Below are 57,671 nucleotides of genomic sequence, written 5' to 3'. Positions count from 1 at the left end.
ACTTTCGCATTGTTCCGGATAGCCTTAGTCCGAAACCTTTCTGCTGCGGGCCTCTGAATCCGAAAATGCTATTCTTATACATTGGCTATACTTCATACTTCTCTGGCGCAAGCGTCCGCTTGTGCCTTAGCCTCTGCTTACAGCAACCTGACGCAAGCTATCCTTACTAGCTGCCGTTCCTCCTCCAGACTTACATACCTACAGTTGCACTTCATACTTTCTGCCCTCCTAGGCCGGGAGGCCTCGCCTTGGGGGTAGGGGCCCTCGATAAGGGCATCGCGCGGTGTACATTTCCTTTGCTACCCTTCGGTCGCAATGCCGCTACAGCGGCACCGGAAATCTAGAAGGCGCTCTTTATACGAGGGCCCCTACCCCCACCCAAAGGCTGGGATAAGATCGATAGCTGCTGCTGACGGAGCTTCAGCCGAAGACCCCCTTTGAAGGGGGCAGGGGGATGATAATTGCATGTAGAAATTCCCCTCCTCGGAGGGGCTGGGGTGGGTTTATACCTTGTAGGGACAGGTCGCGACCTGTCCACCCAAGAACTGAGGCTATGGGACACATACTTCAGCTAGAGTAATATCAAACTCCCCGCCTTAGACAAGGAGGGGCTAGGGGTGGTTGGACCCGGCACCGCAGCCAGACGCTCACAGTACCTCTAAACTCCGCGAGTTATCCTTATTAAATCCCTCACACAACTTTTGCCCCTAACTAAAGTATGAATGCCTGAGGCGGGAAGTTTAGAGGCCTCTGACGATGACGAAGAAGGAAATTCACGAATTATATGCCGACCCGGGTAAATCGGCGGCTTGGGCTGGTTTGCGCTATACCTCTGATGAGAAGCCGGGCTTCACCCGCAAAAAGGCCGGAAAGGGTTTTTACTTCCTGGATGAAAACGGGGAGAAAGTGACGGATGAGAAGGTGCTGGCAAGGCTGCAGGCGCTGGTAATTCCACCGGCCTGGACCGAAGTATGGATCTGCAAACAACCGAAGGGGCACCTGCAGGCCACTGGACGTGACACCAAGGGCCGTAAGCAGTACATCTACCATCCGCAGTGGCAGCAGGCACGTAGTCTCACCAAGTTCGGACGCATGATCGAGTTTGGGCATGCATTGCCGAAACTGCGCCAGCGCCTGCAGGAGGATATCAACTCGCGGCACCTGGACAGGCGCAAAGTAACAGCCCTGGTGCTCACCATCATGGACAACGCGCTGATACGGGTCGGCAACCGCAGTTACGCCAAATCAAATAATTCTTACGGTCTTACTACCCTGCGCGACAAGCATGTGAAAGTGGAGGGCAGCAGCATCCGGTTTTCCTTTGTAGGGAAGAAGGGGGTGGCACAGGAGGTAGATCTGAAAGACCGGCGACTGGCCCGACTGGTGAAACAGTGCAGAGACATCCCGGGCTACGACTTGTTTCAGTACTACGACGAGAACGGCGAGCGGCAGACGCTGGAGTCGGGGGATGTGAATGAGTACCTGCGTGAGGCAACGGAGCACGATTTCTCTGCCAAAGACTTCCGCACCTGGGGCGGCACCGTGCGTATGGTGGAGTGCCTGGAGAACGTACTGGACGAGCAGCCGGAGTTGGAAAAGGAGAAAGCTATCAAAGAGGCCATCAGGGATGTGGCGAAGGGATTAGGCAATACCCCCACCGTGTGCAGCAAGTACTACATTCATCCGGAGGTGGTGAACCTGTTCCGGGAGGACCGGCTGATTAACTACCTCAAGCGCCATGACGCTACCAAACCCAAGTCGAAGTATTTATCCGGTACGGAGGAACTGGTGCTGAAGATGCTACAGCGCGTGGCGAAGGAAAAGGAGAAGAAAGCGGCCGCAGCGTAAGGTTATACTTTACACTATGGCGCGGTTTGTCTCCAAAAGTATAAACTTGCCTCAACTGAGCAAGGACGTTTTCTTCTGCTAAGAAACCTAGAAGGAAGTGAGGGCCTCCACCCCCGAAGGTGAAGCTTTTACTACTTGCTACCAAGATCCTTTCAGGATGACAAAAAGTGTTAAATGCACCTGTCAGACTGAGGTAAAAGAACAGCTAATTTATACTTTCTGGCTACTTCGGCATGTTGTCCAGCGACTGCCAGAGGTATTTGCTGGCGATGGTGCGGTAGGGGCGCCAGTTTTCGGCTATCTGCTGCATCTGCAGGCGCAGGACCTTGCCGGAGGCATCAAGTCCATAGTGGCGTTTCATGGCATTCTGTATTCCCAAATCATCCACCGGAAAAACATCAGGGCGCTCGAGGGCAAACATCAGCAGCATTTCCACGGTCCAGCGGCCGACGCCTTTTATCTGCGTCAGGTGCAGGATCAGTTCCTCGTCTTCCATGGCGTCGATGGTGGCGTGCTCCAGGTTTCCCGCTGCTGCAAAAACGGCCACATTGCGTATGTAGCCAATCTTCTGAAACGACAGTCCGGCACTGCGCAGCATCTCGTCGGTTGCCGCCAGCACCAGCTCCGGGTGCGGGTACTCCTCCGGAAACAGCTCCTGAAAACGCCTGAAAATAACCGCCGCCACCTTTGTGCTCAGCTGCTGCGACACAATAGAGCTGAGCAGTTTAAAGTATACATCCTCGGAGCGGGAGGAGGGCAGGGGCCGGCCGCTCCGGATGATCTCACAAATAATCGGATCAGCGGCAAAAGCAGCCAGTATTTCAGGAGAGGGGTGGGAGGAGTTCATTTTTTAGGACAAAAGACTGCTTGACAAAAGAAAAAAGAGGAATCGTCAAAAGACATATTTGTTAAAGCGACTGTTCCCTTAAAGTGACAGTCGCTAAATTATAATGGGGGCGTCTATACGACCACCTTTTCCTGGTTCAGCGCCTGCAGTGCTTGCAGCAAGTGCTGGTGCATTTCCTCGGTGATATCCAGGTGCGTCACAAAGCGGATCATCTGCGGGCCGAAGCTGGAGGCAAGTATGTTTTGCTTGGCCAGGGCCTGCACAAAGGCAGCATCCTGCATACGGTCGTTCAGCTTAAAGATTACGATGTTGGTTTCCACGGGCATCACGCTCTCCACGTAGTTGCTCTGCAGTAGCACCTGCTCCAGTTCCTTGGCCCTGCGGTGATCTTCGTGCAGGCGCTCGATGTGGTTGTCCAGCGCATAGATGCAGGCTGCCGCCAGATAACCGGCCTGGCGCATACCTCCGCCAAACACCTTGCGCACCCTTCGGGCTCGTTTAATAAAGTCGCGGGAGCCGAGCAGCACGGAGCCTACCGGGGCACCAAGTCCCTTGGAGAGGCAAACCGAAATGCTGTCGAAGTATAAGCCGTAGTCCTGGGCCGCGTCGCCGGAGGCAGCGAGGGCGTTGAAGACGCGGGCGCCGTCCAGGTGCAGGGCCAGGTTATGGCGCTTGCATACTTCAGATATAGCAGCAATCTCCGCCAAAGAATAAAACGAGCCGCCGCCTTTGTTGCAGCTGTTCTCCAGGGCCACCAGCCTTGTCTCGGGGAAGTGGATGTTGTCGAGTGGGCGGATATTGGCCTCTACCTGCTGCGGCGTCATTTTGCCACGCTCGCCATGCACCAGGGCTGTGGAGGCTCCTGAGTTAAAGGCGATGCCCCCGCCCTCGTACTGGTGGATGTGCGCCGTGATGTCGCAGATTACCTCGGTGAGCGGGGCGGTGTGCACTTTGATGGCAATCTGGTTGGTCATGGTGCCGGAAGGGCAGAAGAGGCCAGCCTCCATGCCAAACATCGCAGCGGCTTTCTCCTCCAGGGCGTTCACGGTCGGGTCCTCGCCGTATACATCGTCGCCAACAGGGGCGGCAAACATGGCCTGCAGCATGGCCGGGGTTGGCCTGGTTACGGTGTCGGAGCGGAGATCTATCTTTTGGCTCATGAATATGCTTTCTGAAAAAATTTTATTTTGTAAAAATAATAACTTACTTTTGCCCCTCAAATAAAAACATTGCAACGATGGGAGTTACTAGACTAAAAAGAAAAGATCGCAAGAATAAGGCAAGAGCTAACAACAAGGTAGCTAAGATCAAGCAACTGCTGCTGACGCCTGTTATCAAAAACGTAGACGTAGACGCGCTGAAAGAGCAATTCGGTGAGGCTCCTAAAAAGAGCAAGCCTGCTGCTGAAGAAACCGCTGCCGAGTAGTCCCTTATTTTCGCGAAAGTAAGCCCATCTGCTGCCGCTGCTGTTTAGCGAATGGCGGCGGCTTACTAAACAAGACATCAAGTGTGTTTGCCTGCGCAGACACACTTTTTTTATGCCCGCTTGCCCAGTTCCAGCACCTGCAGGTCCTGCACCTTGCCCTCGTTTATACTTAACTTCACCATCGTCCGGATATTATGGAAGCCGTGCCTGCCCGCCGCGCCCGGGTTTATGTGCAGCAGGTTGTTCAGGCTCTTGTCTGTCATGATTTTGAGGATGTGCGAGTGCCCGGTGATGTAGAGCTGCGGCGGGTTTAGTTTTATACTCTGGCGCACGTCGGGGTGGTACTTGCCGGGGTAGCCGCCAATATGCGTCATCATTACGTCCAGCCCTTCTGCCATAAACCGGTTTACCTTGGGGTGCACCAGCCGGATAGCAGCATCGTCGATATTGCCGTACACGCCCCGCAGCGGCGCCAGTTCCTGCAGCCTGTCCGATACTTCCATACTTCCAAAATCACCGGCATGCCAGATTTCGTCGCGGTCGGAGAGCAGGCGCATGATCTGGTCGTCGAGGTAGGAGTGGGTGTCGGAGAGGAGGCCGATTTTAAGCATGTTCTAAAGTTAGAGAGTTAGAAAGTTGTAGCGGTGCAGTATTTTGTGTCTTTGCTGTTAGGTTGTTTTACCTTTCTTTGGTACTGCAAGTTACCTGTTTTCTTGGGATAGTGGCGGTGAGTTGAGCGGGAAGAGAGTTTTGCTTTGTCGGATCTAACCACCCCTGGCCCGAAAGTTAACCCCACCCCAGCCCTCCCCTAAGAACAGGGGAGGGAGTTCTGCAGTCCCGGGCCCAACCACCCCTGGCCCCTCCTTAGCCAAGGAGGGGAGCCTGTTTTTACTGTTTCTGAAGTATAAGCTTCGTTGCCAGCGTCCTTGCACGGACAGGTCGCGACCTGTCCCTACAGCGTATAAACCCACCCCTTGCCCTCAGAGGAAGGGAATTATACTTGCCACCTTCTCCTGTCATCTCGAGTACTCTCGAGGCGGGAGCCGAAGAGAGCCAGCGTAGCTGTGAGAGATCTATCGGGGATTCTAAACAGAACTTTCCCGAAGGTCGAGATGACAGCAGGGGCAGCGGCACTCACACTTACTCCCTTCTATTGTCTCTACGGGCGATTAACACCCCTATGGTCCCCTCAAGGGGACAGTAGTAATAGCAGCGGCTATCGAATGATTCCCAGCCTTTGGGTTGAGCGCCTCGAGAGGTTCCGGTGACGAGCGACAGCGAGGCAGCCCGAGGCACGAGGGCAGGAAGCGAAAGCAGCGCGATGCCCGAAGGCGAGCCCTCTCGGGCTTGAGAGCTCCAAGGCTAGAGGTGCAACGTTAGCTTTTGTAAGTCTGGAGGAGGAACGATAGCTAGAAAAGATAGCTTGGTTCAGGTTGCGGGAAGCCGTGGCTAGGAAAGTATAACCAGCAAGTATAAAAGTATAGCTGGAGCAAGATTAGAAGTATGGCTTTTCAAGCCAGTCAAGTTACAAACTTGACACCATAATAGGATACAATTCTGAAGACTTGCGCCAGACAATTATCAAGTATAAACTGAAGTATAAAGTATAGCCTACGCCGACTCTGAAGTCCGCAGCAGCATTAGTTCCAAATAAAGATGTCCGGAACAGCGAGAGGCCGTGGCTACGAGGGTATAAACCGGCAAGTATAACCTATAACTTATGCGGACTGGGAAGCCTGCAGCAGCTTTTAACAGCCGTAGAGGGAAAATATAATGTATCATTAAAGTATAAAATCCGCTTATCCCTTCATCCTGAAAACCTGATTCAGACTGGTATAAAAGCTGCGGCTGAAGTATAACAGTACAAACTTTACATGTTTGGGAGTTTTTTTCAGATACTGAAAACATGTGGGAAGAAAACTGGTTTTGCTTTGACGACACACTATAAACAGCACCTCCGGAGTTATAACAACGGATTAACTACCCCTCACCCTGTACCATACCCAAAGCATGAAGAAATTACTTTTAGCAGTTACCGGATTGGCATTTTTTACATCCTGCGAGCAAGCCCAGGGAAGACTGACCGATGTGGCCAAGGATATTGCGAAAGAAGAGTTTAAAAATCACACCGGAATTGATTTCGACTCTACGAAAGCACGGATCGACACGCTGAGCCTGGAAAACGAAGTAAGGCGCGAAGCCAAAGACCGACTGATTGACGAGATAAACGCGATGTAAACCCGGTTGTAGCTGGTATTTTTGAGCGTTTAGCAGTGAAGCGACAAATAGCCGTTGTCGCTTCTTTTTTTGTCAGTAGTGTAAGCGCCGTCGTTTTTGTCGGGGCCAGCTATCCTTCATCCCTTTCTGAGGGTAAGGGCCTTCAATAAAGACAAGGAGGGGACTTTGGTTGAAGTATAAATTTCATAGCCATTTTCCTCGCGCAGACAGGGCACGACCTGCCCCGGGCAAAGTATAAACCCACCCCTAAGAGCTGCGCTCGCTACCTTCGAACTCGCGTTCTCGGTAGTCTAAGGCGGGGAATCTGTGATTACTTTGGCAAAAGTATAAGCTTCGTCGTTGCTGTCCTTGCGCGGACAGGTCGCGACCTGTCCCTACACAGGTTAAACTCAGCAGCCGATTACACCCCTTTGAGCGCAGCTCGCAAGCCTCGAACTCGCGTTCTCGCTTATCCTCAAGGGGACAGTTCATACTTGTTGCATAGCGAAGGCCATGGCTATCGAAATGATACCCAGTTTTTCCGGGAGGCGGCTTGTGGGATCTGGTGCCCGGAACAACACCGGGATGTGTCATACGCATACTTGCTATTAGCCGCTGCTACTGCACTTGCGGGTTACAAATCCGCGGCTACCATACTTCCGGATTGCAAATCCGGAAGAGCAGCGGCCCCCTAAAACGCAACGTATTGCGTCTCCCCAACTCCTCAACTCCTCAACTCCCCAACTCCTCAACTCCTCAACTCCCCAACTCTCTAACTCCCAAACTTCCCAGCTTCCCAACTTTCTAACTTCCAAACTTTCCCTATCTTGCTGTAGAAAACAAAGGCAACCCCGACCCATGCTGCAGCACAACACCCTCCGCCCGAAACAGGCGCTGAACAAGGCTTACCTGCGACTGAAAACAAGCCGAACTGAGATCGAACGATTTAAACTGGCGCTCACAGGGCTGCTGGACAGCATCAACCTGCACGAAACCGAAGAGCACGCCAAAAACCACCTGCGCGACTTTCTGCGGTTGACCTTTTATGATAAGTATGGGGTGAACACCAAAGGCAAAACTGACCTGGTGATCCATACCGGCAACACCACCAAGAGCAACGCCGGGGTGCTGCTGGAGGTAAAGCGGCCCACCAACAAGGCCGACATGCCCACCACCGGCAACCTCAACTACAAAGCCACCCACGAGCTGCTGCTCTACTACCTGCGCGAGCGCCTGCAGCACCACAACCACGACCTGCGCCACCTCATCGTAACCAGCGTGCACGAGTGGTTTGTGTTTGATGCCCTGGAGTTCGACCGCCTGTTTTTTAGAAATGCCCAGCTGAAGAAGGACTTTACCGACTGGGCCGCCGGGCGCAAGGCCAGCGGCAGCACCGATTTTTTCTACAAGGAGATTGCCGCGCCCTACCTGGAGAAGCTCTCCGAAAGTATAAGTTATACTTACTTTAACCTGAAGGACTACGAAAAGCCGCTGCGCAACAAAGACCCCAAAGACGATGTGAAGCTGGTGGCCCTCTACAAGTTGCTCTCGCCGGCGCACCTGCTCAAAGAGCCCTTCGCCAACGATGCCAACTCCCTGGACCGCGACTTTTACCTGGAGCTGCTGCACATCATCGGGCTGGAGGAAGTGAAGGAGGGAGGCCGCAAACTCATCCGGCGGAAAGCCAAACCCAACCCCGGCTCGCTGCTGGAGGCGGCTTACCAGAAACTGCGCTCCGAAGACCTGATCTCGGGCCTCGACAAACCCAACAGCTACGGCAGCACCCGCGAGGAGCAGCTCTTTAACGTGGCCCTGGAGCTGTGCATCACCTGGGTAAACCGCATCCTGTTCCTCAAACTGCTGGAGGCGCAGCTCATCGGCTACCACCACGGCGACAAGAAGTATGGCTTTATGAGCCCGGCCAACCTGCGCGAGTTCGACGACCTGAACGAGCTGTTTTTTGATGTGCTGGCCGAGCGGCCCGAAAAACGCAGCGCCACCGTCAAGCAAAAGTATAGCCACATCCCGTACCTCAACTCCTCGCTCTTCGAGACCACGGCGCTGGAGAAACGCACGCTGCGCATCTCCAACCTCAAAGACCGCAGCCTGCTGCCGCTCTACCCGCAAACGGTTTTTCGCCGCACCCAGGGCAAGGATTTTGTAGGCAAACACCCCGAGCTGCACACGCTGGAGTACCTGCTGCGCTTTTTGGGCAGCTACGACTTCGGGGCCGAGGGCAGGGAGGAGATACAGGAGGAAAACAAAACACTGATAACGGCCTCGGTGCTGGGGCTCATTTTTGAGAAGATAAACGGCTACCGCGACGGCTCCTTCTATACGCCCGGCTTTATTACCATGTACATGAGCCGCGAGGCCATCCGGCGGGCGGTTGTGCAGCGCTTCTCCGAAAGGTATGGCTGGAACATCGACACCAGCTCGTCCGGACACGGCTTCGAATCCCTGCAGCTCCGCATCCACCAGAACTATACTTTGGAAAGTATAAAGGAGTATAACCAGTTGCTGAACAGCCTGCGCATCTGCGACCCGGCCGTGGGCTCGGGGCATTACCTGGTGAGCGCCCTGAACGAGCTGATTGTGATAAAGCATGAGCTCCGGATTTTAACCAACCGCCAGGGCAGGCCGCTGCACTACGGAAGCATAGAGGTGCAGAACGACGAGCTGATTGTGACCGACCACTACGGCGAGCCGTTCAGCTATACCGTAACCGAGCACCCCGACGGCCGCCGGAGTATAAACCCGCAGGTGCAGGAGCTGCAGGAGGCCCTCTTCCACGAGAAGCAAACCATCATCGAGAACTGCCTGTTCGGAGTGGACATCAACCCCAATTCGGTAAAGATTTGCCGCCTGCGCCTCTGGATAGAGCTGCTCAAGAACGCCTATTATCAGCATCAGGATTTACAGGATTCAAAGACGGGCAGGATTTCTTCGCAAAACGATTCTTCAAAATCTGAAAATCCTTCACCTACGGCATCCTGGGTATCCTCTAATTCTGAAAATCCTGATGCTGACAAATTCACCCAACTCCAGACGCTGCCCAACATCGACATCAACATAAAGCAGGGCAACTCGCTGCTGAGCCGCTACCCGCTCTCGGCCGATTTGAAAGAGGCGTTCGGGCGCAAGGGCCATAGTTTGCAGGCCTACCGCGAGGCCGTGTTAAAGTATAAGCACACCAACTCCAAGCAAGACAAAAAACAGCTGGAGGCTTTCCTGGAGGAGATAAAGCAGGGCTTTAAAACCACCCTGGCCAACAACGACCCGCTGCGCCGCAAAATGGCCGAGCTGCGCGGGCAGATACAGGTGATGCAGAACCCCGACCTGTTCGGGGCCTCCAAAGTAGACAAGAAACTGCTGCAGCAAAAGCAGAAGCAACTGCAAAAGCTGGAAGACGAGCGCCAGGCCATCGAGGAAAACAAAGTATACGAGGGGGCCTTTGAGTGGCGCTTCGAGTTTCCGGAGGTGCTGGACGAGGAAGGCAAGTATAACGGCTTCGATGTGGTGCTGGGCAACCCGCCCTACATACGCCAGGAGGAGCTGGGCAGCTTTAAAGTATACTTGCAGAAAGCTTTCAGCACCTACGCCGGCACCGCCGACCTGTATGTATACTTTGTGGAGCGCGGCATAGAGCTGCTGCGCGAGGGCGGCCAGTTCAGCTACATACTTCCCAACAAGTGGATGCGCGCCGGCTACGGGCAGGCGCTGCGGGCCTGGCTGCAAAAGTATAAACTGGAGCAGCTGCTGGACTTCGGCGATTTGCCAGTGTTTGAGGAAGCCACCACCTACCCGCTTATTCTGGCCGTGGCAAAGTATAAACCAGTAGCAGGTTATACGTTTGAGGCGGTAAGTATAAACACGCTGAAGTATGAGCAGGGGCTGGAAAGCTACGTGCAGCAGCACAAGTATGCCGTGCAGGCCGACCTGCTGCCCGGCTCCGGCTGGACACTCTCCGACAGCACCGCACAGCAACTGCTACAGAAACTTAAAAACACCGGCACGCCGCTGGGCGAGTACGTGGAGGGCAAAATCTACCGTGGTGTTCTCACAGGCTTAAACGAGGCTTTTGTGATTGATGAAGCCACCAAAGACCGGCTCATACTGGAAGACCCGCGCAGTGCCGAAATCATCAAACCTTTTCTGGCTGGCCGCGATGTGAAGCGGTACCAGCCGCCGAAGTCGGATAAACATCTTATACTTTTCCCGGCAGGATTTACAAAAGAAAAGGCTGGAAGTATAAATGAGGAGATGGCATGGCTGTGGCTGCAGGAGAATTATACTTCCGTGGCTGCATATCTGGCTCCTTTTGCTGAGAAAGCTAAAAAAAGAGCGGACAAAGGTAATTATTGGTGGGAGTTAAGGTCCTGCGTATACTATAATGAATTTGAAGTTCCCAAGATTGCATTTGCTGAGATTGCTCAAATTAATCACTTCACTTTAGATTCCATTGGGGGGTATTTTGATACAACTGCATATATACTTGGCAACGATGATTTATACTTGCTCTCTCTTCTGAACTCAAGACTGCTACTTTTTTATTTCGAAAGTATAAGCTCCCAAATCAGAGGCGGGTTTTTAAGATGGAAGCGACAATATATGGTTCAACTCCCCATCGCCACGCCTGACGAGGAAACGAGAGCAAGTATAACACAGCTGGTGGAGCAGATTTTAAGTATAAAACAAGCCGATGCCGCTGCCGATACGTCGGGGCTGGAGGCGGAGGTGGATGTGCTGGTGTACCGCCTCTACAACCTCACCTACGAGGAAGTGCTGCTGGTAGACCCCGGCTTCAGCCTTCCCCGCGAGGCCTATGCGCTTGCCCCAACCTTCCAGAACCAGGAAAAATGATGTCCCGGCGCTTCCGGGTTCAGCATCCGGGAGCGCTAAAACCAGAAATGTTATACGTTATACTTCCTGTTTCTGCACGCCCAACCGGCCCGAAACCCAATGGCGCGGGCGTTCATTCCCGCTACCTGCTGGCGCGGCAGCCGCTGGCCCGCTTCCATACATCGCCACCGAAACCGGCAGGGGAGGGAGAACCGCAAGCTAAAAATTTCTAAGTATAAATGCCCTGCACTACGTATATAAGTCCGATGCAAGGTATAAACACAATTTTACTATACTTAATAAAGAATTTATATAAGTATAAGAGGTGTGAAATCGTGAAAAATTGACCTGAAACAGGGCGCCCGCAGGCAGCCGCTGTGCCTTTTCCACCTCAAAACCCCATCTTTCAGTCCTCTAAATTGGACGTTCACGTAAAAAATCCGGGAATTAGTGTAAATTAACTAAAAAAGTCACAATTAATATTGAATTAATACATCATTGGTGCGCTTGTTGCGTAAATATACTTAAATGAACGACTATGCCAGCCACCGTACTCAGTGATCGCCAATACCAAACCGCTCTCCAGGAGCAGCATTTTTCGCTGCGATACTATGTCGATGATAAACTGGTGTGCACCGAGTGGCGCGGCGTAGTGCCCTGCGACACGCTCCGGCAATACAGCCTGTATGTCTGCCAGTTTATCCTGGACAACAACGCCGAGCTTGTGCTTGCCGACTACAGCCGCATGATAGTGCCCTGCCTGGAGGACCAGGTTTGGATAGCCAACCGCACCGAGAAAATACTGCGCCAGAGCAGGCTAACGCGCATTGCCAGCGTGCTGGCCCCCGAGCTTTTCCAGCCCCTGGGCGGCCGCAGCACACCCGAGTTCGCGGCCCAGCTGCACCTGCCCTGCGAGCTCCGCGACTTCGCGCACAAAAACGACGCCCTTAACTGGCTGCTGGCAGCCTAGGGCACCCCAACAAGCTAGTTAGTTAGTGGCGAGGCAGCAGATGTGGTGTGCCTGCTGCAGCTAAGGCTATACTGGTGCGTCGGGCATAGCCTCACTAGCTGCCTGGGGTTTTGGTGGAGCAGCAACTCCAGTATAAATTTAAATATCAGGTATTTTTCCGTTGTCCTGTCGGTTGTGTACAGGGTCTCTCTGTAGTCGAGTGTCTGCATAAGACTTTGCGTATCGCTCTGGAGCAGATAGATATACGCATTACGGAACATTTCTTTAGCTTCTGTAGGGCACATCTCCAGCCCTAGTACCTATGCAACAGCCTTTCGCTTCATATCAATCGGTTCAGGGTTTATTAACTGGAAGACAAAATTTTATTTTTTCACAGTTTTATAAAATGATTTTCGTCATTTAATCCCTTTTTTATTCTACGCGCATATAAGAAAAGTGTAATAGTTTGGCGCTGCGCCTTGTACCGCTGCGGCAAAAATCCCGCTTTCCTTTTGTGTGGGCAGGAGGCTTAAAAAAGGGCCAGAGGTGCTTGCAAATGAGCAAAAAACAGTATATTGCTATATAAAAATTGCGTATAAGCCCTTGCAGCCAGGCTTTTAGCAGTTTGCACCCGGTTTTATCAATCACAACAAAAAGCGACCTTTATGGGAATGATGAAAGAATTTAAGGAGTTTGCCATGCGCGGCAACGTGATGGACCTGGCCATCGGTATCATCATCGGCGGTGCCTTCACGGGCATTGTAAACTCCGTTGTAAACGACCTGGTAATGCCGGTAGTGGGCAAGGCAGTCGGCAACATGGACTTCTCCAACCTCTATGTGCCCCTCTCCAGCGAGGTGCCTACCGGGCTTGCCCTGGAGGAGGCCCGCAAGATAGGAGCCGTGTTTGCCTACGGTAACTTTATCACGGTGCTCCTCAATTTCCTTATCCTGGCCTTCATCATCTTCCTCATCGTGAAGGGCATTAACAGCCTGAAGCGCCAGAAAGCAGCGGCTCCGTCTGTGCCGCCAGCCCCTACCAAGGAGGAAGTGCTGCTCACCGAAATCCGCGACTCGCTCCACCATATCGCCTCGAAGTAAGGCAAGTACAACCACCCAAAAGCGCCTGCTCTTTGTCTGAGCAGGCGCTTTTGGGTTTACCAGGTTTATACTTGTCCGGATCAGGGTTTTCAGGAGGAAGGGAGTTGGCTTTGCAATCCGACTGGCTTGAAAAGCCATACTTTATACGGCTGCTATACTTTTATACTACAGTTTATACTTTCTGCTGTTCCGGACATCCTTGTCCGGAACCACTCTGCTGCGGACTTCCGAGTCCGCGTAGGCCATCCTTTATACTTTAGCCATACTTCCCATAGCCCCTGCTTCCTTCCACTTGAAGCAGGCTATCCTTTCTAGCTTCTGGTCATCCTCCAGACTTACATCAGCTACTGTTGCATCTCTGGCTTTGGCTCCCTCAAGGCCGGGAGGCCTCGCCTTGGGGGTAGGGGCCCTCGATAAGGGCATCGCGCTGTGTACATTTCTTTTGCTACCCTTCGGTCGCAATGCCGCTAAGGCGGCACCAGAAATCTACAAGGCGCTCAACCCAAAGGCTGGGATAAGGTCGATAGCCGCTGCTGACGGAGCTTCAGCCAAAGTCCCCCTTTGAAGGGGGTAGGGGGATGTTAATCGCCTATAGAGACAATAGAAGGGAGTAAGTGTGAGAGCCGCTGCCCCTGCTGTCATCTCGACCTTTGGGAGAGATCTAAACAGAATTCCTGATAGATCTCTCACTTCGTTCGAGATGACAGAAAAGTAGAAAGTATAGACTGTCCCCTTGAGGACAAGTGAGAACGCGAGTTTGAAACTTGCGAGCAAAGCTCAATAGGGGTGTAATGGTGTGCTGGATTTATACACTGTAGGGACAGGTCGCGACCTGTCCGCGCTATTGCAGCAACAATAAAACTTATACTTTAGCCAAAGCTACTACAGGCTCCCCTCCTTGGCTAAGGAGGGGCCAGGGGTGGTTGGACCCGGTACTGCTGGGACTTGCTTGCCGGAGACAAGGAACTTCCGCCCTTGCTGTCATCTCGACCCTCGTGAGAGATATAACTAGAATTCCCGATAGAGCTCTCGCCCTGCTCGAGATGACAATAGGGGTAGCAGAACTCCCTCCCCTGTTTTTAGGGGGAGGGTTGGGGAGGGGTTAATTTTCGGGCCAGGGATGCTTGGACCCGGCACTACAGCGCTTTCATCCAGTGCTATAGAGAAAGAATTTTAAGCCGGTAATCAACTGAAAAGTATAGCCCCCAAGCAAAAGCGCCTGCTCAGAAAATGAGCAGGCGCTTTTGGTTGGAGTATAGTTACTTAGACCTTACTAATCTCTGTCTCTGTCCCGGTCTCTGTCGATGTCGCGTTCGGCATCAGCATCCACCGTTTTCTTTCTGGTGGTGGTGTCATACTCTACCACGGTCTCGGTTACTTCATACTCTGTTGCCACGGAGTCGCGGTCTACCACCACTTTGTTATCATCCTTAGCCTCCATGTTGGTTGTTCTATCGGTTCTATCGCAGGCTACCAGGCTCATAGATGCCATGGCTACTACACCTGCCAGCATTATCTTTTTCATAGTTGGTTTCTTTAATTAAACATGTATAAGTACAATCCAGGCTGCCCGCCCGCTGTAACTTATACTTTGTTTTACGAGAGTTGCGGCATAAAAGGTATACTTGCCAGGTACCGGCTTGCGGGGAATATGCAAAAACGGGTGCCAATAATGTGATTTACCTGCCACAAGAAGCATCCGGTAAAAACCCCTCCGATCTTCCGGATCCGCAATCCGAAAGATACTTACCATGGCAGCCTCCTAAATTATTAAAGTTATCTGACCAGAGCGCAGCCAGTAGCCCGGCTACGAGGAGAGGAATGTAACCTTACCAATCGGTGCCTGAAAAACGCCTTCATCTAAAACTTTACACCTGCCTGCCTTACTTCAGAGTGCCCTGCAGCTTGCGCAGCAGCGTTATCTGGCCCAGGTGGTAGGCGTTGTGCTCGGCTACCAGCATGGCTTCGCGCAGCAGCGTTTGCCCCTGGCCGTGCGCAAAGGGCTCGAACAGGTCGTTACTGGTGTCCTGCACCAGCTGTATCATCTCCTCCAGATCCTGGGTAATGGCTTTTATACTTTGCTGGAGCTGTTCCTCGCTGTCGGGTGCCTCCTGTGCGGGCCAGTAGTCGTCGGGCCAGGTGGGTTCCTGGTAGCTGGGGTTGCGGCTGAAGTCCAGAATGTCGTGCTGAGTAAAGCGCAGGTGCTCCAGTTGCTGCCAAATGGTGTAAGGCAATTCGTGTACTTTCTTTCCAGCCTCCTGCAGCGTGAGGCCCTCCAGCAACTCGTTGATTGGTCGATAGGCCTGCCCGCCGCGAAGGAGCTTTACCAGGTGCTGCCGTAATTGTTCGTTCTGTGTCATAGCCAGGGAAGTATAAACTATACATACTTCCTGCCGGGGCGGCTGGTTGTGAGGCTGTTGTAAAACGTGAGCCGGGAAGACGAACTGCTTGTAGAAAGTAAAAATTGATAGTGAAAGCCCTAGCGTGATACGCTGTGGCGCAGCTGGTGCAGCAGGAGCAGGGCCGCCGAGAAGAGCACCACAGCCACTACCTGGTGCAGCACGCCCAGGCTAACCGGCACCGCCGTCACCAGCGTAACAATGCCCAACGCCACCTGTAGCAGGCATACCAGCAGCAGCACCGATAAAAGGGTATGGGCACCCGGCAATAGCACCGTATGGCGTGCGCGGTACCAGAACCAGCCCACTGCCAGCAGCACCAGGATAGCGGTCCAGCGGTGAGCAAACTGCATCGCCACACCATTTTCCAGCACCTGCAGCAGGCTGCCCAGGTGGCCGTGCAGGTGCGCCGGGAAGAACTCGCCCTCCATGAGCGGGTACGTGTTATAAGAAAAACCTGCCTTCAGACCAGCCACAAAAGCCCCCAGGATTATTTGCACGAGGATAAGCCCTAGCACCAGCAAGGCCGGGCGGTACAAGCTGCTCCTGCGTGTTCCCTGCCTGCGGATAGTGACCAGGTCAGCTACGGTCCAGAGGATGAGACCAATAAGCGCCAGCGCCAGCGCCAGGTGCGCCGCCAGCCGGAAGTGGCTCACGTGCGGGTTATCTACCAGGCCGCTTTTTACCATCAGCCAGCCCATCAGCCCCTGTGCCATGCCCAGGGCAAGTATAAACAGCAGCCTCCGGAACAGCCAGCTTGTCAGCTTTTTGGAGAACAGGAAGTACAGGAAAGGTACGATAAACACCACCCCTAGCAGGCGGCCCAGCAGGCGGTGCAGGTATTCCCAGAAAAAGATCGCTTTAAACCCCTCCAGCGACATGCCTTTGTTCAGCTTCTGGTACTCCGGAAACTGCTTATACTTCTCAAAAGCAACCTGCCAGGCTTCGTGGGACAGGGGCGGCAGCGTGCCCCCAATCAGGTTCCACTCCACAATCGAGAGGCCCGACCCGGTAAGGCGCGTAATGCCGCCAATCACCACCATGGCCAGTATCAGAAGGGCCCCGCTCAGGAGCCAGTATATTATCGCTTTGTTGGGGGTAGATGCCTGCATAACCCCGCAAAAGTCCGGATAAAATAATCACGAAGAACTGACATTCGTCATTTCTTTCAAATTTTCAGGTCTGCCGTTGCGGGGAGTTTAGTTCAGGAGCCAGGCCAGCGCCTCCGTGCGATGGCTGAACGTTCTGAGCTCGTAGGGCACCATGCCTGACAGGAAAATCTTCTCGATGTTTTTCTGGGCTATACTTTCGCGTACCGGGCTGAGCGGGTGAATGCGGGCCACCTTTTGCAGGCGTGTTTTGGAGAGCTCCCGGGCCAGGTTCAGGTTTAGCTCGCTGTTTTCCTCGTCTGTGATGTGGATGCTGGTAACGCTGGCATCGAGCAGCAGCCGTTTCACGTCGTAATTTCGGATGGTTTCCACCATGATGGAGAGGCAGTGGCGCACCTCCGTCAGCTGGTAGCTGTACAAATCGGGGTAATTTACCTGCAAAATGTCTGTTGCAGGGCTATACTCAAGCTTTATCAGTCCGTTATGATGTAAGATCATGTGCGATAGGGCTTGTGTTTTTCTGTACCTTTTTCTGCGGACGTAAATTAGTAAAATTAGCAACACAATATAAAGCGCCCCCTGTATGTTTTTCTTATCTTAGTACCTTATGCCCGTGCGGGCGGTGTTAACCAAAGTATAAAAACGTATCATGAGACCATACATTCTTGCCGAAACAAACTGGAAGGCCCTGAAAGATCAGCAGGTGGACCTGGCTGTGTTGCCATGGGGAGCCACCGAGGCCCATAATTACCACCTGCCCTACGCCACCGATGTGATAGAGGCCGAAGCCATTGCCGCTGCCTCCGCCAAAATAGCCTGGGAGAACGGCACTAAGGTGATGGTGCTTCCCGCTATACCTTTTGGCGTGAACACCGGCCAGGCCGACATTAAACTGGACATCAACCTGAACCCCAGCACCCAGCTGGCCATACTGGACGATATTGTGGCCGTGCTGAACCGGCAGGGCATTAAGAAGATGCTGGTGCTCAACAGCCACGGCGGCAACGATTTCAAGCCGATGCTGCGTGAACTGGGCCTGCGTTACCCCGAAATGTTCCTGGTAAGCTGCTTCTGGATACAGGCTGCCGACCGTAAAAAGTTTTTCGACGTTCCCGGGGACCATGCCGATGAGATGGAAACCAGCCTGCTGCTGCACCTGCGCCCTGATTTGGTACTGCCGCTGGAGGAAGCCGGAGAGGGCACGGAGCGTAAGTCGCGCATTAAGGGCATACGCGAGGGCTGGGCCTGGTCGGAGCGAATCTGGTCGATGGTAACGGAGGATACCGGCGTAGGCAACCCCAAAGCAGCTACCGCCGAGAAAGGCAAAGCCTTTTTAGAAGCCGCCGCCCAGAACATTGCCGGGCTACTCACCGAGATTGCCAACGTAGACATCAAAGACCGCTACACGGACGAGGTATAGGTATTGCCGTGGGACGGGCGTGTACGCGTCATTTCTGCTGCTCCGGATTTGCAATCCGGAGCTTTTTTAGAAGCGGATTTGTAATCCGCCTTTGTGGTGATTGCTATAGCCGCTGCGGATTACAAATCCGCGGTTCCTATACTTTCGGATTGCAAATCCGAAAGTATAGGAGGGGTGTTTGCACTAAGGGCAGACTTTTGTCACTGGCTTTTACACCCCTATAGTCCCATGGTCGCAAGTTTTGACTCTCGTCTCACTTGTCCTCAAGGGGACACTCTCTGGTATAACTTAGTCCTGCGCCATAAACATGAATGTACTTTAAAGTATATGCAGGCGATGTTACTGCTGAAATTGAGGCCTTCAGTCTTCAAAGCATACTTACCGGTTTATACTTTCAGCAGAACAAAGATTCGTTGGAGTGTCGCATAGTATAAAAGCGCCTGAAACCGTATCTTCGTATATTATTAGGATGACACGTATGAAGAAAAGACTGCTTGCCCCCTTGCTGGGACTGTTGCTGCTGGGAGCCTGCGCCACCGACGACGAGCCAACCCCCATCACAAGACCGAATGCGGGGCCGCAGCGCCTGTGTTACCTGCAGGAGCAAACCATCTCCAATGAAGCCGGCGACACGACCTCTACCATCCGCTATACTTACAACGAGCTGAACCAGGTTGTCCAAACGGATCACCTGAACGGGGAGGTACTGACAGAGGTGCGGACCTATACGTATACGTCTGGCGGAAAACTGGCGATGGAACGCCTGCTCACACCGGAAGGGGAGGAGGTTTCCTACACCGACTACAGCTATAATCCGCAGGGGCGGCTGTCGCGGTACGTGGTGCTGCAGCGGGTGCCCGGCCTGGACGTGATACATCGCCTGGCCTCGTTCAAGGCGTCCTACGACAACCTCGGCCGCCTGACCTCTGCTACGGACTACCTGTACCTGAACAACACTGAGCAGGATAACGGGGGCATAACGCAGGCTTACGTGCGGGATAGTACGGTTACAGTGACAGTAAGAGGAAGTAACCGCGCCACGCTCTACACGGCAAAGATTGTAGAGAATGACAGCATCTTCACACCACTATCAGCCGTGCCGGTGTACCTGCACCGCAGGCCAGGCATTAATTACCCGAGCCTGAACGCTATCACTGAGTTTAATGCCGTAGCCAACGATACCGTTGCAGTAAATGTAGCCTACAATGCTACCTACAAGACCAACAAGAATGGCTTCCCGGAATCTGCCGAGATAACCTATGCCGGTGGCCGCGTGGAGAAGAGAAGCTATACTTATAACTGCCCGGAATAGGAATATGCTTCCCTACTTTCACGCATTCCACCTTTTTGTCATGCTGTAAGGATCTTGGTGGCGAGCGAGGGTGTTTGGGGTTTTCAATGAATAAGAATTTGTCAGCCCCCAAGTATGGAACTGGCTTTGGTTAGAACGGAGGGAAAGCACGATTCAACCAAACCAAAAAAGAAATGAACTCAGAAGTATAGAAAGTATAAAGGCAGCCAACTTTGGCTGCCTTTATACTTTCTATACTTTAAATGCGGGTTAGAGCAATTTAAATAACCTGTCCTTTAGTCCGGCAGAGGCCTCAACAAGAGGCAGTCTTACCTGCGAGGTGCAAACTCCGAAACGCTCCAGCACGGCCTTAACGCCAACCGGGTTGCTCTCCTCATACATCAGCGGGTTGATGTCCACAAAGTTAAGCAGCAGCTCGGAAGCCTCTTTGTAGTTGCCGTCCAGAGCCTGGCGAACCATGTTGCTGAACTTGCCCGGGAAGGCGTTTGCCAGTACAGAAATAACTCCCACCGCGCCAAAGCTCGTCATTGGCACAGTCAGCAGGTCGTCGCCGCTGATGAGCAGGAAATCCTCCGGCTTGTGTTTGGCAATATACATGCACTGCTCCAGGTTGCCCGATGCCTCCTTTATAGCCACAATGTTATCATGCGAGGCCAGCTTTACCGTTGTCTCACCTGCCATATTGCTGCCGGTGCGGCCCGGCACGTTGTAAAGTATAACCGGCACCGGTGCGGCATCGGCCACCTGCACAAAATGCTGGTAAATGCCCTGCTGCGAAGGTTTGTTATAGTATGGACTAACGGAAAGTATGGCTGTGATGCCTTCTAAATCGGTTTGCTTGATGGTAGCGATAACCTGCTGCGTGTTGTTACCACCAATGCCGTATACCAGCGGCACCCGCCCGTTTACGTGTGCTTTAATCTTCTGCAGGATGGTAGTTCGCTCCTCATCTGTCGTTGTTACCGACTCCGCCGTGGTGCCGTTGATCACCAGGTAATCTACGCCGCCATTCAGCACGAAATCCAGCAGCTTGTGCAGGGCATCGTAGTCTACTTCCTGTTCTTTAGTAAAAGGCGTAACCAGCGCCACACCTGTTCCTCTTAATTTATCCTGAATCATAGAATGCCTTTATAACGCGAAGTTCTGATTATGTAGCCGCATCTGCAAATATCGTGTCAGGTATCTAAAGATTTGTACGGCCACTAAAGTATAAGCGGCAAAAGAGAAAGAACATACTTACGGATTAAAAATCAGAATTAGCTGTTGATTACCTGACAAAGACGCAACGGATTGCGTCTCAACAATCACCACCTTTCTAACTCTCTAACTTTTTAACTTTCTAACTCCAGAGACGCAACGTACTGCGTCTCTATAACTCCCCAACTCCAAAACTCCCTACTGTATGTTGTTTTCCTCTACCCACTTCAGGAAAGTATCTTTGTATACTTCGCCTATCGGGATTTCCTTGTTGCCGATGCGGATGCGGCTCTTCTCGATGCTGTCGATCTTTTGCAGTGATACGATGAAGGAGCGGTGTACGCGCAGGAACTTCGATTCAGGCAGTTTCTCCATCATCTTGCTCATGGAGAGCAGCGTGATGATTTTCTGATCTTTTGTTTGGATGATGATGTAATCCTTCAGCCCTTCTATCCAAAGGATGTCCTTAAAATCCACGCGGATGGTTTTGTAGTCGGCCTTCACAAACATAAAGTCATGCTCCTGTGCGGCCGGCGCTGAGATAGGGGCTGCCTCGGTGGTTTTGGCGGGTACGCGCTGCAGCCTTTCCTGGGCCTTGGTCACGGCCTTCAGAAAACGATCGAAGGGGATGGGCTTGAGCAGGTAATCCACGGCGTCCTGGTTAAAGCCCTCCAGCGCATAATCGGGGTAGGCGGTGGTGAAGATGATGAGCGGCTGGTTTTTCAGTATGTTCAGGAACTGGATACCCGTTAGCTCCGGCATCTCGATGTCGAGAAACATCAGGTCAATCTGCTCTTCCCGAAGCACCTGCATGGCCTCGGTGGCGCTGGAGCAGGTTTTTACCAGTTTCAGGTAAGGCAGTTTACTGATGTAGCTTTCGATGATGTCGAGGGCCAATGGTTCGTCGTCTACGGCAAGGCAGCGGATGGTCATAGTTTTATCTGGTTTATAGGCTTGAAGTATAGTTTCAGTGTGGCGTAAAAGGTGCCGTCTTTTTCCTCAAAAGTCAGTTCGTGCTGCTTGTCGTAGAGCAGGTTGAGGCGGCGTTTGAGGTTTTCGAGGCCGATGCCCCCGAAGTCCCGCTTTTTGTGCTGGCTGGTGTTGTTGATGGTACTGAACAGCAGCGAATCCTCCCTCACCACCAGGTTCAGAATTATCCCGATCTCATTTTTGCTCACCAGGCCATGCTTAAAGGCGTTCTCCACCAGCGTCATCAGCAGCATGGGCGCTATCTGCTTGCCCTGCAGGTCACCCTCAATGTTAAACCGTATACTTGTCTGCTCCCGCAGGCGCAGCTTCTGCAACGCTATGAAATTGTGGATGTGGTCCACCTCTTTCTCCAGGCTCACCAGGGCGTCGTTGCTCTCATAGAGCATGTAGCGCATCAGCAGCGAGAGCTTCATGATAGCGTCCGGCGTTTCGGGGTGCTGCTGGTAGGCAAGCGAGTATATGTTGTTGAGCGTGTTGAACAGGAAATGCGGATTCACCTGCGATTTAAGGAAGGCTAGCTCGGCTGTCAGTTTCTGCGTTTCCAGCTCCTTGTTGCGGCGCTCGTTTCGGATGTAGTTGCCTGTTACCTTCAGGGCGGAGGAGATGAATACCAGCACCAGGCCGCCCATAATGTACTGCAAAATGCGCTCGCTGCTGTAGAGCTGCGTCATCTCGCGGTTAAACTCCCGGAAGAAATAAAAATCCAAGGGCGCACGCAGGATGGCAATGGCTACCAGGGTGGTGAGCACCGCGGCAATGTAGAGCAGGATGCGGTTGCGCGCCAGGTAGCGGGAGATGAGCACGTACCAGTTGAAGTAGAAAATGAAGATGTTGATGAGCAGGCCCACCAGCACATCCAGCACCTTGGCAAAAGAGAGGGCGCTGTTGCCGTACAGAAAGTAAAACACCCAGGCACCAAACAGCGCCCAGGCGGCCACATGTATGGCCACCGTGTAGCTCTTTTTCACGGCCACTTCCGGCAACACTACATTGGGTTTTGGCAAGGTCTTCAGGCTCATTAGTTCCGTTCTACGGGCAGCGGTACATACGCTATACTTTATACTGCCGGCATTTTATACTTTAAAGATAATGAAAGTATGCTATATACACGATGCGGCCATACGTCAATATACCAATCTGGCCCTCATCCGGATTAAAGTTCTGTTTTAAAAGACAAACACCCCTCATTCTCATTGGTCTAGGGTTTTAAGCTGTTAGTATAATCTATTTTTTTGATGCAGAAATAATCACATCCTTTACGGCCATGCTACTAAAATAAAACTATGAATCCATTTATCATTGAAACCCATGGCCTGAGTTACAGTTTCGGGAAGCATCAGGTACTGCACGATCTGGAGTTAAGGGTGCCGAAAGGAGCCATTTTCGGGTTTTTGGGCCCAAACGGTGCCGGAAAATCCACCACCATCCGCATTTTGCTCGGCCTTTTGCCTGTTCCCAAAGGGCAGGTACGGGTGCACGGGCAGGACCTGACGGAGCACCGCATCGACATCCTGCGCCGCACCGGCTCACTTATCGAAATGCCCACGCTTTACCGCCACCTCTCTGGCCACGACAACCTGGAGATGCACCGCCGCATGGTGCAGGCACCGTTTAGCCGCATTGCGGAGGTGCTGCAGATAGTGGGCCTTACCAAAGATGCGCACCGCAAAACAAAGGAGTACTCGCTGGGCATGAGCCAGCGACTCGGCATCGCGCTGGCCCTGTTGTCTGAACCTGAACTGCTGGTGATGGACGAGCCCACCAACGGGCTGGACCCCAGCGGCATCCGGGAGGTACGGGAGCTGATTGTTCGCCTGAACAGGGACTTTGGAAAAACCATCTTCCTTTCCAGCCATTTGCTTTCGGAGATTGAGAAATGCGCTACCGAAGTGGCCATCATCGACAAGGGAACAACCTTGTACCAGAGCAGTTTGCAACAACTCTACCAGGGCACTTTTCAGAGCAACGTGCTGCACCTGGAAACCAGCAACAACACCATCGCCCACAAACTGCTGACCGACCACGCGTACCAGCTCTTGCCCCAGCAGGATGAGGCGCTGGCCGTGCAGGTGCAGGACAGGCAGCAGGTAGCTAAAATCAACCGCTTCCTGATCGTGAACGGACTGGAAGTATACCGCCTCAGCACCCACACCCAAAACCTGGAAGAGCTCTTCCTCAACATTACCAACCGCGATTCGGCCTCAGTTACCATATCCGAATCTATACCTGCCCTGAAGCCATGAGTTCCGTCACCTACTACCGCAGCAGCCTGAGTGCTGAAACGCTGAAGCTCAAAAACACCTTCGCCCTGTGGCTTGCTATACTGGCCCCCTGCGCCCTGTTAAGTATGAATGTGCTTGTTTTCTGGTCGAAGGGGCAGCATTTTGTAACCGACGGTGTGAATCCCTGGCACCGGTTCGCGGCACAGAATTTTGGGGTGTATGCCTTGCTGCTGATGCCCATTTATATCGCGCTGCTCACCAGTCTGACCAATGGCATAGAGCACAAGGCCAACGGCTGGAAGCATTTGTATGCCTTGCCATTACCGAAGAGCACCATTTATACGGCAAAGGCAACGACGGTGCTGGGGCTGGTGCTGCTGAGCAATGTGGTGTTTGTAGTAGCCTACCTGGCTGCCGGCCTTTTCCTGTCGATGGTGCGACCGGACTTAGGCTTTGATGCTATGACAGGCCTTTTACCGGTTTATATCTCGGTGCTGAAGCTGTTTCTGGCAACGTTTGTCATCATAGCGCTGCAATTTTGGCTCAGCATCCGGTGGAGCAGTATTGCCCTAAGTATGGGCGTGGGGATTATAGGCATTATCACGCTGATGATAGCTCTCCGGTGGGAGTACATACACTACTATCCGTTTGCCTACCCGTTCATGGCCATCAAGGGTTTCCCGAATGAGACTTCGCTGCAGAACGTGTTTGGGCAGGAGGTTTTGCTGAGTTTAGGCACTGGCCTGCTGGTATTTATACTGGGTTACTTTGATGTTTCCAGTAAGCGTATTTCCTGATGTATCTTGTTTTGTTGTTTGTTTGAGAAAAAGCGGCACTGGGTCTCCCGGTGCCGCTTTTTTTATACTACCTGATCATTCCCAGAAACTCATCCTCTGATAAGATTTTGATGCCTAGCTTCTCAGCCTTTTCCAGCTTGGACGGGCCCATTTTGTCACCGGCCACCAGATAGGAAAGCTTTTTGGAGATAGAACTCACGACTTTGCCGCCGTGGCTAACGATGAGTTGCTGCAGCTCTTCCCGGCTCACGCTCTCGAACACACCTGAAATCACAAAGGTGGAGCCTTCCAGCCGGTCGCTCTGAATCTCCGGGGCAGTTTTCTCCGACTTGAACTTGAGTCCGGCCGCTTTAAGGCGCTCCAACAGCTGCACATGGTCCGGATCCTGGAAGTAGGAGAGGATGGATTGGGCAATACGGTCGCCGATTTCGTTGATGGCAATCAGTTCCTCGTAAGTAGCGCCGCGTAAAGCCTCCAGGTCCGGTAGCTCTTCGGCAATCTTTTTAGCCACCGTGCTGCCCACAAAGCGGATGCCCAGCGCAAACAGCACACGGTCATATGGCGTCTCCTTCGATTTTTGCAGGCTGTTGAGAATGTTGTTGGCCGATTTCTCGCCCATGCGCTCCAGCGGCACCAGTTGCTCGAAGGTGATGTCGTAGAGGTCGGCCACATTGCGCACGTAGCCCGCGCGGTAAAGCTGCTCTAAAGTTCTGGGACCCAGTTCATCCACGTTCATAGCCTTGCGGGAGATGAAGTGCTCCAGTTTGGCCAGAATTTGCGGCTCACATCCTTTCTCGTTCGGGCAGTAGAACTGCGCCTCACCCTCGGCGCGTACCAGCTCAGAGCCGCAGGCAGGGCAGTGGGTAGGATAGAGGATGGGTTGGCTGTCGGCAGGACGTTGGGCTAGATCCACCCCGGTGATTTTGGGGATGATTTCGCCGCCTTTCTCCACAAAAACGGTATCACCAAGGCGCAGATCCAGGCGCTGGATTTCGTTGGCATTGTGCACGGAGGCGCGTTTTACCACCGTACCAGCCAATTGTACCGGCTCCAAGAGGGCAACCGGGGTTACGGCGCCCGTGCGGCCCACCTGGTACTGCATGCCCAGCAGCTTGGTAGCGGAATTCTCGGCGGCATACTTGTAGGCAATCGCCCAGCGCGGACTTTTGGCAGTATAGCCCAGTTCCTCCTGCAGGGCATAGCTGTTCACTTTCACCACCACGCCATCGGTAGCAATCGGCAGCTCGAACCGCCTTTTTTCCCACTCGTTGATGTAGGCCAGCACATCCTCAATGCTATTGCACTTGCGCCAGGTATCGGATACTTTAAAGCCCCATTTCTGGATAGCCTGCAAACTTTCCGAGTGCGTATCAAACGGCAGATTATTGGCCAGCATGCCGTAGGAGAAGCAGCCCAGTTTGCGGCTGGCTACGATAGAGGAATCCTGCAGTTTGAGGGTACCGGAGGTGGCATTTCTGGGGTTAGCCAGTAGTTGCTCGCCCGTCTCTTCGCGCTCGGCATTGAGCTGCTGAAACACTTGAAAAGGCATGAATACCTCGCCGCGCACTTCAAACAGCTCCGGGTAATCTTTGCCGTGTGCCTGCAATGGGATGTCGCGGATGGTGCGCACGTTGGCTGTGATGTTGTCGCCCCGGGTGCCGTCGCCGCGCGTGGCGCCCTGCACCAGCCGGCCGTTTTCGTAGGTCAGGCTGATGGCCACCCCATCGAATTTCTGCTCACACACATACTCCACGTCCTCGCCAATGGCTTTGCGCACGCGCTTGTCAAACTCGCGCAGTTCTTCCTCGGAGTAGGTGTTGCTGAGCGAGAGCATCGGCCAGCGGTGATACACGGTTTCGAAGGTTTTAGTGATGGTGCCGCCCACGCGCTGGGTAGGGGAGTGCGGCTGTTTATACTCGGGGTATTTTTCCTCCAGTTCCTCCAGCCGCTTGAGCATCTGGTCAAACTCGAAATCCGATACTTCTGACGTGCTGTTCTGGTAATATTGGTAATTCAGGTGATTTATCTTCTGCGTCAGCTCCTGTATTTCCAGGGCCGGGTCTAGTGTGTTTGCCATCTCTCGTGATTTATACTTCCTGTAAAAATAGGAAATTTGTCCGAATCAGGGTTGGCTGGATGAGAGGATAAAGGGGATTTTTAAGCGATACAGAGTTCGTATCGTCTGGTACTAGCGTCCGCTTGTGCCTTTTCTTCTCTTAGCTGGCGCGAGTTTGCATTCTTGCTGTTGCGGGTTTGCAATCCATGCCTACTTATGGTGTCAGGTTTGCAACTTGACTGGCTTGAATAGCCATACTTTATACTTTGGCTATACCTTTATACTTGAGCTATACTTGCCGGTTTATACTTTCCTAGCCGCTGCTTCCCGCAACCTGAACCAAGCTATCCTTGTTAGCGGCCGTTCATCCTATAGTTCGCAAATACGTCTCGTTTCACCTCTGGCTTTGGCTCCCTCAAGGCCGGGAGGTCTCGTCCTGGGGGTAGGGGCCCTCGATGAAGGGCATCGCGCGGTGTACATTTCCTGCCCTCGTGCCTCGGGCTGCCTCACTTCGTTCGTCACCAGAAATCTACAAGGCGCTCAACCCAAGGACTGGGAACAAATTCGATAGCTCCTGCCTTTGATGACACCTCGACCTTTGGGAGAAATCTAATTAGAATTACCACTAATTCTCTCGTGGTACTCGAGATGATAGGAAAAGGAGCAAGTATAATTCCCCTCCTCGGAGGGGTTAGGGGTGGGTTTATACCCTATGCGGAGAGCAGCTATGAAACCTATACTTCAGCATCAGCAATTACAGGCTCCCCTCCTTAGACTACCGAGAACGGGAGTTCGAAGGTAGCGAGCGTAGCTCTGAGGGGTAGGGGTGGTTGGACCCGGTCCTGCAGAAATACTGCTCATCCCTAAATCCTGATTCCGACAAGTATAAAGTATAGCCAATGCCAGACGTTCGCAGGACCTGCGGACTCAGCGAGGGCTTCAGATTAAGCAAGCGTTGTATTGAGGGGGTAGGAGTTTCAGATCAAGGAACTAGAAAGCTTATACTTCTCTATAGCCTCAGCTTTACCTATCTTCCCACAAGATTCTTTCAGAATGAGAAAATAAAGTGCATAAAATGCCGCCGATCCTGTGGAGACAATTCAACTTAAAGAAAGAATTATAAGGAAGAGATACAGTGTAAATTAAGGCGAGAACACTTGCGCCAGGTAAGAAGCAGGAAAGTATAAACTCCCAAACAAAGGAAAACAAAACATCAACGATGAGCCTGTAAGCCGGGTTCTGTCGCTACGCCCGGAGGCGTGCGTCTTATCATTTATCTAGGCCTGCACTCGCGCACAGGCTCCATCGACCTACCCACCGACATCGGACGAGCAGCCCTTAGCCCCGCCTAAGCGAGGCGCTGCCGGCCTATTTGGTCTTTCAACTCCTAAGGTTTACCCAGCCGGACTGGTCACCCAGCCGCTGGTGCGCTCTTACCGCACCTTTTCACCCTTACCGGACTAATTTTTAGTGAATAATGATGAATGACTAATTATTCATTATTAATTAATCATTATTAATTAGCCCGGCGGTAATTTTCTGTGGCACTGGCTGTATCTGTTTCGTCTCCAAAACAGACCCTTCCTGTTAGGAAGTAGGATGCTCTGTGTTGCCCGGACTTTCCTCTCCCCTCAAAAAGGGCAGCGATAAGACGGCTCACCGTTGATACTTTGTTCAGCGCAAAGATAACACAATTAGCGAACCAGAGGTTCGCATGAGTTAGAGAGTTTAGGAGTTAAAGAGTTTAGGAGTCGAAATAAACCTTATAACTCTCTAACTCCTCAACTCCCAAACTCTCTAACTTACTTCAGTCTCACCAGAGTGGCGCCGTAGCCGAATTTTTCTTTGCGGGCGTCCTCGAAGTACTTGATACCAGGGGTGCGGCTTAGGATTTTCTGCAGCTCTTTGCGCAGCACGCCGTTGCCTGCTCCGTGGATGAACACAATCTCGTGCATGTTGGTGGCCATGGCTCTGTCCAAGGCATCCTGGAAGCGCTCCAGCTGTATTTTGATGATGGCGCTGTTGCTCATGCCGCTGTAGTCCTCTACCAGCTTTTCGATGTGCAGGTCTACCTCGTGCTCGGGAGCCGTGAGTTTATAGTTCTCGCTCTTCTCCACCGCCTCTGCCAGTTGCTCCTTTATCTTATCCGGATTTACAGACACAGGTTTCTGGTCGAGCTGGAACAGGTAAGCTTCTTTGTTAAGCACCGGTGCCGTGCGCTTGCTTTTGTAGAAGGAGCTGGCCTTGAACTGCACGCGCTTTACCACCGGCTCGAAGAGGGTGGGGCTGCCGTTGCGGTGCTGTATGAACTGAATGATGAGGCTGGGCCACTTTTCAAACTCTTTCAGGTGGTAATGCGTGATAACGCGGGTACCCTTCGGGGCGAGTTTGTCGTTTTGCAGGCCACGGTATTTGCTCTCGCGCTCCTCGCCGCTGGTAAACAGCACGTCATAGTCTGAATTGTTCACCACCGTTACGGCCAGCAACTCCTCCGACTGATGCACCAGTGCCAGGTAAATGCCCTGCGCGGCCAGCACCGGGGCAACAGGCTCTTTACGTTTGCTTGGCTGTATTGTGGTCTCGTCCTGGCGCATATACTTTTGCTCCTCGGCCGCAATCACTACCACTTCGCGCCTGGCTACGGGAATGGTAAAGTCGTTATCAATGGCTACTTCTACCAGGTTGTTATCTAAAATGCGCGTGATAATGCCTTCCTCACGGCCAGACATCAGACGCACGCGGTCTCCTACGTTCATTTTACTTTGTTTAAGTTTTATCGATGTAATTTATACTTTGGAAACAGGTAATTGCCAATTAAGGATTCCTGCCTGCTTCGTTTGCCTTTTGTGTATTGAATTCCGATGACTTGCCCTTTGGTATGGAAAGCGTTTTCCAATCCTCATTACGTAAGAGCTTTCCGATGTACACCATTTGCCCAATGTGGTACGGATAGTGCGCCAGTTGCCTGTTGATGGCATCCAGCACGGTGTGGGACTCGCTTCGGATAAAAATCTCCCTGTCCAGGTCTCCATCCGTAAGGGAGTGGAGTGCGTCCAGGAAACACTTCCAGCCTTCATCCCACTTCAGAAGCAGTTCCTCCCGGCTTTTAATATCATTTTCGAACTCGGCGTCCCGATCGCGCCAGGCTTTCTCACCATCAGTTGTCAGGAAGTCGGTCCAGCGGGAGAGCATGTTGCCCCAAAGGTGCTTTACCAGCGTGGCAATGCTGTTGCTTTCAGCGCCGGGCTGCCAGAAAAGCTGCTCTTCGGTTAGTTGGTTAAACGTATTATCGCCCAGCGATTTATAATACTCGAAGCGCTTGATGGCAGAGTCTAAGTAAGAAGTTTTCATAGTTTATACTTTGTTTGAAGTGTAGGCCTGCGGTTTCTCTGTAAAAGTAGGAGGCTTCACCTCAACTTAAAAGTATAGGGCGTGCATTTTTAGGCCGTTTTTGCGGTTATATTCCAATGCGGGGGCGGGTATTTTGATGATACTCAGTACGTAGAGAGCGGTGTTCCATACTTTGCTGCGTCCTTTAAAGTGCATCAGGTTCAGGTCAGGGCTGAGGTAGAACTGGCGGTAATGGTCCAGCCCGGCTGCTTTGTTGGCCTCCGGGTCGTTATAAACCATTTGCTGGGCACCATAGCCCACAGCTATGTTTAACCACTTAGGGTACTTGCTCTCTTTCTTCAGAAAGGCACCCACATCCACAGAGAGCCAGTAGGTTTGCCCGTTATAATCTTTCAGGGCTTGCTCTGCCAGACTGCTGCCGAGCACATTAGGCCGCATCTCGGCATAACGGGTAGTGTGGAAGGAGAATTTAGGCATAATGCGCACTTCCTGCCAGGCCAGTTCCTGCGCCACCACGGCCGCTGACCCAACGGTGTTGGCCACCAGGTCGCCCACCGAGGCACCATAGTCTTCCTGATACCCGTCAAAGATCTCGATGGGGGTTTGGAGTATTATACCCGTAAGGCCGCCGTAAAGTATGGCTTTCTTCTCCGGTACACCTGCCCAACGCAGCATATCAATTCCGGCACGGCTCTGGTGGAAGGCACTCCAGAAATGCCCTGCCTTGTCCATTTGCTTCCATTGCATGTTGTCGTTAAACCAATGAAATTCCGTGCGGTTTTCCTCATCATACCAGGCTTTGTTCAGCGATACCAGCATGGAAGTATATCCAGCAGCAAAAGTAGACCCGAGCACCAGGAGCCTTTTCTTGTTTACAGCCGCCGTATCGACTGGGGCCTGTGCCATGCCGAGCCGGGGCAGTGTTAAGATAACAAGCAGGAAGTATAGTATAAACCTTTGGCGCATCAGGGGCAAAGATAGGGCTTATTCCGGGTTTTGTGTATGTGGAATAATTCGCTAATTGGTCAGAAGTACGTTAACTATTTTATACTTTACTGGCGCAAGCGTCCGCTTCTGCCTTTATCTTTTCCTGGCGCAAGTCTTCAGACTTGGGTCCTACTATGGTGTTGGGTTTGCAACCCGACTGGCTTGAAAAGCCATACTTATACTTCGGCTATACTTCATAGCCGCCGCTTCCTTCCACTTGAACCAAGCTATCCTTCCTAGCTTCCGTTCATCCTCCAGACTTATACAAGCTACTGTTTCATCTCCAACTTGGCTCCCTCAAGGCCGGGAGGCCTCGTCCTGGGGCATCGCGCGGTGTACATTTCCTGCCCTCGTGCCTCGGGCTGCCCTTAACGGGCACCGTAAATCTACAAGGCGCTCAACCCAAAGGCTGGGAAAGGGTTCGATAGCCACAGCCTCTGCTATGCAACAAGTACCAACTGTCCCCTTGAGGACAAGTGAGAACGGGAGTTCGAAACTTGCGAGCAAAGCTCAATAGGGGTGTAATCGCCTGCAGATAATTCCCCCTTGGGATGGGCTAGGGATGGGGCTATACTTTGTAGGGACAACGACTACAGAGTTTATACTTCAGCAAGCGTATCTACAGACTCCCCTCCTTAGCTAAGGAGGGGTAGGGGTGGTTGGACCCGGTACTAAAAACTTATCTTGAACTTATAGACGAGTATGCCCTTTTCTCGACAGGGTCTAAAAACAAAAGCGGCGAAGCTCATCAGCTTCGCCGCTTTTTATACTTTAAAAGCAGGAGTTTATCCTTATGCTTTCGTGTACATTACTGATTTAACCGCCTCGATGGTACGCGCTACGTTGGGCAGTGACGCCTCGATAAGCGTAGGAGCATATGGAAGCGGCACGTCGCGGCAGGTAACGCGTTTTACCGGAGCATCCATATAATCGAAGGCATTGCTCTGGATGTGGTAAGCCAACTCGGCAGAGATAGAAGCCAATGGCCACGCCTCTTCCACTACTACCATGCGGTTGGTCTTCTTCACAGACTCTACCAGTGTTTTGTAGTCGATTGGACGAACAGTGCGCAGGTCGATTACCTCAGCGTTGATGCCGTCTTTTGCCAGTTCTTCGGCAGCAGCCAGGGCCACTTTCATCATCTTACCGAAAGAAACGATGGTTACGTCCGTGCCTTCGCGCTTGATGTCGGCCACGCCTATTGGAATCAGGTACTCTTCTTCAGGAACCTCGCCTTTGTCGCCGTACATCTGCTCAGACTCCATGAAAATCACAGGGTCGTTGTCGCGGATAGCGGACTTAAGCAGGCCTTTGGCATCGTATGGGTTAGAAGGCACAATTACCTTCAGACCAGGCGTGTTGGCATACCAGTTCTCGAAGTTCTGCGAGTGCTGGGAAGACAGCATGCCGGCGCTACCGGTTGGACCACGGAACACCATTGGCGCACCGTACTGGCCACCTGACATAGACATCATTTTGGCAGCAGAGTTGATCACCTGGTCGATGGCCACCAACGAGAAGTTGAAGGTCATGAACTCAATGATAGGGCGCAGGCCGTTCATGGCAGCACCAACGCCGATACCGGCAAAGCCAAGTTCTGCAATCGGAGTGTCAATCACACGCTTTGGGCCGAACTCGTCCAGCATGCCCTGGCTCACTTTGTAGGCTCCGTTGTACTCGGCTACTTCTTCGCCCATCAGAAACACGCGCTCGTCGCGGCGCATTTCCTCCGACATTGCTTCGCGGAGGGCTTCTCTAAACTGTATACTTCGCATTTCAGATGTTATAATCTCGGTTCAGCCTGTAAAATTAAGATAACTCTATGAATAAACAAGGCACCCACCTGTTTTTGCCTGTCCTACTAGCGGATGAGCGCATCTTTGTAGGCTGCCTTGTCGCGGTAGGCCTCGAACTCCACGTCATTTATCGCTTTCTGCGTGAAGGCTTTGTCGGCATTTACGGCACGACGCAAGGCGTTCTCCAGCATCTCCTCGTCCTGGCTGCGGGCGCCAAGTATGGCCAGGCTATAGTAGGCCAGCGCATCGTTTTGCTTCTGCTCCAGCGCCTTGAGGTAGAAGTCCTTTGCTCCCTCATAGTTTTCCTTTAACAGGTAACTCAGCCCAAGGTTCATATTCGTTTGGTACGTGTCGCCGGCGTAGCGCAGGCTGGCAATGGCCTCGTCATAACGGCCGGTCTCGATTTCCAGGGCGGCTTTGTCGGCAAACAGGGCCTGCTGCATCTCTTCCTCGCCACCCAGGGTAAGGGCGTAGTTGTAATATTCCAGCGCCTCGTTATACTTGCCCAGCTGGTGGTACGCACTGGCCAGGCCATAGTATACTTTGGAGGTAGGGTTGCGGTAGCCGGCAAAGGTCAGGTGATGTACGGCTTTCTCCAGCAGCTCTTTCTTGGCGGCAGGGCGGTAGTCCTTCTGCGCCATTTCGTAGTATACCACGCCCAGGTTGTAGTAGGCGGGCCATTTGTCGGTAGTCTTAACGGCGGCCTCATACAATTTGCGCTTCTCGGCCAGCAGTGGCGTAAGGGTGGCGGCATGCTGCAGCTCATCCTCCGTCAGTTGGTCGGCACTTGCCTCTCCTTTGGCAATGCGCTGGGCCAGCAAGTATAGCTCATAGTCTGGACGGCGGCTGCGGTTGTAGTTGAATTCCATTTTCACCGTCTGCAGGCTGGGGTATACATACTTTTGGATGTACGGATACGCCTCTGTCTTTTCCAGGGCCTTCAGTTTTTCCTGCTCGCTCTGCTCCCCCTGAAGTATGGCCAGTACCTGCTGCTTTTGCTCCTTTGCCAAGGCGGTAGTCTCTAGTTTCTCCAGCAGGACTTCAGCAATATTGTTTTCAACCTGCGTTGTTATTTGTAGCTTCTTACCATTGTAGTCCAGTAACTTTACTTTCTGGCGGTATTGTTGCTCCAGGGTTTGGGCGCGTTTCTGGGCCAAATTGCTGCCTTTCTCGCCGGGCGAACGCATGCCCGTAATTTTTATACTTTGCGTCGGCACATTATCCATGGCATACTGGTCCAGCACCTTCAGCTTCTCATCCGATAGGTCGTCCAGCTTGGTTTGGCCGCTCTCAAAATAGAACACTATATTTCCGGTGCTGTCGGTGGCCTCGGCGTACTTATTATCCGAGAACGAAAAGCTGTTGCTGCGCACCAGCAGCAGGGGAGTGGTGTTGAGGCCGACAGCCACCTGCTTCGCCTTCGTATATTCTACGTCATTGTCTTTGAGCGCGATGGCTCGGCCCTGCACCATCAGGCGGCCGGTGGATTTTTCGGGGGCATAAGGGAAGGAGAGTTGCCGGGTGATGGTGGGCTTTCTGTCCTCATAGAGAAACTCCCCTACCTCGAAACTATAGGTGCCCACGTTCTCACGCTTCTGCTCTTTGCCATACTCGTAGTATACATCCAGTTTGTACACTTCTTTCTCACGGATTAGTTTTTCCGGAACCTGTGCCTTCAGCTCAAAGTTGATACTTTCTCCGTTGGTGGTCAGGGGGGAGGGAACTACGGTTACCTGCTGGTCCTTTTCGGCGGTTTTTACCATGCGCTGCAGCGTGCAGCCGGTGCTGCCGATGCTAAGGCCGAGGGTGAGGAGCAGGAGGTAGTTTTTGTTTTTCTTGTACTGTTGCATGTCCTGTTTTTTTCGCTTGCCGTACATGTATGGTACACCACGAATCGTGGTTTTACGTTAAGGTTATACTTTCGGTAGCGTTGATTTATTTTGATGTTTAAGGAATAAAGTATAATTTAGAACTTTAAAAAGATGTACATGAAACGGCTTCAATACTTTATAGAATCGCAGGCTTTTGGCGTTTGCACGATGCTTGGAGAGAAGCTGGGCTTTGCCTCCAGTAGCATCCGTCTCACGTTCATCTATGTTTCCTTTCTCACCATGGGCTCGCCCGTAATCATTTACCTGATGCTGGCCTTCTGGATGAATGTAAGCAAGCACCTGCGCCGCGAACGCAGCACCGTTTGGGACTTATAGCTCCCGCACTGTTCGCTTTTGCCGGATAAAATACTGCCATACGATACTGCCTTTGTAAACGCCGCTCATATAAGGGAAATTGCCTTTTGGCAGCTGCTCTTTTCGGCGCCGCCGCCAATAGGTGCGGTTCCGCAGCAGGTCGGCATGGGCATCCAGTACCGCTTTGGCATCCTTTGTCTGTCCGGCCACTACCATTCGCAGGGCGGCTACCCAATCCAGCAACACCCTGAGCAGCAACGCCATCACTAGCTCCCGTGTGGGAATATTCTTGAACAGCAGCGCCAGGCCGTTCCGGAAGTTCAGGTAGGTTTTGCGCGGGTTTGATTTGTGCAGCGTGCCGCCGCCCACGTGGTACACGCGGCTATGCCCATTGTACATCACCTTATACCCCGCGTTTTTGGCGCGCCAGCAGAAGTCTATTTCCTCCATGTGGGCAAAGAAGGCAGGCTCCAATCCGCCGAGTTTATGGTAGGCCTCAGCTCGCACGAACATGCAGGCGCCGGTTGCCCAGAACACCTCCTGCACATCGTCATACTGGCCTTTGTCCTCCTCCAGTGTTTCAAAAAGGCGGCCACGGCAGTAGGGGTATGCCAGCGCATCCAGCATGCCGCCCCCGGCACCGGCATACTCAAAATAGCCCGGGTGCTGCTGCGCCAGTATTTTGGGCTGGCATACAGCTATACTGGCGTCCTGCTCCATCAACTCAATAATTGGCTCTGTCCAGCCCGGAGGCACCTCCACGTCAGAGTTAAGAAGCACGTAGTATTGGGCATCCACCTGTTGCAGCGCCTTGTTGTAGCCCTCGCAAAAGCCGAAGTTTTCGGATAGCAGGATGAGGCGCACCTGTGGGTAGTGCTCCTGCAGGAAAGGAATAGAGCCATCGGTGGAGGCATTGTCAGCCACAATGATCTCGGCATGGCCGCTGTTGGCCACCACCGACGGCAGGAACTGTTGTAAATGTTTCAGGCCGTTCCAGTTAAGGATAACAACGGCCGTGTGCGGGTTTTTATAGTCCAAAGCTGCCGAGGTCTAATCCGGGGATGTTCGGGATAAGGCCTTCTGTATGTTTGCGCATCTCCTCCTGCGCGCGCTCTCCGGCGGTCAGCATGGCGTTGTTAACGGCAGCCACAACCAAGTCGTTCACCATTTCGCGGTCGTTCACGTTCAGGATAGACTCGTCAATCTCAATCTTCAGGAGCTGGCGGTGACCGTTAACGGTGGCTTTCACCAATCCGGCACCCGACTCAGCGGTAACGGTCACGTCTTTTAGCTTTTCCTGTGCTTCTTTAATTTTGGCCTGGGCTTCTTTGATCTTGCCCATCATGCCCATCATATCAAACATAGTCTTCTACTTTAGTTAGTGTGCATGCGGCTAACGAATTATCAGCCTATCTTATTGACAAATATACGATCATTCTCAAATCATACACGCAGCTATGCTTCCCAGCCTGGTTGCTACAGGTCTTTTTATTGGGGGAAGATGGCTGCTGTGCCGATACGGGTAGATATTTTCCTCATTCACAATAACTAGTGATATTCTATAGATTTATATAAACCTATAAGTTGATGTTACACGTATAGATTTGTACTTTTTTTTAGTGCAATTATTTCTACCAGAGGCAGGTACACCTGTCTTCAATCCTGACTTTCCCTCCCTTCACCCTTATAGCACTCCCACTGCTTTGCCCAGTGGCAAAGAGATTCCCTTTGCTATAAGTACATGTTACCTTAAAGTACAGAACATCATGATTAAAAAATTACACACTTTCACAGAACAAAGCACTTTTACAATTTACCTTTTCTTGCAGATTTTCCTCGGATTCATATGGTTCAATACTTCGGCCCAGGAGGTGGCGGAAGTATGGTCACAGCGTTTTGATGCCCAGGGGCCCGGCAATGAGACCGTGCAGGCATCAGTGCTGGACGAATCGGGAAACCTCTACCTGACAGGCACCAGCTATACTGCTGATACGCAGCATAACAGCGAGATTGTAACTGCCAAGTATGCTCCGTCTGGGGAATTGCTCTGGACGAAACGGTTTGTGATGCCCTATGACACCAACACTGTCGTCTTCAGCGAAGAGGCCCGTGCCATTGCCTTGGATGAGGCGGGAGGAGTTTACGTTACTGGTCTGTTGCGCAATTCGAGTTCCTACCGCAACGGCAGCATCCTCACCTTCAAGCTTGATGCAGCAAATGGCGAACAGACGTGGCATGCCGTGCACGGGCCAGGCGGTTACGGCACGACTGTCTTAATGGAGCCCGCTGCCCTTGCCGTAGATAAAAATGGTGGCGTTTATGTAACAGGGAAAGCCAACAACAGTACAGTAGCATCCGGCTACGATTACATCACGCTAAAGTATAACACGGCAAATGGAGCAAAGATATGGGAGCAAACTTACAACGGTGCACGCAACTTTAATGACGAAGCCCGCTCCATCGCCGTGGATGACCAGGGAGGTGTGTACGTAACCGGAACCAGCCTGGTAGACATCGACATGTGGGGGTCGAGGTATGCCTATGTTACGTTGAAGTATAATGCGTCGGATGGCACGCAGGTATGGAGGGCGCAGTATGCTGAAGGAGTGGGAGTCCTGAATGATCCCAAAGCGATAGTGTTGGACGGCATGGGGGGCGTGTACGTGGCGGGTACCAGCCAGGGAGATGGAAAAGACTTTGCCACCGTGAAGTATGCTGAAGCTACCGGTGCACAGCTTTGGGCTGCCCGGTACAGTAGAAGCATGGGGGATGATGAGGTGAGTGACCTGGCAGTTGACGGTGCCGGTGGGGTATACGTGACGGGCAGGAGTGCCGGCACCTCCACCCTGACGGATTTTACAACCGTGCGGTACCAGGCGCAGGACGGGCAGCAGGCATGGGTGAAACATTACGCCGACAGCCAGGGCCGGACAAGTATTGCTCGGACCTTAGCTGTGGGTGAGCGCGGTGAGGTGTATGTGACCGGGCAAAGTTACGGGCATAACAGTATTGCCAGCCTGGTAACGCTTGCCTACCATAGTGCCGATGGAGCTGAAAAGTGGAGGGTCGAACAAAGTGACCTGAGCAGTCCGGGTGACAGAAGCATTGTTTTGGCGGGAACCAGTGGCCAAGTATACACAGTGGGCTCTGCCTACAAAACTGCAATGCGGGACAGTGACTACATCATCTCGCAGTACAGCGCTGCCGAGGGCACCCAGCTGTGGACCACCCGATTTGAAGGCCTGTCAAGTACAAAGGACGCGGGTTCGGCAGTGGTTGTCGATGCAGCAGGGTATACCTATGTGGCGGGTAACACCTATTCGCTTGGTAAGCAGACCGGAGGTGTGGTGGTAAAGTATGCTCCTTCGGGGGAACAGCTGTGGGTGAGGCAGTACGATGAGGAGAAAGTAGAACGTTTTGATGCCATTGCCCTGGATAACGCCGGTGGCGTATATGTGGCCGGAACGACAAACCAGTACGATTACCTGACCATGAAGCTACAGGCGGAAGATGGGGGAATAGCCTGGTTGGCCACCTATGACGGTGGGGCAGGCGAATACGACGCTGCCAGATCAGTTGTTGTAGATGCGGCGGGCGGTGTTTACGTGACAGGCACCAGTTACAGCCACGGCACAGGCAGAGACTACGCCACCATTAAGTATAACGCTGTCGATGGCGCTCCGGAGTGGGTAGCGCGCTACGACGGGCAAAATGCTGACGATGAGGCAACTGCTATGGTATTGGACGGGCAGGGTAGCCTGTATGTCACTGGTCTTAGTCATGGTCAAAGCTTCGATTTTGCCACCATCAGGTATGACGTGGCCACGGGAGCACAGCTGTGGGCTAGCCGCTACGATGGTTCAGGACAGGGAGATGATATAGCTAGAGCCATAACGGTGGACGCAGCAGGGGACATTTGCGTGACTGGAGAAATTGTTGGAGCAGACAGAACGCGGGACTATGCCATTTTAAAGTATAGCGCAGCAGACGGAACACAGCGCTGGGTAACGTTTTATGAAGGCAACGGCGGTGGGGATTATCCGTGTGCCATTGCGGCTGATAAAAAAGCTGGTATCTATGTAACTGGGTATAGCGCCTTGGACCGTACGAACTCGTCTTTTGCCTTTGCAACATTAAAGATGAATGCGGAGGATGGCACCGTGGCGTGGTTATCCAGTTATGGTGTCAAGTACAAGGAGGCGCGTGCCGAGGCATTGGAGCTGGATAAGGCCGGGAACGTATATGTGGCTGGTAGCTGGGCAGGGGCCGGCGGGCCGGGCAGAGGAAGTGTGGGAGTACTTTTCAAGTATAGCGGCAAGGATGGCGCTGAACTCTGGCAGATGGCAACCAAAGGCTACGAGGACGACTTCTTTGCTATGACCCTGGATGCGCAGGAAAATATCATCGCAACGGGCCGGAGCTTCTCCAATTATACCGATAACGACATCCTGACAGTCAAGTATAGCCAGGAGGACCTGAGCCCATGCAACACTCCGGTGCAGGTGCAGCTGTATCTTCCTCCTTCTGCTAAACAAGTGGGACACCAGGTGCGCACCACCGCCGACTTCGGCCAGTTTATACTTGCCGAGGATACCGGCATCCGCTGGACCTGGGGTGACGGCAGCACGCCAAGCATCTCTTATACTAGCTTTGGCACTGGGCGCATCACCGGGCAGCATACGTATACAGCGGCCGGGATTTACCCTGTCGGGCTCGACTTCTCCGAAAGCTGTCTTAAACCGGAAAATGCCGGCTATGAGCAATGGTTGCCGGTTTATGATCCGGAGGCCGGTTTTGTGACCGGGGCTGGGTCCCTTACTTTCGCTGCTGCCCCCTTCGCGCTGGCACAGGCAGGAGGAGAGCTTCACTTTAACTTCAACCTACGCTACGGCAAAAAGTCTGCTACCGCTCCGCAGGGCCAGATGTCACTTGTCCTAAATAACCGGGAGCGGTTCAAGAGCAGCAGTATGGAGTGGCTGGTGATCAGCGGAGAACAAGCCGTGTGGGCAGGAGAGGGCACTCTGAACGGAAAGGGACGCTACGGGTTTATCGCCTCTGCCACAGATGCTGGTGGCCCGGGTATAACTGATCGGGGCGATAGGCTGCGCATCAGGATCTGGGACCTGAGCCGGGGCAACGTCCTTGTTTTTGATAACTATCAAGAGGGTGGCGAGATACTGGATATGGCTTCTGTAGTACCTGCTATTACTAAAGGGCAGGTGCTCATCAACACGCAAGTTACGCACGCTGCAAATAAGGATGCTACAGAGGCTGGTCAGTTACGGGCTTATCCAAACACCTTCTCTGACAAAACAACGATCTCGTTTATGCTAGCGCATGAGCAGGAGTATGTGCTGGAAGTATACAACTTGAACGGGACACCAGTCGGGCGATTAGGAGCAGGTAAGGCTAAGGCGGGAAAAGAGGTAAAGTATGAGTTGAAGGGTTCCGGACTGAAGGCAGGGATTTATGTTGCCAGACTGGTCACCGACACGGGTGCACAAAGTATAAAAGTTATCCTGAAGCGTTAGCAGTAGGGTTGATTTGAATAGAGAAGGAGCTTCAGGAGGGCTCCTTCTCTATTTCTAACGCAAGAGCGTAATCGTGCCGGTCCGTTGCCTGGTCGTACCGAAGCTGGTCTTTAGGGTGAGAATGTAAGCATAGACGCCGGCGGGCAATTCGCGCCCGTTCTGGGTTCCGTCCCAGGCGGCATCGGCCTCCGTGCCCTCATACACCACATTGCCAGAGCGATTATAGACTTGTAATGTATAGCCTGTGAAGAACTTGCCTTTTATCTCCAACACATCATTAAGGCCATCGCCGTTCGGGGTAAAAGCGCTCGGAATATAGGCCAGCGCACTTTGCTCTATCTCCACCAGGTTGGAGTAGGAAGTGCCCCTGCCGTTTTGGGAGGTAGCGCGGATGCGGTAACGTAGCACCGGCAGCTTGTCGCTTCTGGTTTGGTCGGTAAAGCTTTGGCCTGAAGCAGGGTAACTGGCGACCACCGTGGCGTTCTCATTCAATAGCTCCACGGTATACTGCCCCACGCCATCCGGGAAGCCCGTGTAGGCAGACCAATTCAGCTCGATACTTCCATCGGTTTGCTGCTCACCGCTAAGCAGAACGGGGCACGAAATATTGCTGACAGGGGCGGTAATACCGCAAATATTGGTGAAGGAGGCGCGGTAGCAGGCTGGCTGCCGGTTTATACTTTCATCCAGTATACTTGTCTGCTGCGTTTGCGTGAGCTGCTTGTAAGTAGCCCCATTTATACTTCGCTCGATAACCACAGCGCTTGCCTGCTGCCTTTCCGGCAATTGCACCGTCAGCTCAACCTGGTTGTTCAGGTTATAGCTTGAGAGTAAGTATGGCGCATCGGGTACCACGGTAGAAGTAACCTCCGCATCCCCCGTGGCGGAAACTGAAGTATAGCGGTCGCCTTGCGGGTCAGTGCCCGTGCCCACTACATAATAGCTGTAGGTCTGTCCGCAAGTAACTTCAGTGTCGGTGTAGGAGGTGGCAGAGCCTGGCAGAGTCTGTATTAAAGAACCGTTTCGGTATACTTCAAAATTTTGGAAATCAGGAGAGTATTCCCAGTTGAGCTCCACCTGCTCTTCAGCTGGCTGTACGCTTAAAGAAATGCCGCTCACGATGTTGGAGTTGATGAAAACTTTGCCGCAGGCATCCACGGGGCGTACCAGGTACCAGGTGCCATCGGTTGTGTTGACACCCTGAATGGTTTGCGTAAGGGTGCTACTGCTAAAACCCTTAATTTCACCAATCTGGATATATGGCTGCCGGACATCACCCGTGTACTGCTCTACAGTATAGGTATAACCCGGCACCAGCCCTGCCAGCTCCAGTTGTACACTTCCGCTGGCGCTTTGTTCCAGCACGGATACTTTTACAAGTTGAGTAGTGTTGTCTTCGTCGAGCAGGGGTAGGGTAGAGACGTTTTGGCTGCTGGCGTTGCTGCAGGCATTGCCCTTATACTTACCAGTCAGCGTGACAGTAAAGCTCCCTTGCGAAGTATAAGTATGGGTAATTGCGGTTTTGCCATCCGTCTCCTGTGCCTGGCCGTCGCCGAAGTCGTAAGTATAACTATCGTACTCCGGGTTGGAAACAGAGAAAGAAATAGCTCCGTTGGCGCAGCTCTGGGAGGTGAACACCGGCTCCGGCACGGCCTTTACCTCAAACACCCGGGATATAGTATCAGTAGAAGTGCTGCTGCCGTAGTTGGCGATTTGCAGGACTTTATACCGGCCTGGTGCCGTGTAAGTATGCTTCTTGTTAGTTGTGGAAGGCGTAGGGATTGCCCCTCCTTTGTAATCGAACACATAGTACTCCTTGTCGTCATCGGCCTTGTCGTAGCAGTCCTTGAAGGTAACTTCCTGCCCCACGCACAGCTCCTTCAGCTCATTCCCAGCCGCATCAAGTGCGGTAATGCACCTGTCTCCCTGCGCCCAGGCAGCGGCGGCCCAAAGTATAAAGCATATGGTCAGCAGGTATCTCAAGCGGTTCATTTTCTAGTACCTCTACGTTCAAACTACTAAAATTAGGGCAGAAAAGTATAGCCTCTGCTAAAAGAAAAAGCCTCTGCCACTGTACTGGCAAAGGCTTTTTATACTTTAAATGGATGGTTTACAAAGTATAAGCCCTCAGGAAGCGGATGCTTTGCTGTATGTCGTAATGCAGCACCCGGTCTGTGGAGACAAACGGCACCTGCTCCCGGTAAGCCTTTACCAGCTTTTCCAGCGGCGCTGAACTTTGCAAAGGCCTGCGGAATTCCAGGGCCTGGGCCGCGTTCATCAGCTCGATGGCCAGCACCCGCTCGGTATTGTGCATCACCTGGTACGCTTTGGTGGCGGCGTTGGCTCCCATGCTCACGTGGTCCTCCTGGTTGTGCGAGGATGGGATGGTGTCTACCGACGAAGGCGTGCACAGCTGCTTGCTCTGACTCACGATAGAGGCCGCACTGTACTGGGCAATCATAAAGCCGGAGTTCAGGCCGGGCTCGGCTACTAAGAATGCCGGCAGGCCCCGCTGGCCGGAAATAAGCTGGTAGGTTCTGCGCTCGGAGATGCTGCCCAGCTCGGCCACCGCAATCGCCAGGAAATCGAGCGCCAGGGCCAGTGGCTGCCCGTGGAAGTTACCGCCTGAGATGATTTCATCCTCGTCCGGGAAAATGTTGGGGTTGTCCGTAACGGCGTTGATTTCAGTCAGGAAAACCTGCTCCACGTAATGGATGGCGTCTTTGCTTGCCCCGTGCACTTGCGGAATGCAGCGGAAGGAGTAAGGGTCCTGTACGTGCTGCTTCTCCTGCTTAATAAGCTGGCTACCGGCGAGCAAATTGCGCATGGTCGTGGCTGTTTCCAGCTGCCCTTTATGCGGCCGCACCTGATGGATGAGTTGGTTAAACGGCTCAATGCGCCCATCAAAGGCATCCAGCGACAACGCACTTACCACATCGGCCTGTGCAGAGAGGCGCTTGGCCTGGAGCAGGTTGTAAACGCCGTACGCACTCATAAACTGCGTACCGTTCAACAGGGCCAGGCCTTCCTTGGCCTTCAGCGCGATCGGCTCCCAGCCGAACATCTCCAGCACATGGCGGCTTTCTATCTTCATGCCCTGAAAGTATACTTCGCCTAGGCCAAGCAGGGGCAGGCACAGGTGCGCCAGTGGGGCCAAATCGCCGCTGGCGCCGAGCGAACCCTGCTGGTACACCACCGGGTATACTTCGCGGTTGTAAAAGTCGATCAGGCGCTTTACCGTTTGCAGCTGCACGCCGCTGTGCCCGTAAGCCAGCGACTGCACTTTCAGGAGCAGCATCAGTTTCACCACCTCTTGCGGCACTTCCTCACCGGTGCCGCAAGCGTGCGACATCATCAGGTTGCGCTGCAACTGCTCCAGGTCAGCAGGGGAAATCTTTTTGTCATACAGCGAGCCGAAGCCGGTATTGATGCCGTAAATGCTCTGGTGCGTGCTGGTGATTTTCTGCTGCAGATAGTCAAAACAGCGCATAATCCGCCCTTCCGCCTCCTCCGACAGGGCCAGCGTATACTTATCGCGAAGGATGGTGCCGATGCGCTCCAGCGTCAGGTGCTGGCTGGAGATGTGGTGTTCCTGGGCCATACTTACTTTAGTTTTGCAATAATTTCCTCCACAGTCAGGTCCTGCTGCTCTCCCTGCTTCATGTCGCGGAGCTTCAATTTACCGGTAGTCATCTCCTCAGAGCCGATCAGGATCACGTAGGGGATGCTTTTTTGATCCGCGTAGCCCATCTGCTTCTTCAGCTTGGCTGCTTCGGGGTATAACTCGGCGCTGATGCCGGCATCGCGCAGCTGCTGCAATACAGGCAAGGCATACATTTCCGACTCCTTATCAAACTGCACAATCAGGGCGGTAGTGCTCTGCTGGCTGCTCTCCGGGAAAAGCTGCAACTCCTCCATCACATCATATATACGATCCACGCCAAACGAGAAGCCTACCCCAGACACGCCCGGCAAGCCGAACATGCCCGTCAGGTTATCGTAGCGACCGCCCCCGCTGATGCTGCCCATATTGACGTTGTTTACCTTCACCTCGAAAATACAGCCGGTGTAGTAGGAGAGGCCCCGGGCCAAGGTAACGTCCAGCATCAGGCGTGGCTCACCCGAAGCGTTCTCGGCTGAAAGTGCCTTGCTTTGCAGGCCCTGCAGGTAAGTCCATACCTGGCGCAGTTCATGCAGGCCTCGCTCGCCTTCGGCGGTAGTGCCTAGTATACCCTGCAGTTGCGCCAGCTTCTCTTCGTTGCTGCCGTTCAGGTCGTAGAGTGGCTCCAGTTGGCTAACCGCCTCTTCGGCAATGCCCCGCTCCAGCAGCTCTTTGCGCACGCCATTTCGTCCGATTTTGTCTAGTTTGTCAATGGCCACGCAGATGTCGCCCTCCCGGCCTTTTTCCCCAATGGCCTCGGCTATACCGGCCAGCACGCCGCGGTGGTTTATCTTGATGGTAAAATCCGTTAGACCCAGGTCTGTTAAGGCCCCGTTGATCATTTGCACGATCTCAGCCTCGCAAAGCAGGGAGTTAGTGCCCACCACGTCGGCATCGCACTGGTAAAACTCTCGGTAGCGGCCCTTCTGCGGACGGTCGGCGCGCCAAACAGGCTGGATCTGGTACCGCTTAAAAGGGAAGGTGATCTCGTTGCGGTTCATCACCACAAAACGGGCGAAAGGCACCGTCAGGTCGTAGCGCAGGGCTTTTTCTGAGATTTTACGGGTCAGGTGCTTGTAGCCCTGTTCAATGTCCTCTTGTTTGGTCTTGGCCAGGAAGTCGCCGGAATTGAGGATCTTGAAGATCAGTTGGTCGCCCTCGTCGCCATACTTGCCCGTCAGCACCGACAGCTGCTCCATGGCAGGCGTTTCGAGTGGCAGGTAGCCATACTTCTCAAAAGTGCGGCGGATGACACTGAAAATATAGTTACGCTTGGCCACCACGGCAGGGCCAAAATCTCGTGTTCCTTTCGGTATGGATGGTTTCTCTTTGCTCATGCTCTTGCAGGTTTGCCGGCGAAGTTACTAAAACTGGAGCAAAGGTGGGAAGGATCCGCTAGCTAAGGTGACAGAAGTATAAAATCAGCTCAGTTATACTCTAAAACGCCGCCTTATCGCCTCTGATGACGTTGTAGACCGTGTAGAAGATAATCTTCATGTCCAGCCAGAAAGACCAGTTCTCCAGGTAAAAGATGTCGAGTTTCACGCGGCCCCTGATCTGGTAAGAGTAGGTAGTATCGCCACGATAGCCACGCACCTGAGAAAGTCCTGTAATGCCGGGCTTGATGAAGTGGCGCACCATGTACTTGTCGGCAACCTGTGCATATTCTTCGCCAAGCTTCAGCATGTGCGGCCGCGGCCCTACGATGGACATGTGGCCCAGAAACACATTGAAGAACTGCGGCAACTCATCTATACTTGTCTTCCGGATGAACGCCCCCACACGGGTAATCCTGGAGTCTCCTCTTTTGGCCAGCAGCTTGTTTGCATCCTTGTTGACATACATGCTTCTGAGCTTGTAGCACTCGAAATTCTTATTGCCGATACCTGAACGGATTTGCTTGAAGAAAACGGGGCCCCTAGAGTCGATCTTAATGGCGATGGCCACGAGGGGCAACAGCCAGGAAAGTATAAATACAATCACAAAGAGCGAGAAGAAGATGTCGAAGGCCCTTTTAATGAATTTGTTGACCGCATCGTCCAGGGGGATGTTGCGCACCATCAACACCGGCAGCACATCATAAAAGTCGACTTTAAATCGTTGGTGCGTGTAGCTGTTCGGCTCCGGCAGAAATTTTATCCTTACCAAATGGTCGTCGGCAAAGTCGAGCAGCCGCTTAATTTCTGTCTTATTCAGCTCATCCGGGCAGCAGTAGATTTCGTCTACCTCATTTTGGAGCACGAATTCCTCTATTCCAGAGATAGAGCCGATAACACCATCTTTCTTAAGCTTTCCGTTGTCGCTAAAGAAGCCTAAGAACTTGTAGCCAAACTCGGGGTGACTCTTGAAGAAGCGCTGCAACTCTACTGCCATTTCGTTATGGCCTGCAATCACAACTTTCCGGAGGTTATACCCTTTCCTGCGGTATATTCTTAATCCAGTGGTGACAACAATACGCCAACCTACAACCAATCCAGCGAAAATTCCATAGTGATACAGGAGGGTGTTGCGAGAGACACTATGAATACCTAGTATATTAAGTCCTGCCTCTGTAAGAATAATGTAAAGCAATACTGCTTTTAAGGCTGTAAACGCCACCTTTAATCGTCTGGCGACCCGAAATATTTTGTAAGTCCCAAGTAAGCTTGTGCAGATAAACCAGCCTGTAAGAGAAAACAGCAGTGAGTACAAGTATAGTGATTGATTATTTGGTGCTTTACACAGCTCAAATGCGAAAAAGATGGATAGAGCTGCTGCAGCAACATCGCCTGCAGAATGTACGAGCCTAATGTATTTGGAATAGAAACTTGCCATCGATTCACGCTAAATAAAGTTGCGAATATATGAAGTTCCTGTGGAGGTCCCTATACACATTATAGAAGTATACTTAAAAAAGCCAATTAAGCGTTATTGAATAAGGCTAGACACTAAATAATGCATTGTGAGCTTTAATATATGACCTTAGAGTGCGTGCACTGCTCTATAAACCCCCTCATTTTTTTCTTAAAAGCCTCTTCACTAAACCTCTCAGCATTTTCTCTGACATGTAGGGGATCAAAGTTTGCCTCTACAAGCTCGAAATTCCTGATTGCTTCTGAGAGGGAAGATATACTCTGTTCCTGATAAAGTATGCCAGTACTGCCATGTAATACTGTCTCGCAAGCCCCTCCCTTACCAAATGCAATAACAGGTGTGCCACAAGCCTGAGCCTCAACGGGTATGATGCCAAAGTCTTCCTCTGCAGCAAAAATAAAAGCTTTGGCCCGCTGCATGTGGTCTTTCAACACCTCGAAGGACTGATACCCCAGCATGCTGATATTACTCGTCGCCCTAGCCTTGATTTTGTTGAAGTCAGGGCCATCCCCGATAACGATTAGCTTTTTGTTAGGTAACTGGGCAAAGGTTTCTACAATTAAATCCACCTTCTTGTAGGGCACCAGACGAGAGGCCGTCAGGTAAAAGTCTTCTTTATCTGTCAACAAGCTAAAGCTCTCAACATCTACCGGTGGATATATAACAGCGGCATCCCGGTTATATACTTTTTTTATCCTGCGGGCAATGTAGCCGGAGTTAGCTATAAAATGATCAGGTCTGTTGGCAGTAGTATAATCCCACATTCTCATATAATGCAGCATTGTTTTGGCTATAAAGCCTTTCAGACCTTTATTTAATCCTGACTCCCTTAGGTATTGGTGGTATAGATCCCAAGCGTAGCGGATAGGGGAGTGGCAGTAGCAAATATGCTGTTGCCCTGCATGGGTGATAATGCCTTTTGCCACAGCATGGCTGCTTGATATTACCAGGTCATACTCTGAAACGTCTAGTTGCTCAATGGCCAGCGGCATGAGTGCCAGGTAGTTTCTGTAATGCTTTCTGGCAAAGGGCAGTTTCTGGATAAAGGTGGTAGTGGGCCTCTTGTGCTGGATGTGCTTACGCAGGTGTTCCGGCATGAAATCGATCACGGAAAATAAATCTGCTTCTGGGTATATCCTTAGCAATTGCTCTACCACTCTCTCTGAACCAGCAAATTCAACGAACCACTCGTGTACTATGGCGACTTTCACTTCCTCAATTTTATGTTCTTAATTAAAACTTCACAATTTTTTAAGCTAACTTAAGAGGATTGATTAGCCAGCGTGACTTCTTTTTTTCTTAACCATTTGCCCGAGTTGAAGGTATTGAATGCAAATACTGAATTAAACAATGCGTAGAACATAATACCTGCTTGTCGGGATAAGACATTCTCAGTGATGCAGCAAACTATGATGAGAATCAGGAAACCCAAGTATGTGTATTGATGATGTTTAAGGCTATGTGCCGTAGGAACGGCCAAACATAGTACAAGAATTAAAAGCCCCGTCAAGCCATTTCGCAGCATCTCCTCTAAATATTCGTTATGGGCATTCATCTCATTTTCATAGATCCAAGGGTTTAAGTTCTTGTAGCAAAGGTTAAGCTTTTCCTGAGTGTTTCCTACCCCTAACCCGGTTAACCAATTCTTGTCCTCACCCAGCACTTTAAAGCTGCAGCCCCAGTTAATATACCTGATATTTATGCTCGATACTAAGTGAATATTATACTCCTGGTAGGAGAAGTCTTCAGACCTGATGATTTTTTTTATTACTGTACCAGCCTTTTCATTGGTGCCGATGTACCAAGAAGCGGAGAGAAACAGCATCCCTCCTAAAACTATCACTGGATATTTTCCCCACCGTTTTATTAACCAAATAATAGCGAACAATGCAAGTAGAGTTAGAAGAGCTACTATAGTCATCTTTACATAGATGACATAGATAAAGAAGAGAAAGTATAGAATGGCTACTATCAGAAAAGCTCTGAGTGCAACAGAGTTTGAGGAAGTATAGAACCGGACTAAACCTACAATAGCAAACAAGCTGAATAAACCCGAATAGGGCCTGTGGAGTAAAGTCAGTTCCACCATTGTAGTTAGGTCCTGTCGGTCTAGTACTACAGCAATTCCTTCTCTAAATGTAAAGAGAGAGGTTAGGAATAGTCCAACGATGAAAGCGGTTATGATGTAGTTTATCTGGTTCTTTGTTAGTTTATCAGAGGTGCCAATTATCAGCGGAAAGAGGAGGATCGGCAATTTTCTTATCAGTATATCGCTCGCCTCTTTTAAATCACCTACCCTGTACAAGCCCACAAGGTTAATGAGAAACAGGGATAAGAAAAGCCATAATAGCTTATTTCTTTTTAGTTTTTCTAGCTTTGCTGCGTATTCACCTGATATTAACCAATGTAGGGTGAGTAGGATCACACTTAGGCTGGCCAGCTTTACAGGAAGCCCCTCTGCAGTGGGTGTCAGCACAGCCACTATTAGTAGAAGAATAAAGTAGAGTTTACCGTTATAAATTTTAAGATTCGAGAACAGCATGCTGGCGAGCTATTGATGAAGTATAATGTTCTGTAAAGCCATGGCAGAGTTCTTCCAGGTATACTGATCTACAAGTTGGTGCCCCTTCAAAATCAACGTTTCTCTTAGGTCATTGTCCTGAAGTGCCAGGTTTATTGTGCTAGCTATGTCTTCAGGGTTGGTACCGTCAAAGTATAGGCTGGCATCCTGACAAACTTCGGGTATACTAGCTGCAGCAGAGACTACAGTAGGGCACCCAGTAGCCATAGCCTCCAAAGGTGGCAACCCGAAGCCTTCGTAAAGTGAAGGGAATACAAAAAGAGTAGCTAGGTTATAGATTAAAGGTAGGTGCTCACTATCTACAAAACCTGTAAACAATACCCTATCTTGAAGACCTAGCTCTTTGATGAGATGCAGTAACGTTATATCCCCAGTAATAAAACCCTCCTTTTTGCCTACAATAACCAGCTTTAAATCGGTAAAGCGTGAAAAATCAATTTTCTGGAAGGCTATAATTAAATTCCTTAAGTTTTTATGGGGCTTCACATTGCCCACAAACAAAATATAGTTGGATGGAATGTTATACTTTTGGATTACTTTTGCCTCCAAAGATGAATCCTGTCTCTTGTAAAACACGCTTTTGTCCACACCAAGACTAATCTTATGGATGGTTTTGCTGCCTGTTTTCAGAAGTCGTCTCATCTCGGAGAGTGAAAATTCTGAAATAGTAACTATGGAATCCGACCTGTTGATAGCAGATTGCAATAGGGCCTTCGCATACAGCTTATGCACGGAGCTGATGTTATTCGCCGCTAAATGGAAAAGGTCGTGGATTAATACCACCCGCTTTTTTGCCTTAACAGGCAACATTGGTACATTAAAATGTGGGGAAAGAAAGAAGTCACAATGAGGCACCAGTAAAGGGAGTGCCAGTTGCTCGCCTACAGAATAAATTGGCTTGTTAAACCTTATAACCTTTAGGTCAGCAGCCCACTCATACTTTTTTAGTTCCTCCGGGTTGCCTAATAAGGTTAGTTTAAAGAGCGGTTTCAGGTAAGGGAGCAGATTCTGAAGTACTGTTCCAATACCTGAGGCATTGATCATCCTTGCATCAACGACAAGTTTTTTAGAGTGAGGATCCATTATGAATCTATTTCATCATTTGGGGCCGCAAGCGCTAGACCTATAAAAAACCAAATGTATAAAAAATGGAGCTGCACACCTAACAAGCAGATCAGGACAAATACCTTTATGGCCTCACCTGAGACTACAGAAGTTCTGGAATACCTTCTGTACATGAAGTATAGAATTAGTATAAATAAAGTGAGGCCATATATGCCATTCTCCACCAAAAGTGTTGCAAAGACTCCTAATCCAGGAGCATCCCAACCTTTGCTTGGAGGTAAAATCCCTAAATAATCAGGATTGTTCCTCACCAGAGCATAATTGCCAAGACCAACCCCGAATATAGGGTTTTCCATTACCATATTTGGTGTTATGAAGACAGCAGCAATCCTGCCCATGACGAAGTTAGTGTCATTTTGGCGCTCCGCTACTATCCCACTAAAGTTTTGAACTGCATGAATATAATTCGCAATAACCATAGTGAAAACTAAGTAAAATATTGGAAGCAGTGCAGTCAATACTACATATCTAAACCATTTGGCTGATTTGAAATTCTGATAGAAAAGATAGAAGTGCCAAGCTAATACTGCTACTATACCGGCTTTAGATTGGCTACATAGAAGGACTAACAGAAATGAAGCTCTTAGCAACCATTTTCTTCCCTTGATGAAGAAGGTGAGTATGTATAAAGCTGCGTAAAATAATCCTAAAGGCCCTCCTTCAACATAAAAACCTCTTAACCTAGGAGTAGGATTGTTGGGGTCGTAGGAGGTAGTATCGTAAACAATAGATGAGTTCTGAAGAGACAGAATGTTTAAGTAGGTTAGTAGGAATACTAAAAGGAAAATAGCAGAAATATAAAAATTAGCATTAAGGACCTTTCTGAGCGTATAGCTTACTTCAATACCTCTGTTGCTGTAGTAGTTGATTGTTTTGTAAATCATCAGGGCGAAAGATAAACAAGCTAACAACTCAATGAATCTGGAGACACTGATCAGGTAAGGTAATTTTAATGGGGAGAGCCCTTCTAAATTTAAATAGAATGTAGTGTTTAAGTTAAGACAAATTGTTATAAATAGGAATGATAAGAAAAGTATAAGGAAATAAACAAGATACTTGTTAATACTTTTGATACCTGAGATTAAGAAGGGAACAGTAAGCAGTGAGACAAGCTCATTTAGTTTGACTCCTGCAAATTTCACTTCAGTAAAATGAAAACAAATTATACAGTAAATAGGGAAGAGCCAAAGCCCGAAATGCTTAGTATCTAAACTTTCTATACGTTTCAACTCGTACTCCTTAATGAAGATTTGATCGCTTTGAGAATTAACGGAACTCTTGTAAACTGCTTTCTCCTGATTCTGTTCACAGCTACAAAGATTAAACTTATATATACAGGAAGCAGATAATTGCTATGAAATTTTTTAGTGAAGATTAGCCTGTTTCGAATACTATAGTAATCAGACAACTGGCTTTTATTGTTGTTATCCTTTAGGCCACCTCCAATGCTTGAGCCCTCTTTGTGGTATACTATTGCGTTAAGACAAGTATCAATATCATACCCTTCTTTTCTTCCACGTTTTACCCAGTCTAATTCTTCAAAGTATAAAAAGTACTCCTCTGCCATCAGTCCCACTTGTTGTATAAAGTCTTTTGAAACAAACATAGAGGCGCCAACTATGTAATCGTTGTCTTTGATAGTGAGATCCTTGAATTCAGTGTCAGAATTAAGGTTAAAACCAACGTGTTCTGTTTTAGCTAAAAGTGGATTATATCTCCCTAAAATGGCCTGTATGGACGTGGGAGCGTGGTAATATAGAAGCTTTGCTCCTAATATACCTAACCTCCTGTTACTCGATTTTGCTTCATTTATGTGCTTTATCATGTTTGATAGAGCGTCTTTTGCAACAACTGTGTCATTATTTAAGAGCCAAACATAATCTGCTTTGTTTGCAAGCGATAAACTTATACCTATGTTATTTCCTCCAGCAAACCCTAGATTTTGACTTGATTCAACTAATACAAGCTCACTGTTTAACAAAGTGACATTCTCTGAGCTTCTAAATTTGATGTATTGACAATTTACTGGTTTATTTATGGGGGTAGATGCTACTGTAGTGGCTTCATAAAAATGCCCGTTAAGGGAGATTGGTTCAGAACCCCTTGCCCAGGCCATGATGTGTTCTATAGAATCATTTTGAGAGTCATTATCTACAACAACAACTTTAAAATTTGTGTAGGTCATTTTGAAAAGGCTCTCAAGACATTCAATTGTGTCTTGCCAACTTTTATAATTTACCAGAATTATGAATACCTGAGGAAATCGGTCCATTTAGTGATGAGTTTAAAATACAGTACTACAATCCCTGGAAAAGTTACGCCCTCAAAATAACATTGACTGCTTTTGTCCATGTGCTGCCGTAAAATGTATGGCGCACAAGTAGATACTTCCTTTCAAGGAAGCCCTTACCTTTCAGACTTATAAAGTTCTCCAAAACAGTCTTTTTTTCTGGATCAGCAGACAGTCTCTGGAGATACTGTCTGTAAAAGGATTCAGCTTGCTTTACCTCCGGCTCCAGTAATGAGAATTTGCGCTGCTTGATTTTTGCATAGCCGCTTGAAAGCTTCTGCACCCAACTTGCCTGACGTGCTCCGACTACATTTTGGCTGTGCTGGCGGTAGAGAACTGTCTTTTCGGGAAGATAGGTAACTTTTCCGAAGCAAGTCGTTACAAGCAGGAACCACACATCGTGCATTAATGCTTCTTTAGGAATAGGAAGGGCTAAATCTACTACAGCTTTGTTCATCAACAAGGTGCAGCCTGTCACCACATTTTCTACAAGAACTCTGTTTAATTGGGTATGTTCAGGGTTAAGCTGCATGTAACTCCAGTAAGACGGGTGTACCGGCGTTAAATCTTCGTTAACTACAGCTAAGTCTGTAAACGAAATCGCAGGTACTTCAGGGGTGTATTCACATTCAATCTTTCTAAGTTGTTCAAGGCTCAACGCTAATTTATTGGGGAGCCAAACATCATCCTGGTCAGATAAAGCAATGTATGCTCCAGTAGCATAGGAAATCCCTTGTTCAAAATTCTTTATAACTCCTTGTGTGTGTTCGTTGACGTAATATCTAAGACCACATGTTTCCTGGTATCTTTTGAGAATTTCAACAGTAGCATCAGTGGATTTGTCATCACAGACAATTACCTCTATATTTTTATAAGTTTGATTATAAATAGAATCGAGCTGCTCTGGTAAATATTTTGAACCATTATAGGTTGCTAAGACTACAGATATGAGAGGATTTTGAGTCATTTATACTATAGTTATTGTCACTTTAAAGCAATGTGCTCCTTTTAAAACCTATCTTGGCTGGCGATAGATCATGAATAGCTTTTTAGGCGCATTGATAAAAGTTTAGCGATGGCTATACTCTCCAAATTTTTTCCGCTTAAAATCTATGTAACCATGAATGAAGCTTTTTAGCTTCCTAAACTTATCCTTCTCGAAAAGGAGTACTTTTACGATTTCTACTAAATTCTTATTTTTCTCAGTAGCTAGAAATTCCGGAAATTGATCCTTAAACTTATGTAAAATCTCTAACCTATTTCTTGTTATATAATACCTCCGTACATAGCTGTGATTGCTGGTGCATAACTTCCAACCAAAAAGGTTGTGGCAGGATAAATTTCCAAGCTTATGGTGCAGCTTGGCTTCATTGTTTACTACTATTTTGTATTGATGCTGCAGGAGCCTCAGGCAATATTCGTGATCAACAAAATCGATAAATAAGTTGTCGCGGAACGGGCCAACTTCTTTATAGGCATTTAAGTTGAGTAAGCTCCCCGAGGTAATGACGGAGTAGGCTTCTTCAAGCTTGTCTGGGGCAGGGATGGAATCGTCTTCTAAATACCTAGGAGCTATTATGCCTATCTGCGCTGTCTCTACAACCGATGTGGTAGCTATAAGCTTTTTAACCATATTTTCTGAGAACTTGCTATCTTGGTCCATCATCAGTAACCAACTAAAACCTTCAGCTAGGGCCTTAGAGGCTGCTATGTTCAGTGCCCAGGCTATACCATGATTTTTCTTTAAGCCAATGTAGTCTACTTGGGTGTTACTTTTTCTTAGGGCATCAACGACATAGTCTGAAGTATCATTAGAGTTGTCTACTACATACAGTTTACCGATCTTATCACTATATGACTGTATGTTATCTACTACCTCAGCGTCAGGCTTATAAAGAACAACAACCCCAGCAATGTTATGGAACATAAGAGATTGATTTGTATTTGTGAAGCTATTATGAGACAATTACTTTTTAATTTCTAACTCACCATGAGGGCTATTCTTTTTCAAAAAAAAGTATTGGGGATAATACTTATACACAGCGATAAAGAGCATACTTGTAATCAATGTTTCTGTGATCAAAATACTATACGCGGTTCCCACAGCTTTAAAATAGGATGCTAGCGTAAAATTAAGTATAATATTGGCAACAGCTCCAACACTCATGATCATTGCATAGTTTCTAGTAAGGTGGTACGCCAACATCGTTTGTGAAACAGGTATATTTAATGCTGCCATAAAAGGCCCTAAAGATATTATCTTCAAAATGAAAGAGGCTTCACCTAAGTATTCACCTGTAATCAGAAAAACTATATAATCAGATAAAAGGAATATCAGCAGCGATAATGGTAAGAATGTTGCCAACACAACAATTACTATTTTTCTTAAAAAAATCGCTAGTGTTGAAAAAGAAGCTTGTGCAAGAATACAAACACGAGGATAAACCACTTGATGCAGAATACCTGCGAATGACCTGAAAATCAGAAACACTTTTTCAGCTATACTATAATAGCCTAATTGCAGGGGTGTCGCAAACAGTCCTAATATAAGGATATTTGTATTGTTTGCGACAGTGACTGTTACATTTGAGATAAAAACGCTCCAGCTGCCTACTAACTGATTTTTAATCTGTTGAAAGTTGGGAAGACTGAAGGATATTTGAAATTTCTTATAAACGATTATAAGACCGATAACTCCTCCGACAATTGCACTACCGCCATTAATTAAATTTATATATATGTAGTCATCAGCTTTATTGATAAATACAAATATTAAAATTGCGTATAAAGTACGGCTTAGAATATTTATATAGGTAATATATTTCATCTTCTCTACCCCTTGGAAAAACCAAGTGGGCAGCAGCAGTTGTCCTAGAACAATAGTGAAGCTCAGGCAGGTGACTAATGAGTACACCTGGTATTTTGGCGTTAACAGTAAAGCCACAGTAATGATGCATAAAGACAATATGCAAAGCACCGCCTTTGTCGTCATAACCTCTGAATAAATTCTTGATAAGTGACCCACATCATGTCTGTAGATGGAGATATCTTTGGTAGCTGACAAGCTAAAGCCATAATCTGTTAACACAGTGAAGTAGAACATGATGGCTTGCAACAAAGTCACTATTCCGAAATTTTCAACACCAACGATTCTAATTATATAAGGAAAAGTGAGAATGGAAAGTATAAAGTTAGAGCCCTGTATAAAGCCTAAAGATAGGAAGTTGGCAAAAAGTGGTTTGTTTTCAGAACTTACTAAGCCACTGATCTTAGTTAGTTGTTTATTAAGTGGTTTCAAGAAAGTATAATATGTATGAAATAGGTTGTCCGGCTTTTCTTACAATAAAATGGTAAGCAATCAAAACTTACAGCAGAGGAAATTTTTTAATTACTAATAAACTCAAAATTAACTAAAATTCGGTAAAGGAATAGGGCATAAGCTTAAACATAGCCTATATATTTTATTACACAAGCAGCTATTATTCAATTCAAATTGCGTGATAGTGCACGCATTGTAAAACAAAAAAATCTGTTCTGCCAGTGGCCGTGCTTACGTTTCAAAGTTTGCAAAGACTCTTAAACCGCAACAGCCATGACAGAACAGACCATTACCATATACTGCTTTATAGACGATTTCTTCCATGGTATTGGCAGAAAAGATGACGCCCACTGCAAAATAAATGATGACGAGCTCCTGACCACGGCTCTCCTGGCCGCCCGCTACTTCCACGGCAATCTGTGCTCGGCCTACGGCTACATGCAGGCCCACCACGGCGTGAGGCGCATTGACAAATCCGGTTTTACCCGCCGCCTGCACGGCCTGCAGCCCCAGTTGCTGGCTCTGTTTGCCGCCCTTGCCAATGCCTCAGAGAGCTTAACACCTCCTCGGTCTACCTGATCGACTGCTTCCCCGTGGCCGTGGGTGACAACATCCGCATCCCCCGCTGCCACCTGCTCCAGGGCAAGGCCCACCGCGGCAAGCGCGTGAGCAAGCGGCGCTACTTCTACGGCTTCCGTGTGCAGGTTATCACCACCTCGGACGGGGTGCCGGTACAGTTCTACATCCATGCCGGCTCCTTTGCCGACCTCACCGCCCTCAAGGCCATGGACGTGGAACTGCCCGAGGGCAGCTGCCTCTACGCAGACGCCGCCTACACCTGCTACGAGGTGGAGGACCTGCTGGAGGAGTGCGAGCGGATCGAATTTCGCTGCTGCCGCAAGTCCAACAGCAGGCGAAAGGACGAGCCGCATGTGGCCTTTCTCAAGGACTACTACCGCAAGCGCATCGAAACCACCTTCTCCGGCATCACCGGCTTCTTCCCCAAGAAAATCCATGCCGTCACAGCCGAAGGCTTCATCCTTAAACTCATCCTCTTTATCTTCGCCTATACCCTAACGCAAGTCATCGACTAGCTCTCAACTTGGGTTAATTAGAAGCTATCTCAAAAATACCTTAGCATGATTTTCATGCAGGCCAGCAGGACGAAGGCCAGGTAGTTTTCTGCTTTGTGCTCGTGCCTGACCAACGTTCTTCTGAAGTTAAAGAGCCAGGCGAAGAAGCGCTCCACCCTCCATCTTT

At 50.4% G+C, this 57,671-nt stretch carries 43 protein-coding genes, 1 other RNA gene and 1 pseudogene; 14 read left to right on the top strand and 31 right to left on the bottom strand.

What is annotated here, in order from left to right:
• Nucleotides 1-756: 756 nt before the first annotated feature.
• Nucleotides 757-1,848, top strand: a complete 1,092-nt coding sequence (locus tag C8N40_RS16750; protein ID WP_108212963.1) for a DNA topoisomerase IB — start codon at nucleotides 757-759, stop codon at nucleotides 1,846-1,848.
• 223 nt (nucleotides 1,849-2,071) lie between these two features.
• On the opposite strand, the gene C8N40_RS16745 is transcribed toward C8N40_RS16750, so the two are convergent.
• Together C8N40_RS16745 and C8N40_RS16740 are read right to left on the bottom strand one after the other, a co-directional pair.
• Nucleotides 2,072-2,695, bottom strand: a complete 624-nt coding sequence (locus tag C8N40_RS16745; protein ID WP_108212962.1) for a DNA-3-methyladenine glycosylase family protein — start codon at nucleotides 2,693-2,695, stop codon at nucleotides 2,072-2,074.
• Nucleotides 2,696-2,808: 113 nt separating this feature from the next.
• A complete protein-coding gene (locus C8N40_RS16740; RefSeq protein ID WP_108212961.1) occupies nucleotides 2,809-3,855 on the bottom strand; it encodes a threonine aldolase family protein in 1,047 nt (348 codons plus the stop codon).
• Nucleotides 3,856-3,932: 77 nt separating this feature from the next.
• On the opposite strand from C8N40_RS16740, the gene C8N40_RS16735 reads away from it, so the two are divergent.
• The gene (locus C8N40_RS16735) at nucleotides 3,933-4,121 is read left to right on the top strand and encodes a hypothetical protein (protein WP_108212960.1); all 189 of its coding nucleotides are present in this window, start codon (nucleotides 3,933-3,935) and stop codon (nucleotides 4,119-4,121) included.
• Nucleotides 4,122-4,231: 110 nt separating this feature from the next.
• Here C8N40_RS16735 and C8N40_RS16730 read toward each other — a convergent pair whose 3' ends face one another.
• On the bottom strand, nucleotides 4,232-4,732 hold the full coding sequence (locus tag C8N40_RS16730; RefSeq protein WP_108212959.1) for a metallophosphoesterase family protein: 501 nt from the start codon (nucleotides 4,730-4,732) through the stop codon (nucleotides 4,232-4,234).
• Between the two features lie 1,429 nt (nucleotides 4,733-6,161).
• Between C8N40_RS16730 and C8N40_RS16725 the strand changes: the two genes are divergently transcribed.
• From C8N40_RS16725 to mscL, 5 genes are all read left to right on the top strand, one after another.
• Nucleotides 6,162-6,359, top strand: a complete 198-nt coding sequence (locus tag C8N40_RS16725) for a hypothetical protein (protein ID WP_108212958.1) — start codon at nucleotides 6,162-6,164, stop codon at nucleotides 6,357-6,359.
• Between the two features lie 837 nt (nucleotides 6,360-7,196).
• On the top strand, nucleotides 7,197-11,201 hold the full coding sequence (locus C8N40_RS16715) for a DUF7149 domain-containing protein (protein ID WP_108212956.1): 4,005 nt from the start codon (nucleotides 7,197-7,199) through the stop codon (nucleotides 11,199-11,201).
• Between the two features lie 47 nt (nucleotides 11,202-11,248).
• On the top strand, nucleotides 11,249-11,413 hold the full coding sequence (locus tag C8N40_RS22745; RefSeq protein WP_170114132.1) for a hypothetical protein: 165 nt from the start codon (nucleotides 11,249-11,251) through the stop codon (nucleotides 11,411-11,413).
• 305 nt (nucleotides 11,414-11,718) lie between these two features.
• Nucleotides 11,719-12,150, top strand: coding sequence for a hypothetical protein (locus C8N40_RS16710; RefSeq protein WP_108212955.1), 432 nt, complete (start codon nucleotides 11,719-11,721; stop codon nucleotides 12,148-12,150).
• A gap of 644 nt (nucleotides 12,151-12,794) precedes the next feature.
• Nucleotides 12,795-13,229, top strand: a complete 435-nt coding sequence (mscL, locus tag C8N40_RS16705) for a large conductance mechanosensitive channel protein MscL (protein WP_108212954.1) — start codon at nucleotides 12,795-12,797, stop codon at nucleotides 13,227-13,229.
• Between the two features lie 1,273 nt (nucleotides 13,230-14,502).
• On the opposite strand, the gene C8N40_RS16695 is transcribed toward mscL, so the two are convergent.
• The 4 genes from C8N40_RS16695 to C8N40_RS16680 all read right to left on the bottom strand — a co-directional run bounded on the left by C8N40_RS16695 (nucleotide 14,503) and on the right by C8N40_RS16680 (nucleotide 17,235).
• The gene (locus C8N40_RS16695; protein ID WP_108212952.1) at nucleotides 14,503-14,754 is read right to left on the bottom strand and encodes a hypothetical protein; all 252 of its coding nucleotides are present in this window, start codon (nucleotides 14,752-14,754) and stop codon (nucleotides 14,503-14,505) included.
• Nucleotides 14,755-15,112: 358 nt separating this feature from the next.
• A complete protein-coding gene (locus C8N40_RS16690; RefSeq protein WP_108212951.1) occupies nucleotides 15,113-15,589 on the bottom strand; it encodes a DinB family protein in 477 nt (158 codons plus the stop codon).
• A gap of 119 nt (nucleotides 15,590-15,708) precedes the next feature.
• Nucleotides 15,709-16,740, bottom strand: coding sequence for a COX15/CtaA family protein (locus tag C8N40_RS16685; protein ID WP_108212950.1), 1,032 nt, complete (start codon nucleotides 16,738-16,740; stop codon nucleotides 15,709-15,711).
• Nucleotides 16,741-16,827: 87 nt separating this feature from the next.
• Nucleotides 16,828-17,235, bottom strand: a complete 408-nt coding sequence (locus C8N40_RS16680; protein WP_146173585.1) for a hypothetical protein — start codon at nucleotides 17,233-17,235, stop codon at nucleotides 16,828-16,830.
• Nucleotides 17,236-17,386: 151 nt separating this feature from the next.
• Here C8N40_RS16680 and C8N40_RS16675 point away from each other — a divergent pair, with 151 nt between their 5' ends.
• Both C8N40_RS16675 and C8N40_RS16670 read left to right on the top strand, forming a co-directional pair.
• Nucleotides 17,387-18,157, top strand: coding sequence for a creatininase family protein (locus tag C8N40_RS16675; RefSeq protein WP_108212948.1), 771 nt, complete (start codon nucleotides 17,387-17,389; stop codon nucleotides 18,155-18,157).
• 478 nt (nucleotides 18,158-18,635) lie between these two features.
• On the top strand, nucleotides 18,636-19,469 hold the full coding sequence (locus tag C8N40_RS16670; RefSeq protein ID WP_108212947.1) for a hypothetical protein: 834 nt from the start codon (nucleotides 18,636-18,638) through the stop codon (nucleotides 19,467-19,469).
• Nucleotides 19,470-19,718: 249 nt separating this feature from the next.
• Here the strand turns inward: C8N40_RS16670 and dapA are convergent, their stop codons facing one another.
• From dapA to C8N40_RS16655, 3 genes are all read right to left on the bottom strand, one after another.
• The gene (gene dapA / locus C8N40_RS16665) at nucleotides 19,719-20,588 is read right to left on the bottom strand and encodes a 4-hydroxy-tetrahydrodipicolinate synthase (RefSeq protein WP_108212946.1); all 870 of its coding nucleotides are present in this window, start codon (nucleotides 20,586-20,588) and stop codon (nucleotides 19,719-19,721) included.
• Nucleotides 20,589-20,864: 276 nt separating this feature from the next.
• Nucleotides 20,865-21,599: a LytR/AlgR family response regulator transcription factor gene (locus tag C8N40_RS16660; RefSeq protein WP_108212945.1), complete on the bottom strand. Its 735-nt coding sequence runs from the start codon at nucleotides 21,597-21,599 to the stop codon at nucleotides 20,865-20,867.
• Complete coding sequence (locus tag C8N40_RS16655; RefSeq protein ID WP_108212944.1) at nucleotides 21,596-22,675, bottom strand: sensor histidine kinase; 1,080 nt, start codon at nucleotides 22,673-22,675, stop codon at nucleotides 21,596-21,598. Before C8N40_RS16655 ends, C8N40_RS16660 begins: the two co-directional genes overlap by 4 nt.
• Before the next feature lie 264 nt (nucleotides 22,676-22,939).
• On the opposite strand from C8N40_RS16655, the gene C8N40_RS16650 reads away from it, so the two are divergent.
• Entirely contained in the window at nucleotides 22,940-23,899 is a 960-nt protein-coding gene (locus tag C8N40_RS16650; protein ID WP_108212943.1) for an ABC transporter ATP-binding protein, read from the top strand.
• Nucleotides 23,896-24,675: an ABC transporter permease gene (locus C8N40_RS16645; RefSeq protein WP_108212942.1), complete on the top strand. Its 780-nt coding sequence runs from the start codon at nucleotides 23,896-23,898 to the stop codon at nucleotides 24,673-24,675. Before C8N40_RS16650 ends, C8N40_RS16645 begins: the two co-directional genes overlap by 4 nt.
• A gap of 67 nt (nucleotides 24,676-24,742) precedes the next feature.
• Here the strand turns inward: C8N40_RS16645 and ligA are convergent, their stop codons facing one another.
• The 7 genes from ligA to C8N40_RS16610 form a co-directional block, all read right to left on the bottom strand.
• Entirely contained in the window at nucleotides 24,743-26,752 is a 2,010-nt protein-coding gene (gene ligA / locus C8N40_RS16640; protein ID WP_108212941.1) for an NAD-dependent DNA ligase LigA, read from the bottom strand.
• 1,191 nt (nucleotides 26,753-27,943) lie between these two features.
• An RNA gene (gene rnpB / locus C8N40_RS16635) (RNase P RNA component class A) lies at nucleotides 27,944-28,394 on the bottom strand.
• A gap of 139 nt (nucleotides 28,395-28,533) precedes the next feature.
• Nucleotides 28,534-29,487 carry a Smr/MutS family protein gene (locus tag C8N40_RS16630; RefSeq protein ID WP_108212940.1) on the bottom strand — a complete coding sequence of 318 codons (954 nt, stop codon included), beginning with the start codon at nucleotides 29,485-29,487 and terminating at the stop codon, nucleotides 28,534-28,536.
• A gap of 58 nt (nucleotides 29,488-29,545) precedes the next feature.
• Nucleotides 29,546-30,082: a DUF1572 domain-containing protein gene (locus C8N40_RS16625; protein ID WP_108212939.1), complete on the bottom strand. Its 537-nt coding sequence runs from the start codon at nucleotides 30,080-30,082 to the stop codon at nucleotides 29,546-29,548.
• Between the two features lie 66 nt (nucleotides 30,083-30,148).
• Nucleotides 30,149-30,988: a DUF2279 domain-containing protein gene (locus C8N40_RS16620; RefSeq protein ID WP_108213107.1), complete on the bottom strand. Its 840-nt coding sequence runs from the start codon at nucleotides 30,986-30,988 to the stop codon at nucleotides 30,149-30,151.
• Between the two features lie 872 nt (nucleotides 30,989-31,860).
• Entirely contained in the window at nucleotides 31,861-32,844 is a 984-nt protein-coding gene (locus C8N40_RS16615; RefSeq protein ID WP_108212938.1) for a pyruvate dehydrogenase complex E1 component subunit beta, read from the bottom strand.
• An 86-nt stretch (nucleotides 32,845-32,930) separates the two neighbouring features.
• Nucleotides 32,931-34,715 (bottom strand): tetratricopeptide repeat protein, encoded by a 1,785-nt coding sequence (locus C8N40_RS16610; RefSeq protein WP_170114131.1) that lies wholly within the window; start codon nucleotides 34,713-34,715, stop codon nucleotides 32,931-32,933.
• Between the two features lie 138 nt (nucleotides 34,716-34,853).
• Here C8N40_RS16610 and C8N40_RS16605 point away from each other — a divergent pair, with 138 nt between their 5' ends.
• Nucleotides 34,854-35,072 (top strand): PspC family transcriptional regulator, encoded by a 219-nt coding sequence (locus C8N40_RS16605; protein WP_108213106.1) that lies wholly within the window; start codon nucleotides 34,854-34,856, stop codon nucleotides 35,070-35,072.
• Here the strand turns inward: C8N40_RS16605 and C8N40_RS16600 are convergent.
• On the bottom strand, nucleotides 35,067-36,089 hold the full coding sequence (locus tag C8N40_RS16600) for a glycosyltransferase family 2 protein (RefSeq protein ID WP_108212936.1): 1,023 nt from the start codon (nucleotides 36,087-36,089) through the stop codon (nucleotides 35,067-35,069). The genes C8N40_RS16605 and C8N40_RS16600 overlap by 6 nt on opposite strands.
• A complete protein-coding gene (locus tag C8N40_RS16595; protein ID WP_092098630.1) occupies nucleotides 36,079-36,414 on the bottom strand; it encodes a YbaB/EbfC family nucleoid-associated protein in 336 nt (111 codons plus the stop codon). Before C8N40_RS16595 ends, C8N40_RS16600 begins: the two co-directional genes overlap by 11 nt.
• 403 nt (nucleotides 36,415-36,817) lie before the next feature.
• Here C8N40_RS16595 and C8N40_RS16590 point away from each other — a divergent pair, with 403 nt between their 5' ends.
• Nucleotides 36,818-40,582: an SBBP repeat-containing protein gene (locus tag C8N40_RS16590; protein ID WP_108212935.1), complete on the top strand. Its 3,765-nt coding sequence runs from the start codon at nucleotides 36,818-36,820 to the stop codon at nucleotides 40,580-40,582.
• 54 nt (nucleotides 40,583-40,636) lie between these two features.
• On the opposite strand, the gene C8N40_RS16585 is transcribed toward C8N40_RS16590, so the two are convergent.
• The 12 genes from C8N40_RS16585 to C8N40_RS16530 all read right to left on the bottom strand — a co-directional run bounded on the left by C8N40_RS16585 (nucleotide 40,637) and on the right by C8N40_RS16530 (nucleotide 56,390).
• Nucleotides 40,637-42,574, bottom strand: a complete 1,938-nt coding sequence (locus tag C8N40_RS16585) for a T9SS type B sorting domain-containing protein (protein ID WP_108212934.1) — start codon at nucleotides 42,572-42,574, stop codon at nucleotides 40,637-40,639.
• A gap of 118 nt (nucleotides 42,575-42,692) precedes the next feature.
• Entirely contained in the window at nucleotides 42,693-44,183 is a 1,491-nt protein-coding gene (gene hutH / locus C8N40_RS16580) for a histidine ammonia-lyase (protein ID WP_108212933.1), read from the bottom strand.
• A 2-nt stretch (nucleotides 44,184-44,185) separates the two neighbouring features.
• On the bottom strand, nucleotides 44,186-45,580 hold the full coding sequence (hisS, locus tag C8N40_RS16575) for a histidine--tRNA ligase (RefSeq protein WP_108212932.1): 1,395 nt from the start codon (nucleotides 45,578-45,580) through the stop codon (nucleotides 44,186-44,188).
• Nucleotides 45,581-45,680: 100 nt separating this feature from the next.
• Nucleotides 45,681-47,057, bottom strand: coding sequence for an undecaprenyl-phosphate glucose phosphotransferase (locus C8N40_RS16570; protein ID WP_108212931.1), 1,377 nt, complete (start codon nucleotides 47,055-47,057; stop codon nucleotides 45,681-45,683).
• Between the two features lie 134 nt (nucleotides 47,058-47,191).
• Entirely contained in the window at nucleotides 47,192-48,307 is a 1,116-nt protein-coding gene (locus C8N40_RS16565) for a glycosyltransferase family 4 protein (protein ID WP_108212930.1), read from the bottom strand.
• A gap of 50 nt (nucleotides 48,308-48,357) precedes the next feature.
• Complete coding sequence (locus C8N40_RS16560; protein WP_108212929.1) at nucleotides 48,358-49,638, bottom strand: O-antigen ligase family protein; 1,281 nt, start codon at nucleotides 49,636-49,638, stop codon at nucleotides 48,358-48,360.
• Between the two features lie 9 nt (nucleotides 49,639-49,647).
• Nucleotides 49,648-50,760, bottom strand: a complete 1,113-nt coding sequence (locus tag C8N40_RS16555) for a glycosyltransferase family 4 protein (RefSeq protein WP_108212928.1) — start codon at nucleotides 50,758-50,760, stop codon at nucleotides 49,648-49,650.
• Nucleotides 50,760-51,944 (bottom strand): O-antigen ligase family protein, encoded by a 1,185-nt coding sequence (locus C8N40_RS16550; protein WP_108212927.1) that lies wholly within the window; start codon nucleotides 51,942-51,944, stop codon nucleotides 50,760-50,762. Before C8N40_RS16550 ends, C8N40_RS16555 begins: the two co-directional genes overlap by 1 nt.
• A gap of 83 nt (nucleotides 51,945-52,027) precedes the next feature.
• Nucleotides 52,028-53,074 carry a glycosyltransferase family 2 protein gene (locus tag C8N40_RS16545; protein ID WP_108212926.1) on the bottom strand — a complete coding sequence of 349 codons (1,047 nt, stop codon included), beginning with the start codon at nucleotides 53,072-53,074 and terminating at the stop codon, nucleotides 52,028-52,030.
• A gap of 43 nt (nucleotides 53,075-53,117) precedes the next feature.
• Nucleotides 53,118-54,059 (bottom strand): glycosyltransferase family 2 protein, encoded by a 942-nt coding sequence (locus C8N40_RS16540; RefSeq protein ID WP_108212925.1) that lies wholly within the window; start codon nucleotides 54,057-54,059, stop codon nucleotides 53,118-53,120.
• A gap of 102 nt (nucleotides 54,060-54,161) precedes the next feature.
• Nucleotides 54,162-55,019, bottom strand: a complete 858-nt coding sequence (locus C8N40_RS16535; protein WP_108212924.1) for a glycosyltransferase family 2 protein — start codon at nucleotides 55,017-55,019, stop codon at nucleotides 54,162-54,164.
• A gap of 39 nt (nucleotides 55,020-55,058) precedes the next feature.
• The gene (locus C8N40_RS16530) at nucleotides 55,059-56,390 is read right to left on the bottom strand and encodes a flippase (RefSeq protein ID WP_108212923.1); all 1,332 of its coding nucleotides are present in this window, start codon (nucleotides 56,388-56,390) and stop codon (nucleotides 55,059-55,061) included.
• A gap of 294 nt (nucleotides 56,391-56,684) precedes the next feature.
• On the opposite strand from C8N40_RS16530, the pseudogene C8N40_RS23465 reads away from it, so the two are divergent.
• Nucleotides 56,685-57,505: pseudogene (locus C8N40_RS23465) on the top strand (IS982 family transposase).
• The last annotated feature ends 166 nt before the right edge of the window (nucleotides 57,506-57,671 follow it).

Source organism: Pontibacter mucosus (genome assembly GCF_003054055.1).
Taxonomy (GTDB): domain Bacteria; phylum Bacteroidota; class Bacteroidia; order Cytophagales; family Hymenobacteraceae; genus Pontibacter; species Pontibacter mucosus.
Note: the sequence above shows the minus strand (reverse complement) of the source record. Positions and strands in the feature narration are given on the sequence as shown.

Bases quoted from the DNA above. Each gene is read 5' to 3' on its own strand.
- C8N40_RS16590 (WP_108212935.1), top strand. From the start codon at position 36,818: ATGATTAAAAAATTACACACTTTCACAGAACAAAGCACTTTTACAATT.
- C8N40_RS16630 (WP_108212940.1), bottom strand. From the start codon at position 29,487: ATGAACGTAGGAGACCGCGTGCGTCTGATGTCTGGCCGTGAGGAAGGC.
- C8N40_RS16605 (WP_108213106.1), top strand. From the start codon at position 34,854: ATGAAACGGCTTCAATACTTTATAGAATCGCAGGCTTTTGGCGTTTGC.
- hisS (WP_108212932.1), bottom strand. From the start codon at position 45,580: ATGAGCAAAGAGAAACCATCCATACCGAAAGGAACACGAGATTTTGGC.
- C8N40_RS16610 (WP_170114131.1), bottom strand. From the start codon at position 34,715: ATGCAACAGTACAAGAAAAACAAAAACTACCTCCTGCTCCTCACCCTC.
- hutH (WP_108212933.1), bottom strand. From the start codon at position 44,183: ATGGCCCAGGAACACCACATCTCCAGCCAGCACCTGACGCTGGAGCGC.
- C8N40_RS16750 (WP_108212963.1), top strand. From the start codon at position 757: ATGACGAAGAAGGAAATTCACGAATTATATGCCGACCCGGGTAAATCG.
- C8N40_RS16585 (WP_108212934.1), bottom strand. From the start codon at position 42,574: ATGAACCGCTTGAGATACCTGCTGACCATATGCTTTATACTTTGGGCC.
- C8N40_RS16715 (WP_108212956.1), top strand. From the start codon at position 7,197: ATGCTGCAGCACAACACCCTCCGCCCGAAACAGGCGCTGAACAAGGCT.
- C8N40_RS16595 (WP_092098630.1), bottom strand. From the start codon at position 36,414: ATGTTTGATATGATGGGCATGATGGGCAAGATCAAAGAAGCCCAGGCC.
- C8N40_RS16615 (WP_108212938.1), bottom strand. From the start codon at position 32,844: ATGCGAAGTATACAGTTTAGAGAAGCCCTCCGCGAAGCAATGTCGGAG.
- C8N40_RS16695 (WP_108212952.1), bottom strand. From the start codon at position 14,754: ATGAAAAAGATAATGCTGGCAGGTGTAGTAGCCATGGCATCTATGAGC.
- C8N40_RS16540 (WP_108212925.1), bottom strand. From the start codon at position 54,059: ATGACTCAAAATCCTCTCATATCTGTAGTCTTAGCAACCTATAATGGT.
- C8N40_RS16680 (WP_146173585.1), bottom strand. From the start codon at position 17,235: ATGATCTTACATCATAACGGACTGATAAAGCTTGAGTATAGCCCTGCA.
- C8N40_RS22745 (WP_170114132.1), top strand. From the start codon at position 11,249: ATGTTATACGTTATACTTCCTGTTTCTGCACGCCCAACCGGCCCGAAA.
- C8N40_RS16645 (WP_108212942.1), top strand. From the start codon at position 23,896: ATGAGTTCCGTCACCTACTACCGCAGCAGCCTGAGTGCTGAAACGCTG.
- C8N40_RS16560 (WP_108212929.1), bottom strand. From the start codon at position 49,638: ATGCTGTTCTCGAATCTTAAAATTTATAACGGTAAACTCTACTTTATT.
- C8N40_RS16710 (WP_108212955.1), top strand. From the start codon at position 11,719: ATGCCAGCCACCGTACTCAGTGATCGCCAATACCAAACCGCTCTCCAG.
- C8N40_RS16555 (WP_108212928.1), bottom strand. From the start codon at position 50,760: ATGGATCCTCACTCTAAAAAACTTGTCGTTGATGCAAGGATGATCAAT.
- C8N40_RS16535 (WP_108212924.1), bottom strand. From the start codon at position 55,019: ATGTTCCATAACATTGCTGGGGTTGTTGTTCTTTATAAGCCTGACGCT.
- C8N40_RS16545 (WP_108212926.1), bottom strand. From the start codon at position 53,074: ATGGACCGATTTCCTCAGGTATTCATAATTCTGGTAAATTATAAAAGT.
- C8N40_RS16690 (WP_108212951.1), bottom strand. From the start codon at position 15,589: ATGACACAGAACGAACAATTACGGCAGCACCTGGTAAAGCTCCTTCGC.
- ligA (WP_108212941.1), bottom strand. From the start codon at position 26,752: ATGGCAAACACACTAGACCCGGCCCTGGAAATACAGGAGCTGACGCAG.
- C8N40_RS16730 (WP_108212959.1), bottom strand. From the start codon at position 4,732: ATGCTTAAAATCGGCCTCCTCTCCGACACCCACTCCTACCTCGACGAC.
- C8N40_RS16650 (WP_108212943.1), top strand. From the start codon at position 22,940: ATGAATCCATTTATCATTGAAACCCATGGCCTGAGTTACAGTTTCGGG.
- C8N40_RS16685 (WP_108212950.1), bottom strand. From the start codon at position 16,740: ATGCAGGCATCTACCCCCAACAAAGCGATAATATACTGGCTCCTGAGC.
- C8N40_RS16670 (WP_108212947.1), top strand. From the start codon at position 18,636: ATGAAGAAAAGACTGCTTGCCCCCTTGCTGGGACTGTTGCTGCTGGGA.
- dapA (WP_108212946.1), bottom strand. From the start codon at position 20,588: ATGATTCAGGATAAATTAAGAGGAACAGGTGTGGCGCTGGTTACGCCT.
- C8N40_RS16735 (WP_108212960.1), top strand. From the start codon at position 3,933: ATGGGAGTTACTAGACTAAAAAGAAAAGATCGCAAGAATAAGGCAAGA.
- C8N40_RS16675 (WP_108212948.1), top strand. From the start codon at position 17,387: ATGAGACCATACATTCTTGCCGAAACAAACTGGAAGGCCCTGAAAGAT.
- C8N40_RS16620 (WP_108213107.1), bottom strand. From the start codon at position 30,988: ATGGCACAGGCCCCAGTCGATACGGCGGCTGTAAACAAGAAAAGGCTC.
- C8N40_RS16655 (WP_108212944.1), bottom strand. From the start codon at position 22,675: ATGAGCCTGAAGACCTTGCCAAAACCCAATGTAGTGTTGCCGGAAGTG.
- C8N40_RS16745 (WP_108212962.1), bottom strand. From the start codon at position 2,695: ATGAACTCCTCCCACCCCTCTCCTGAAATACTGGCTGCTTTTGCCGCT.
- C8N40_RS16660 (WP_108212945.1), bottom strand. From the start codon at position 21,599: ATGACCATCCGCTGCCTTGCCGTAGACGACGAACCATTGGCCCTCGAC.
- mscL (WP_108212954.1), top strand. From the start codon at position 12,795: ATGGGAATGATGAAAGAATTTAAGGAGTTTGCCATGCGCGGCAACGTG.
- C8N40_RS16740 (WP_108212961.1), bottom strand. From the start codon at position 3,855: ATGAGCCAAAAGATAGATCTCCGCTCCGACACCGTAACCAGGCCAACC.
- C8N40_RS16570 (WP_108212931.1), bottom strand. From the start codon at position 47,057: ATGGCAAGTTTCTATTCCAAATACATTAGGCTCGTACATTCTGCAGGC.
- C8N40_RS16625 (WP_108212939.1), bottom strand. From the start codon at position 30,082: ATGAAAACTTCTTACTTAGACTCTGCCATCAAGCGCTTCGAGTATTAT.